At 37.1% G+C, this 57671-nt stretch carries 48 protein-coding genes and 31 pseudogenes (1 of these 79 cut by a window edge); 43 read left to right on the forward strand and 36 right to left on the reverse strand.

Annotated elements, in window-relative coordinates:
• Positions 1-1085, forward strand: a pseudogene (locus AYJ55_RS17800) (IS256 family transposase) (it extends 79 nt beyond the left edge of the window).
• 228 nt (positions 1086-1313) lie between these two features.
• Here the strand turns inward: AYJ55_RS17800 and AYJ55_RS31030 are convergent.
• The 3 genes and pseudogenes from AYJ55_RS31030 to AYJ55_RS17810 all read right to left on the reverse strand — a co-directional run.
• Positions 1314-1469 carry a hypothetical protein gene (locus AYJ55_RS31030; RefSeq protein WP_187153310.1) on the reverse strand — a complete coding sequence of 52 codons (156 nt, stop codon included), beginning with the start codon at positions 1467-1469 and terminating at the stop codon, positions 1314-1316.
• Positions 1470-1938: 469 nt separating this feature from the next.
• Entirely contained in the window at positions 1939-2391 is a 453-nt protein-coding gene (gene ivy / locus AYJ55_RS17805; RefSeq protein ID WP_063657482.1) for an Ivy family C-type lysozyme inhibitor, read from the reverse strand.
• Positions 2392-2546: 155 nt separating this feature from the next.
• Positions 2547-3465 (reverse strand): annotated as a pseudogene (locus AYJ55_RS17810) (IS481 family transposase); the annotation flags it as partial.
• Positions 3466-3539: 74 nt separating this feature from the next.
• Between AYJ55_RS17810 and AYJ55_RS33585 the strand changes: the two are divergent.
• Positions 3540-4225, forward strand: a pseudogene (locus AYJ55_RS33585) (transposase); the annotation flags it as partial.
• Positions 4226-4300: 75 nt separating this feature from the next.
• Here the strand turns inward: AYJ55_RS33585 and AYJ55_RS17825 are convergent.
• Both AYJ55_RS17825 and AYJ55_RS26820 read right to left on the reverse strand, forming a co-directional pair.
• Positions 4301-4666, reverse strand: a complete 366-nt coding sequence (locus AYJ55_RS17825) for an IS630 transposase-related protein (RefSeq protein WP_063653415.1) — start codon at positions 4664-4666, stop codon at positions 4301-4303.
• A gap of 252 nt (positions 4667-4918) precedes the next feature.
• Positions 4919-5191: pseudogene (locus AYJ55_RS26820) on the reverse strand (integrase core domain-containing protein); the annotation flags it as partial.
• 42 nt (positions 5192-5233) lie between these two features.
• Between AYJ55_RS26820 and AYJ55_RS17835 the strand changes: the two are divergent.
• From AYJ55_RS17835 to AYJ55_RS34775, 3 genes are read left to right on the forward strand one after another with little or no spacing between them, the layout of a single operon-like run.
• A complete protein-coding gene (locus AYJ55_RS17835; RefSeq protein WP_063653415.1) occupies positions 5234-5599 on the forward strand; it encodes an IS630 transposase-related protein in 366 nt (121 codons plus the stop codon).
• Positions 5600-5624: 25 nt separating this feature from the next.
• Positions 5625-5849: a transposase gene (locus tag AYJ55_RS36260; RefSeq protein ID WP_245677332.1), complete on the forward strand. Its 225-nt coding sequence runs from the start codon at positions 5625-5627 to the stop codon at positions 5847-5849.
• On the forward strand, positions 5800-6057 hold the full coding sequence (locus AYJ55_RS34775) for a transposase (RefSeq protein ID WP_245677331.1): 258 nt from the start codon (positions 5800-5802) through the stop codon (positions 6055-6057). Before AYJ55_RS36260 ends, AYJ55_RS34775 begins: the two co-directional genes overlap by 50 nt.
• Here the strand turns inward: AYJ55_RS34775 and AYJ55_RS36265 are convergent.
• Both AYJ55_RS36265 and AYJ55_RS17845 read right to left on the reverse strand, forming a co-directional pair.
• Positions 5988-6293: a transposase gene (locus tag AYJ55_RS36265; RefSeq protein ID WP_425393794.1), complete on the reverse strand. Its 306-nt coding sequence runs from the start codon at positions 6291-6293 to the stop codon at positions 5988-5990. The genes AYJ55_RS34775 and AYJ55_RS36265 overlap by 70 nt on opposite strands.
• Positions 6217-6582: an IS630 transposase-related protein gene (locus AYJ55_RS17845; RefSeq protein ID WP_063653415.1), complete on the reverse strand. Its 366-nt coding sequence runs from the start codon at positions 6580-6582 to the stop codon at positions 6217-6219. Before AYJ55_RS17845 ends, AYJ55_RS36265 begins: the two co-directional genes overlap by 77 nt.
• Before the next feature lie 35 nt (positions 6583-6617).
• On the opposite strand from AYJ55_RS17845, the gene AYJ55_RS17850 reads away from it, so the two are divergent.
• Positions 6618-6899, forward strand: coding sequence for a transposase (locus AYJ55_RS17850; protein WP_162505688.1), 282 nt, complete (start codon positions 6618-6620; stop codon positions 6897-6899).
• A gap of 261 nt (positions 6900-7160) precedes the next feature.
• Entirely contained in the window at positions 7161-7346 is a 186-nt protein-coding gene (locus tag AYJ55_RS17855) for a GPO family capsid scaffolding protein (RefSeq protein ID WP_162505689.1), read from the forward strand.
• A 48-nt stretch (positions 7347-7394) separates the two neighbouring features.
• Here AYJ55_RS17855 and recD2 read toward each other — a convergent pair whose 3' ends face one another.
• Positions 7395-9587 carry an SF1B family DNA helicase RecD2 gene (gene recD2 / locus AYJ55_RS17860; protein WP_063657487.1) on the reverse strand — a complete coding sequence of 731 codons (2193 nt, stop codon included), beginning with the start codon at positions 9585-9587 and terminating at the stop codon, positions 7395-7397.
• 413 nt (positions 9588-10000) lie between these two features.
• On the opposite strand from recD2, the pseudogene AYJ55_RS17865 reads away from it, so the two are divergent.
• The 3 genes and pseudogenes from AYJ55_RS17865 to AYJ55_RS33595 form a co-directional block, all read left to right on the forward strand.
• A pseudogene (locus AYJ55_RS17865) lies at positions 10001-10375 on the forward strand (transposase); the annotation flags it as partial.
• Positions 10376-10493: 118 nt separating this feature from the next.
• A complete protein-coding gene (locus AYJ55_RS17870; RefSeq protein WP_063653415.1) occupies positions 10494-10859 on the forward strand; it encodes an IS630 transposase-related protein in 366 nt (121 codons plus the stop codon).
• 25 nt (positions 10860-10884) lie between these two features.
• Positions 10885-10947, forward strand: a pseudogene (locus AYJ55_RS33595) (hypothetical protein); the annotation flags it as partial.
• Positions 10948-11165: 218 nt separating this feature from the next.
• On the opposite strand, the pseudogene AYJ55_RS17875 reads toward AYJ55_RS33595, so the two are convergent.
• Both AYJ55_RS17875 and AYJ55_RS17880 read right to left on the reverse strand, forming a co-directional pair.
• A pseudogene (locus AYJ55_RS17875) lies at positions 11166-11585 on the reverse strand (transposase); the annotation flags it as partial.
• Complete coding sequence (locus AYJ55_RS17880; protein WP_063653415.1) at positions 11509-11874, reverse strand: IS630 transposase-related protein; 366 nt, start codon at positions 11872-11874, stop codon at positions 11509-11511. The gene AYJ55_RS17880 and the pseudogene AYJ55_RS17875, both read right to left, overlap by 77 nt.
• Before the next feature lie 37 nt (positions 11875-11911).
• On the opposite strand from AYJ55_RS17880, the gene AYJ55_RS17885 reads away from it, so the two are divergent.
• Together AYJ55_RS17885 and AYJ55_RS17890 are read left to right on the forward strand one after the other, a co-directional pair.
• Positions 11912-12199 (forward strand): transposase, encoded by a 288-nt coding sequence (locus AYJ55_RS17885; protein WP_281181182.1) that lies wholly within the window; start codon positions 11912-11914, stop codon positions 12197-12199.
• A gap of 40 nt (positions 12200-12239) precedes the next feature.
• Positions 12240-13258, forward strand: a pseudogene (locus tag AYJ55_RS17890) (IS481 family transposase).
• A 155-nt stretch (positions 13259-13413) separates the two neighbouring features.
• Here the strand turns inward: AYJ55_RS17890 and AYJ55_RS17895 are convergent.
• The 4 genes from AYJ55_RS17895 to AYJ55_RS31035 all read right to left on the reverse strand — a co-directional run bounded on the left by AYJ55_RS17895 (position 13414) and on the right by AYJ55_RS31035 (position 16301).
• Positions 13414-14463, reverse strand: coding sequence for a hypothetical protein (locus AYJ55_RS17895; protein WP_063657489.1), 1050 nt, complete (start codon positions 14461-14463; stop codon positions 13414-13416).
• Positions 14464-14624: 161 nt separating this feature from the next.
• Entirely contained in the window at positions 14625-15095 is a 471-nt protein-coding gene (locus tag AYJ55_RS17900; protein ID WP_063657490.1) for a hypothetical protein, read from the reverse strand.
• A gap of 97 nt (positions 15096-15192) precedes the next feature.
• Positions 15193-16092: a transposase family protein gene (locus AYJ55_RS17905; protein ID WP_063653812.1), complete on the reverse strand. Its 900-nt coding sequence runs from the start codon at positions 16090-16092 to the stop codon at positions 15193-15195.
• 71 nt (positions 16093-16163) lie between these two features.
• On the reverse strand, positions 16164-16301 hold the full coding sequence (locus AYJ55_RS31035) for a hypothetical protein (RefSeq protein ID WP_187153311.1): 138 nt from the start codon (positions 16299-16301) through the stop codon (positions 16164-16166).
• Between the two features lie 37 nt (positions 16302-16338).
• Here AYJ55_RS31035 and AYJ55_RS17910 point away from each other — a divergent pair, with 37 nt between their 5' ends.
• Genes AYJ55_RS17910 through AYJ55_RS34780 form a run of 3 tightly spaced genes read left to right on the forward strand, consistent with a single transcriptional unit; the run spans position 16339 to position 17162 of the window.
• Entirely contained in the window at positions 16339-16704 is a 366-nt protein-coding gene (locus tag AYJ55_RS17910) for an IS630 transposase-related protein (RefSeq protein ID WP_063653415.1), read from the forward strand.
• Positions 16705-16729: 25 nt separating this feature from the next.
• Positions 16730-16954, forward strand: a complete 225-nt coding sequence (locus AYJ55_RS36270) for a transposase (protein ID WP_245677332.1) — start codon at positions 16730-16732, stop codon at positions 16952-16954.
• Positions 16905-17162 (forward strand): transposase, encoded by a 258-nt coding sequence (locus AYJ55_RS34780; protein ID WP_245677331.1) that lies wholly within the window; start codon positions 16905-16907, stop codon positions 17160-17162. The genes AYJ55_RS36270 and AYJ55_RS34780 overlap by 50 nt, the downstream gene beginning before the upstream one ends.
• Here the strand turns inward: AYJ55_RS34780 and AYJ55_RS36275 are convergent.
• Positions 17093-17398, reverse strand: coding sequence for a transposase (locus AYJ55_RS36275; protein ID WP_425393794.1), 306 nt, complete (start codon positions 17396-17398; stop codon positions 17093-17095). The genes AYJ55_RS34780 and AYJ55_RS36275 overlap by 70 nt on opposite strands.
• Positions 17322-17687: an IS630 transposase-related protein gene (locus tag AYJ55_RS17920; RefSeq protein ID WP_063653415.1), complete on the reverse strand. Its 366-nt coding sequence runs from the start codon at positions 17685-17687 to the stop codon at positions 17322-17324. Before AYJ55_RS17920 ends, AYJ55_RS36275 begins: the two co-directional genes overlap by 77 nt.
• A 355-nt stretch (positions 17688-18042) precedes the next feature.
• Between AYJ55_RS17920 and AYJ55_RS29625 the strand changes: the two genes are divergently transcribed.
• The 3 genes and pseudogenes from AYJ55_RS29625 to AYJ55_RS35185 all read left to right on the forward strand — a co-directional run.
• Positions 18043-18330, forward strand: coding sequence for a type-F conjugative transfer system protein TraW (locus tag AYJ55_RS29625; RefSeq protein ID WP_162505691.1), 288 nt, complete (start codon positions 18043-18045; stop codon positions 18328-18330).
• A 37-nt stretch (positions 18331-18367) separates the two neighbouring features.
• Complete coding sequence (locus AYJ55_RS17930; RefSeq protein WP_063657491.1) at positions 18368-19015, forward strand: thioredoxin domain-containing protein; 648 nt, start codon at positions 18368-18370, stop codon at positions 19013-19015.
• Positions 19015-19164 (forward strand): annotated as a pseudogene (locus tag AYJ55_RS35185) (conjugal transfer pilus assembly protein TraU); the annotation flags it as partial. The gene AYJ55_RS17930 and the pseudogene AYJ55_RS35185, both read left to right, overlap by 1 nt.
• Before the next feature lie 55 nt (positions 19165-19219).
• On the opposite strand, the pseudogene AYJ55_RS17935 reads toward AYJ55_RS35185, so the two are convergent.
• From AYJ55_RS17935 to AYJ55_RS29635, 5 genes and pseudogenes are all read right to left on the reverse strand, one after another.
• A pseudogene (locus tag AYJ55_RS17935) lies at positions 19220-19998 on the reverse strand (integrase core domain-containing protein); the annotation flags it as partial.
• 132 nt (positions 19999-20130) lie between these two features.
• Positions 20131-20664, reverse strand: coding sequence for an IS630 family transposase (locus tag AYJ55_RS17940; RefSeq protein WP_162505291.1), 534 nt, complete (start codon positions 20662-20664; stop codon positions 20131-20133).
• A complete protein-coding gene (locus AYJ55_RS17945; RefSeq protein ID WP_063653415.1) occupies positions 20588-20953 on the reverse strand; it encodes an IS630 transposase-related protein in 366 nt (121 codons plus the stop codon). The genes AYJ55_RS17940 and AYJ55_RS17945 overlap by 77 nt, the downstream gene beginning before the upstream one ends.
• Before the next feature lie 32 nt (positions 20954-20985).
• Positions 20986-22055, reverse strand: a pseudogene (locus AYJ55_RS33600) (IS3 family transposase); the annotation flags it as partial.
• Positions 22056-22128: 73 nt separating this feature from the next.
• Positions 22129-22321 (reverse strand): annotated as a pseudogene (locus tag AYJ55_RS29635) (IS982 family transposase); the annotation flags it as partial.
• 450 nt (positions 22322-22771) lie between these two features.
• On the opposite strand from AYJ55_RS29635, the pseudogene AYJ55_RS26840 reads away from it, so the two are divergent.
• A pseudogene (locus AYJ55_RS26840) lies at positions 22772-23862 on the forward strand (IS91 family transposase).
• Positions 23863-24104: 242 nt separating this feature from the next.
• On the opposite strand, the pseudogene AYJ55_RS36280 reads toward AYJ55_RS26840, so the two are convergent.
• A pseudogene (locus AYJ55_RS36280) lies at positions 24105-24626 on the reverse strand (IS91 family transposase); the annotation flags it as partial.
• Between the two features lie 764 nt (positions 24627-25390).
• Between AYJ55_RS36280 and AYJ55_RS17980 the strand changes: the two are divergent.
• On the forward strand, positions 25391-26923 hold the full coding sequence (locus AYJ55_RS17980) for an NEL-type E3 ubiquitin ligase domain-containing protein (RefSeq protein ID WP_063657496.1): 1533 nt from the start codon (positions 25391-25393) through the stop codon (positions 26921-26923).
• Here the strand turns inward: AYJ55_RS17980 and AYJ55_RS17985 are convergent.
• Positions 26920-28056, reverse strand: coding sequence for an anthrax toxin-like adenylyl cyclase domain-containing protein (locus AYJ55_RS17985; RefSeq protein WP_187153312.1), 1137 nt, complete (start codon positions 28054-28056; stop codon positions 26920-26922). The two genes, AYJ55_RS17980 and AYJ55_RS17985, sit on opposite strands and share 4 nt — an antisense overlap.
• A gap of 437 nt (positions 28057-28493) precedes the next feature.
• Between AYJ55_RS17985 and AYJ55_RS17990 the strand changes: the two genes are divergently transcribed.
• The 5 genes and pseudogenes from AYJ55_RS17990 to AYJ55_RS18010 all read left to right on the forward strand — a co-directional run.
• Positions 28494-28859 (forward strand): IS630 transposase-related protein, encoded by a 366-nt coding sequence (locus AYJ55_RS17990; protein ID WP_063653415.1) that lies wholly within the window; start codon positions 28494-28496, stop codon positions 28857-28859.
• A complete protein-coding gene (locus tag AYJ55_RS17995) occupies positions 28828-29316 on the forward strand; it encodes an IS630 family transposase (protein ID WP_063653499.1) in 489 nt (162 codons plus the stop codon). The genes AYJ55_RS17990 and AYJ55_RS17995 overlap by 32 nt, the downstream gene beginning before the upstream one ends.
• A gap of 291 nt (positions 29317-29607) precedes the next feature.
• A pseudogene (locus AYJ55_RS18000) lies at positions 29608-29910 on the forward strand (transposase); the annotation flags it as partial.
• Positions 29911-30013: 103 nt separating this feature from the next.
• Positions 30014-30913: a transposase family protein gene (locus tag AYJ55_RS18005; protein WP_063653812.1), complete on the forward strand. Its 900-nt coding sequence runs from the start codon at positions 30014-30016 to the stop codon at positions 30911-30913.
• A 39-nt stretch (positions 30914-30952) separates the two neighbouring features.
• Positions 30953-31531, forward strand: a pseudogene (locus AYJ55_RS18010) (IS3 family transposase); the annotation flags it as partial.
• Positions 31532-31542: 11 nt separating this feature from the next.
• Here the strand turns inward: AYJ55_RS18010 and AYJ55_RS26850 are convergent.
• Both AYJ55_RS26850 and AYJ55_RS18015 read right to left on the reverse strand, forming a co-directional pair.
• Positions 31543-32076 carry an IS630 family transposase gene (locus tag AYJ55_RS26850; protein ID WP_342668169.1) on the reverse strand — a complete coding sequence of 178 codons (534 nt, stop codon included), beginning with the start codon at positions 32074-32076 and terminating at the stop codon, positions 31543-31545.
• The gene (locus AYJ55_RS18015) at positions 32000-32365 is read right to left on the reverse strand and encodes an IS630 transposase-related protein (protein ID WP_063653415.1); all 366 of its coding nucleotides are present in this window, start codon (positions 32363-32365) and stop codon (positions 32000-32002) included. Before AYJ55_RS18015 ends, AYJ55_RS26850 begins: the two co-directional genes overlap by 77 nt.
• Before the next feature lie 34 nt (positions 32366-32399).
• Between AYJ55_RS18015 and AYJ55_RS26855 the strand changes: the two are divergent.
• The 3 genes and pseudogenes from AYJ55_RS26855 to AYJ55_RS18025 form a co-directional block, all read left to right on the forward strand.
• Positions 32400-32552: pseudogene (locus AYJ55_RS26855) on the forward strand (IS3 family transposase); the annotation flags it as partial.
• Between the two features lie 37 nt (positions 32553-32589).
• Positions 32590-32955 carry an IS630 transposase-related protein gene (locus tag AYJ55_RS18020; RefSeq protein WP_063653415.1) on the forward strand — a complete coding sequence of 122 codons (366 nt, stop codon included), beginning with the start codon at positions 32590-32592 and terminating at the stop codon, positions 32953-32955.
• Positions 32924-33412, forward strand: a complete 489-nt coding sequence (locus tag AYJ55_RS18025) for an IS630 family transposase (protein WP_063653499.1) — start codon at positions 32924-32926, stop codon at positions 33410-33412. Before AYJ55_RS18020 ends, AYJ55_RS18025 begins: the two co-directional genes overlap by 32 nt.
• 98 nt (positions 33413-33510) lie before the next feature.
• Here AYJ55_RS18025 and AYJ55_RS26860 read toward each other — a convergent pair whose 3' ends face one another.
• A complete protein-coding gene (locus AYJ55_RS26860) occupies positions 33511-33630 on the reverse strand; it encodes an Rpn family recombination-promoting nuclease/putative transposase (protein ID WP_162505712.1) in 120 nt (39 codons plus the stop codon).
• 93 nt (positions 33631-33723) lie between these two features.
• On the opposite strand from AYJ55_RS26860, the pseudogene AYJ55_RS18030 reads away from it, so the two are divergent.
• Together AYJ55_RS18030 and AYJ55_RS18035 are read left to right on the forward strand one after the other, a co-directional pair.
• Positions 33724-33924: pseudogene (locus AYJ55_RS18030) on the forward strand (helix-turn-helix domain-containing protein); the annotation flags it as partial.
• Positions 33925-34075: 151 nt separating this feature from the next.
• Entirely contained in the window at positions 34076-35116 is a 1041-nt protein-coding gene (locus AYJ55_RS18035) for an IS481 family transposase (protein WP_063656735.1), read from the forward strand.
• 59 nt (positions 35117-35175) lie between these two features.
• Here the strand turns inward: AYJ55_RS18035 and AYJ55_RS18040 are convergent.
• A pseudogene (locus AYJ55_RS18040) lies at positions 35176-35628 on the reverse strand (transposase family protein); the annotation flags it as partial.
• Here AYJ55_RS18040 and AYJ55_RS26865 point away from each other — a divergent pair.
• A pseudogene (locus AYJ55_RS26865) lies at positions 35624-35971 on the forward strand (integrase core domain-containing protein); the annotation flags it as partial. The pseudogenes AYJ55_RS18040 and AYJ55_RS26865 sit on opposite strands and share 5 nt — an antisense overlap.
• A gap of 151 nt (positions 35972-36122) precedes the next feature.
• Here the strand turns inward: AYJ55_RS26865 and AYJ55_RS18050 are convergent.
• Together AYJ55_RS18050 and AYJ55_RS18055 are read right to left on the reverse strand one after the other, a co-directional pair.
• Positions 36123-37244, reverse strand: coding sequence for a hypothetical protein (locus AYJ55_RS18050; protein WP_063657499.1), 1122 nt, complete (start codon positions 37242-37244; stop codon positions 36123-36125).
• Positions 37245-37357: 113 nt separating this feature from the next.
• Positions 37358-37684, reverse strand: coding sequence for a hypothetical protein (locus AYJ55_RS18055; protein ID WP_187153314.1), 327 nt, complete (start codon positions 37682-37684; stop codon positions 37358-37360).
• Positions 37685-37731: 47 nt separating this feature from the next.
• Between AYJ55_RS18055 and AYJ55_RS33620 the strand changes: the two are divergent.
• Positions 37732-38489, forward strand: a pseudogene (locus AYJ55_RS33620) (IS3 family transposase); the annotation flags it as partial.
• Positions 38490-38677: 188 nt separating this feature from the next.
• Here AYJ55_RS33620 and AYJ55_RS36285 read toward each other — a convergent pair.
• Positions 38678-38797, reverse strand: a pseudogene (locus AYJ55_RS36285) (transposase zinc-binding domain-containing protein); the annotation flags it as partial.
• Positions 38798-39088: 291 nt separating this feature from the next.
• Between AYJ55_RS36285 and AYJ55_RS26875 the strand changes: the two are divergent.
• Positions 39089-39534 (forward strand): annotated as a pseudogene (locus AYJ55_RS26875) (transposase); the annotation flags it as partial.
• 224 nt (positions 39535-39758) lie between these two features.
• Here the strand turns inward: AYJ55_RS26875 and AYJ55_RS18080 are convergent.
• On the reverse strand, positions 39759-43085 hold the full coding sequence (locus AYJ55_RS18080; protein WP_063657504.1) for an inverse autotransporter beta domain-containing protein: 3327 nt from the start codon (positions 43083-43085) through the stop codon (positions 39759-39761).
• A 470-nt stretch (positions 43086-43555) separates the two neighbouring features.
• Between AYJ55_RS18080 and AYJ55_RS18085 the strand changes: the two are divergent.
• The 3 pseudogenes from AYJ55_RS18085 to AYJ55_RS36295 form a co-directional block, all read left to right on the forward strand.
• A pseudogene (locus AYJ55_RS18085) lies at positions 43556-44032 on the forward strand (recombinase family protein).
• Positions 44033-44107: 75 nt separating this feature from the next.
• Positions 44108-44406 (forward strand): annotated as a pseudogene (locus AYJ55_RS36290) (IS701 family transposase); the annotation flags it as partial.
• 218 nt (positions 44407-44624) lie between these two features.
• Positions 44625-44759, forward strand: a pseudogene (locus AYJ55_RS36295) (IS982 family transposase); the annotation flags it as partial.
• A 31-nt stretch (positions 44760-44790) separates the two neighbouring features.
• On the opposite strand, the pseudogene AYJ55_RS18090 reads toward AYJ55_RS36295, so the two are convergent.
• A pseudogene (locus AYJ55_RS18090) lies at positions 44791-45306 on the reverse strand (recombinase family protein).
• 224 nt (positions 45307-45530) lie between these two features.
• Here AYJ55_RS18090 and AYJ55_RS18095 point away from each other — a divergent pair.
• Entirely contained in the window at positions 45531-49490 is a 3960-nt protein-coding gene (locus tag AYJ55_RS18095) for an inverse autotransporter beta domain-containing protein (protein WP_063657505.1), read from the forward strand.
• A 101-nt stretch (positions 49491-49591) separates the two neighbouring features.
• Here the strand turns inward: AYJ55_RS18095 and AYJ55_RS18100 are convergent, their stop codons facing one another.
• The 3 genes and pseudogenes from AYJ55_RS18100 to AYJ55_RS26880 all read right to left on the reverse strand — a co-directional run bounded on the left by AYJ55_RS18100 (position 49592) and on the right by AYJ55_RS26880 (position 52042).
• Complete coding sequence (locus AYJ55_RS18100; protein ID WP_063657506.1) at positions 49592-50401, reverse strand: hypothetical protein; 810 nt, start codon at positions 50399-50401, stop codon at positions 49592-49594.
• 187 nt (positions 50402-50588) lie between these two features.
• A complete protein-coding gene (locus tag AYJ55_RS18105; protein WP_063657507.1) occupies positions 50589-50846 on the reverse strand; it encodes a hypothetical protein in 258 nt (85 codons plus the stop codon).
• 211 nt (positions 50847-51057) lie between these two features.
• Positions 51058-52042 (reverse strand): annotated as a pseudogene (locus AYJ55_RS26880) (IS91 family transposase).
• A 350-nt stretch (positions 52043-52392) separates the two neighbouring features.
• Between AYJ55_RS26880 and sseD the strand changes: the two are divergent.
• From sseD to AYJ55_RS26900, 5 genes and pseudogenes are all read left to right on the forward strand, one after another.
• Positions 52393-52929, forward strand: coding sequence for a type III secretion system translocon protein SseD (sseD, locus tag AYJ55_RS18120; protein ID WP_162505697.1), 537 nt, complete (start codon positions 52393-52395; stop codon positions 52927-52929).
• A gap of 50 nt (positions 52930-52979) precedes the next feature.
• On the forward strand, positions 52980-53885 hold the full coding sequence (locus AYJ55_RS29650; protein WP_187153315.1) for a secretion protein EspA: 906 nt from the start codon (positions 52980-52982) through the stop codon (positions 53883-53885).
• A 279-nt stretch (positions 53886-54164) separates the two neighbouring features.
• Positions 54165-54362: pseudogene (locus tag AYJ55_RS18130) on the forward strand (IS256 family transposase); the annotation flags it as partial.
• 46 nt (positions 54363-54408) lie between these two features.
• Positions 54409-54678 (forward strand): annotated as a pseudogene (locus AYJ55_RS33625) (IS630 transposase-related protein); the annotation flags it as partial.
• A 65-nt stretch (positions 54679-54743) separates the two neighbouring features.
• Positions 54744-55232 (forward strand): IS630 family transposase, encoded by a 489-nt coding sequence (locus tag AYJ55_RS26900; protein ID WP_063653499.1) that lies wholly within the window; start codon positions 54744-54746, stop codon positions 55230-55232.
• A 300-nt stretch (positions 55233-55532) separates the two neighbouring features.
• Here the strand turns inward: AYJ55_RS26900 and AYJ55_RS18140 are convergent.
• Positions 55533-56551: pseudogene (locus AYJ55_RS18140) on the reverse strand (IS3 family transposase); the annotation flags it as partial.
• 768 nt (positions 56552-57319) lie between these two features.
• On the opposite strand from AYJ55_RS18140, the gene AYJ55_RS18150 reads away from it, so the two are divergent.
• Positions 57320-57619, forward strand: coding sequence for a hypothetical protein (locus tag AYJ55_RS18150; RefSeq protein WP_063657513.1), 300 nt, complete (start codon positions 57320-57322; stop codon positions 57617-57619).
• The last annotated feature ends 52 nt before the right edge of the window (positions 57620-57671 follow it).

The following is a 57671-nucleotide window of genomic DNA, read 5'->3' on the forward strand; positions in this document are numbered from 1 at the left end:
TACTCACACCACTCATAAAACAGCTGACCGAAGCTACCCTGCAGGCAGAAATAGAACACTACCTATCGACAACGTCAATCGATACGCGTAAAAATGGCTATACTCGAAAAACGGTTAAATCGACATCAGGTCAATTTGAACTGAAAACGCCCAGAGACAGGTCAGGTGCTTTTGAGCCTCAGCTCATTAAGAAAAATCAGACAAAATTATCAGAGGATGTTGATAACAAAATCCTATCGTTATTTGCATTAGGCATGAGTTATCGTGATATTCAAAAACATGTTGCAGAATTATATGGACTGGAAATATCAGATGGAGCTATTACGCATATTACTGACAAATTACTCCCTGAATTAAAAGCCTGGCAACAACGCCCTCTGGAGGCGCTCTATCCTTTTGTCTGGCTCGATGCCATTCATTACAAGTAAAACATGATGGTCACTATATCAATAAGGCAATCTACACAGTACTTGGACTAACCACCGATGGGCATAAGGAATTGTTAGGACTCTATATGTCTGAAACAGAAGGAGCACATCATTGGCTGAGCGTTCTGACTGACTTACATAACCGTGGTATACAAGATATTTTAATCGCTTGTATTGACGGATTAAAAGGGTTTCCAGAAGCGATAGCCAGTATTTTCCCGCAGACAAAAGTTCAGCTATGCGTAGTTCATCAAATTCGCAATAGCTTACGTTATATTGCCAGTAAAGACCAAAAAGCCTTTATGGCTGATTTTAAGCCGGTTTATCGTGCAGATACTAAAGCGGCTGCTGAGCTTGCCCTTGATGAACTGGAAACGAAATGGGGTGAAAAATACCCGATAGTGCTAGAATCCTGGCGAAGTAAATAGGAGTTGCTCAGTGCTTATTTTCGATACCCTAAAGCCATTAGAAAACTCATTTATACGACCAATGCAGTAGAGGCGGTTCATCGGCAGTTTAGGACATTAACTAAAACCAAAGGGGCTTTTCCTAATGAAAACAGCTTATTAAAATTACTTTATATTGGCATCAATCAGGTGGACTATGCCGATTAGTAACTGGGCGTTAACCATTGCTCAATTTTCCATCTATTTTTAAGGGCGCCTAGATGGTATAATCAAAATATAAAATCCCCTGACACAGAATTATGAACACCCTCCATTCATACTTACCAGGATACAGCAAGACGGTAAACAGCAGCTATTACGCAAACCACTGTCCCCATTGTCACAGACTACAAGGCGACTTCATGATTTACAATCAACCAGGAGGCGCATTTTTTCCAGTACTAACCAAAATTAATTATTTTTTCCGGCAAAAATAAAATTATCTCCACTCATAGTAGTAGTGAAGAAGATTATTAGGGGAATATGTCATTTCTCCTTTCAAAAAAATAGGGTGTTTTACTGGGTAAATTTTTATTTTATTTGCCTCGGATGTTAGTACTGGAAAAAATGCGCCTCCTGGTTGATTGTAAATCATGAAGTCGCCTTGTAGTCTGTGACAATGGGGACAGTGGTTTGCGTAATAGCTGCTGTTTACCGTCTTGCTGTATCCTGGTAAGTATGAATGGGTAAATTCATGCATTTTTTTACTGCCTGAGGTGATATTTTTACTGTATATGAAACTGGAGATAAACAGGAGTTAATTGACCAAAGCCAAATCGATGTTGTTATGTTGTCGTACATCTCTATTCCCTCTTCAGTTTCATACCAAACATTTGGTACACGATCTTCACAATCATCTTCGACAGAAAATACATCAAGATATTTGTAGCTGCTCGCGTTTATCGGCTTTTTTTGCTCACATTAACTGCCACTGTGCTCGCATTTATCTTTTCATGCTCGTAATCACCATCACCCTGCTCACAATAACTGCAAATCAAATTTCACCTTACTGTGGGACTGTTGGGCTAAAATATGGTGAGGAAACATCCCCATCAAGCCACCATCTATTTAAAATTGAAACTATCAGGGTGATTATCAAGACTACCTGTCAGTGCTGCGAGCAGGACTGTCTTCCCATCAATCGACAAATCATCAGGTATATTTAACCACTGTAGTTTTTCATTACCTGTTTTCTCATCTAGCGAGGAGAAAACACCCGCTATTTTTTTCGTTGCCGTGGCGTAAAGCACAGCGATTCGTTGTGAACCACAATCATGCGGTTTGCATGAAGTCAGCACCAGATACTGTTTGCCTGCGATGTTGACTTTTTGGCCCTGAGAGTCGATTCCCCACTGGGTTACCCATTTGGGTAAATGCTGGTTAGCCGCCATTTTCTGAAAATCCGCCTTTGTATCCTGATCCACAGCCAGTTTACTGATGGTTAGTTCATCTTGCGCATACGCGGATGTGGCTAAGCCTGAGAATGAGAAGAATAGTGCAATGAGTGTTTTTTTCATAAAAATATCCTTTGTTTATCAATAGATTGTAAAACACACTTACCCTTTCTATCCTTTACAGGAAAGAGATAGAAATACCTGATAAATAGATGGTTATTTGTAGTAGCTCATACTTAATCTGACAGTTATCGGTTATTTATACAGTATCTGTCAGGTTAAATTTGATTTAAATCTTTCTCTCTCCAAAGTTGTTTTCCATCGTGTAAAGTTGCCATAGGAGTTCGACCGCAACACATTTTTCCTTGATGAGTGCGTTGGTTATTATATTCCGCTAACCATTTATCTAAATCAGATTGTAATTCATTTAAAGCCCTATAGATTTTCTTACGAAAAGCCACCTGATAGAACTCTTGTAATACAGTTTTATGAAAGCGTTCACAAATCCCATTAGTTTGGGGTGAACGAGCTTTAGTTTTTGTATGATCAATATCATTGATAGCGAAATAAAGTTGATAATCGTGATGTTTAACTTTACCACAATACTCACTGCCTCTGTCCGTCAGTATACGTAACACCGGTAACTCATGCTGGGAATAAAAAGGGAGAACCTTGTCATTTAATAAATCTGCCGCCGTTATCGCGCTTTTTGTTGTGTAAAGCTTACAATGAACGATTTTACTGTAAGTATCAATGTAAGTTTGTTGATAAACACGACCAACGCCTTTTAAATGACAGACATAGAAAGTATCTTGTGAACCCAGATAACCTGGATGCGCTGTTTCAATCTCACCACAGGCTTCATCATCTTGCGCTTTCTTTTCTAGAGCACTGATTTGTGATTCTGACAGGATAATTCCTTCTGTTGCGATTTTATCTTCAAGCGTTTTTAGGCGTTTTGTAAAATTTTCGAGATTATGGCGCAGCCAAATAGAGCGAACGCCACTCCCCGAAACAAAAATGCCTTTTTTTCTTAGTTCATTACTACTGCGGTGTTGACCGTGTGCAAGGTATTCAATCGCATACTCAACTACAGCGCTTTCAATCTGTTCATCTACTCTATTTTTTTACGTTAGGCACCCGTCGATTTTGATTAATTAAAGCGTCTATCCCACCATCGTTAACAAGTTCCTGGTAGTGTAGTGGCATACTAAATTTGGCCACCTAAGTTGAGGTGATATGCTTACCTCATAATTTTTATAGGTGCAGAAATGAGTAAAATAATTACTGCTGAATTTAAATGTGAAACCGCCAAATTAGTCCTTGACCAAAATTACACCTACCAGGAAGCCGCGAAAGGCATGAACGTCAGTCTTTCAGTGATTAGCCGGTGGGTAAGAGCCCTTCGTTTAGAACGTCAAGGGAAAACATCGCCTGGTCTGCCATTAACACCTGAACAAATTGAGTTCAGAGAAATGAAGAAAAAAATCCACCGGCTGGAAATGGAGAATGACATCTTAAAAAAGGCTACTGCGCTCTTAATGTCCGACTCACTGAAAAATTTTCGGTAGTTGAAAAGCTAAGAGTGCTTTATCCGGTGAAAACTTTGTGTCGTATTTTTAATCTTCACCGAAGCAGTTATCGCTATTGGTGTCGGCCTAAGGAGCCAGATATTGAGCGGACGATAAAACGTAGCCTAGTCAGCGAAGCGTGGAACGTTAGTGGCGGCTATGCTGGCGCAAGGACTATCGCCACGATGGTTACCAATACACACAACGTGAAACTTGGGCGGTGGTTAGCGGGTAAGTTGATGAAAGAATTAATCATCGTCAGTTGCCAAGAGCGAAAACATAAATACAACCGCGGTGGAAATGAACGTATTGATATTCCAAATCTGCTCAATAGGCAGTTCGCTGTTACAAAGCCTGACCAGGTTTGGTGCGGCGATGTAACCTATAATAGCCGTGAGTTCGTGGAGTGTCATGTGAAAAACCACTTTCATCAATAAAAACAACAGATTTATCTTTTTTTTTCATACTGTTGTCTTTTTTGCTGATGTGCCAGCCTGTCGCTTTCGTTGGTTTTTGGATGGAATAGAGTTTTTTTTATAGGTTAATCCCAGCTTTTTAAGGGATTGCCAAATAGTCTTTTTACAAACACCGAATCGCTCTGCCCGTTCCTTTTGGTAAGCATCTGGATACTGTTCCACATCTTTTGCTAAAGCATTTTTATCGAGCTTCCTCTTACGTGGCGTTGAATTTTTTGGCTCTGGTCGTTTAAGCCAACGTACTAAAGACGCTTTTCCAATACGGAATTGTTTCGCAGTTTCTCGAATTGTTAAACCTTCGGCTTTCCTTACAGATATTACTTTACGTCGAAAATCAATTGTATAACTCATAACACACCTTGTAATCAAAATTAAGTCGCCTAGTTCTCTCTTACATATGATTGGGTCTGGAATATCAACCGCTGCTGGCTTTTCTGGTATTGCATTTAGCCTATATCAGGCTCATAAACAATATAAAATAAATTCTCACAGGGATAAATGGAATGAATTCGATACTATACTTTCTAAAGCCTATACTCATTTAAATGTAGTAGCTCAGACTTGACCTGACAGTTATCGGTTATTTATACAGTACCTGTCAGGTTAAATTTGATTTAAATCTTTCTCTCTCCAAAGTTGTTTTCCATCGTGTAAAGTTGCCATAGGAGCTCGACCGCAACACATTTTTCCTTGATGAGTGCGTTGGTTATTATATTCCGCTAACCATTTATCTAAATCAGCTTGTAATTCATCTAAAGCCCTATAGATTTTCTTACGAAAAGCCACCTGATAGAACTCTTGTAATACAGTTTTATGAAAGCGTTCACAAATCCCATTAGTTTGAGGTGAACGAGCTTTAGTTTTTGTATGATCAATTTGATATAGCTAGGCGACTTAATTTTGATTACAAGGTGTGTTATGAGTTATACAATTGATTTTCGACGTAAAGTAATATCTGTAAGGAAAGCCGAAGGTTTAACAATTCGAGAAACTGCGAAACAATTCCGTATTGGAAAAGCGTCTTTAGTACGTTGGCTTAAACGACCAGAGCCAAAAAATTCAACGCCACGTAAGAGGAAGCTCGATAAAAATGCTTTAGCAAAAGATGTGGAACAGTATCCAGATGCTTACCAAAAGGAACGGGCAGAGCGATTCGGTGTTTGTAAAAAGACTATTTGGCAATCCCTTAAAAAGCTGGGATTAACCTATAAAAAAAACTCTATTCCATCCAAAAACCAACGAAAGCGACAGGCTGGCACATCAGCAAAAAAGACAACAGTATGAAAAAAAAGATAAATCTGTTGTTTTTATTGATGAAAGTGGTTTTTCACATGACACTCCACGAACTCACGGCTATTCCCCAAAAGGTCACCGTTGTTTTGGCCTGAAAAACTGGGGTGCTAAGGGAAGAACAAATGTTATTGGCGCTTTATTGGGAACAACCCTTTTTGCTATCGGATTATTTGATTGCAATATTAACCGTGATGTTTTTTTATGTTTGGATCACAAAAATATTGCTCCCAGAACTTCCTGAAAATTCTGTTATTTTTATGGACAACGCTAGCTTTCACAAAGGTAAGAATATTGAACAGGCAATTATAAACGCAGGACACCAGATAGAATATTTGCCTGTGTATTCACCAGATTTAAATCCTATAGAACATAAATGGTCTCAAGCTAAACGTAAAAAGATGGAAACAGGATGCACTATCGATGACCTGTTTTTAATACATATGCTGTAATCAAAATTAAGTCGCCTAGCTATAACATTTGTTCTTCCCTTAGCACCCCAGTTTTTCAGGCCAAAACAACGGTGACCTTTTGGGGAATAGCCGTGAGTTCGTGGAGTGTCATGTGAAAAACCACTTTCATCAATAAAAACAACAGATTTATCTTTTTTTTCATACTGTTGTCTTTTTTGCTGATGTGCCAGCCTGTCGCTTTCGTTGGTTTTTGGATGGAATAGAGTTTTTTTTATAGGTTAATCCCAGCTTTTTAAGGGATTGCCAAATAGTCTTTTTACAAACACCGAATCGCTCTGCCCGTTCCTTTTGGTAAGCATCTGGATACTGTTCCACATCTTTTGCTAAAGCATTTTTATCGAGCTTCCTCTTACGTGGCGTTGAATTTTTTGGCTCTGGTCGTTTAAGCCAACGTACTAAAGACGCTTTTCCAATACGGAATTGTTTCGCAGTTTCTCGAATTGTTAAACCTTCGGCTTTCCTTACAGATATTACTTTACGTCGAAAATCAATTGTATAACTCATAACACACCTTGTAATCAAAATTAAGTCGCCTAGCTATATTTGATTGCAATATTAATCGTGATGTTTTTTATGTTTGGATCACAAAAATATTGCTCCCAGAACTTCCTGAAAATTCTGTTATTTTTATGGACAACGCTAGCTTTCACAAAGGTAAGAATATTGAACAGGCAATTATAAACGCAGGACACCAGATAGAATATTTGCCTGTGTATTCACCAGATTTAAATCCTATAGAACATAAATGGTCTCAAGCTAAACGTAAAAAGATGGAAACAGGATGCACTATCGATGACCTGTTTTTAATACATATGCTGTAATCAAAATTAAGTCGCCTAGCTATAGGATTATTTGTTTGATACATAGAATTACCTTTTATTTAATTATCTAATGATGTTAATTAAAACCGGTAACGCTCTTTTTTAAATCAGAATTGTCAGATTAAGTTAAGACTAATTCAATTAAATGAATTAAGGAACCACAAAATGTTAAAATCAGTTTATGACCTGGGATTAAATCAATCACAGGGATTTCAAAAAGTTAATGAACAAAGTAGTTCAATAGAAAAACAGAACGCTGAAATGAAAACCGAGATTAGCGCATTGAAAGAGGATGTTAATACCTTAACAACTGATCTGACCGAGTTGAAAGAAAAAATGGACACGTTAATTAATCAGTTTAATAAATCAGCGACATTTTCAAATGAACAACAAAATGACTCAAATGTAGTAAAAGCATTTCCCCTATATCGGCGGCATTCTTTCTAAATGCGGGTAAAATACGATTTAGCTAAAGAATCATAGTTAAAAAGAGCTCTAGGATGCATCGAACGCGATTTTTAATCGTGCTAATAACCATGTTTTTCGTTTAATCGAGTTCTGTTTTTTGATAGCGAGACTAAGCGCTTTCTTTTGTCCAATGATAACCACCATTTTTTTACCTCTAGTGACCCCTGTATAAATCAAATTTCGTTCAAGCATAAGATAATTCTGCATGGCTATCGGGATCACAACACAAGGATATTCAGAACCCTGGCTCTTATGAATGGTTGTTGCATAAGCTAAGGATATCTCATCAAGCTCATTAAAATCATACCGGATTGTTCTGCCATCAAAATCGATGATCACTTCAGATTCAACCGTATCAATTAAAGTAATAATTCCTATATCACCATTAAAAACATCTTTATCATAATTATTCACTAATTGAATGACTTTATCACCCAAAGAAAGCGTCCGGCCATAACGTGTTACTTTCGAGTAAGTGTCATGATTATTAAGCTTAGATTGTAACATGTCATTAATACTATGCGCGCCAATTCCACCCCTATTCATTGCAGTTAACACTTGGATATCTCTGACAGGATCAAATCCAAACCGCATCGGTAATCGATGTAAGATAATATTTAGAAGTTTATTTTTGATATCTTCAATATCTTCCGAATGAATAAAGAAAAAATCACTTTCCTCGCCTTTTTTTACAATTTCAGGAAATCGTCCCATATTAATAGCATGAGCACTGGTGATAATTTTAGAACAAGCCGCTTGCCGGAATACTTCGGTTAATCGACTAACAGGGATTTGTTGACTGTGTATAATATCAGATAAGACATTCCCTGGTCCTACCGATGGTAGCTGATCGATATCCCCTACCAACAGCAACGCTGAATGGTCAGGTAATGCGCGTAACAATTTATTCATCAATACAATGTCAATCATTGAGGATTCGTCAACAACCAGTAATTCGGTATCAATAGGGTTATTAGCATTGTGTTTAAAATCAAATTGTGAGGGATCAAAATCCATAAGACGATGAACCGTAGTGGCATTTTCTCTGGTTGATTCACTCAATCGTTTAGCAGCCCGTCCAGTTGGCGCACAAAGCGTCGGTTTTATTCCTTTAGTTTTTATAATATGTAGGATACTGTTAATCACCGTAGTCTTACCAACGCCAGGCCCGCCTGTTATGACACTCACCTTGCTGTTTAAGGTTTTTTCGATAGCGGTCTTTTGCGAATCGGATAACGTTATCTTATTTTGTTTCTCAACCCAGGGAGTGGCTTTTTCCAGTGCGATATTCTCCCAGGGAAGTTTTCCAGAAATCAAACGCTTTAAATGACCCGCAACGCCTTGTTCAGCAAAAGCCAATGACGACAGAAATACCCAGATTTCATTTTCAACCGATTGTAAAACCAGCCGGCGTTCTGTTAATTCAATCTCAATGGCCTGGCGTATAATGTCTTCATGAATATTCAGTAGTCGATGGGTTTTATTAATTAATGCTTTTTGTTCTTCTGCACAATGTCCCTGATTAGACAATTCCTGTAAAACATGACGGATACCGGCTTGAGCACGAATCAGAGATTGTGTATCGACGCCTAGGTTTTGTGCGATTTGATCAGCTGTTTTAAACCCAATACCATAGATATCAATAGAGAGTTGATAAGGATTCTCGCGTACTTTAGAAATTGCCGATTCACCGTAGGTTTTATATATACGAACAGCTCTTGAAGTTCCGACCCCATGAGATTGTAAGAAAACCATGATTTCCCTGACCATTTTTTGTTCTGCCCAGGCAGCACGAATCTTTTGCTGGCGTTTTTTTCCAATGCCTTCAACTTCAAGTAATTTATAAGGGTGGTGTTCAATAATATCAAAAACATTGGCACCAAAGGACTTGATAAGTTGTTTGGCAAAAACGGGACCTATCCCTTTTACCATGCCTGAACCTAAATATTTTTCCATGCCTTCCAGAGTGGTAGGAACAATGGTTTTTATATGATGGGTTTTAAATTGTAGGCCATAATTAACGTCGTTAAGCCAGATACCCATACACTCAATATATTCCCCTGCAGTAATAGAAGCAGTATTACCCGTTACAGTAATTAAATCTTTATGTCCGGAAACCTTAGCTCTAATGACAAAAAAACCAGAAGCTTCACTATGAAAAGTAACACGTTCAACAACTCCTTCAAGGGATAGCGGTGATTGAGATTGACTATTTTGCATGAACTATCTCAAGCGGAATGTAATTAAAAATTAGCTTTTAGAATTTTTACTCATTCTATCAATATAAGCCATACCAAATGCAGAGACAACAAAAGCTAAAGGAATAATAACACACTACATTATTTTACACGAGTTTCGCAATCTCCAAAAAAGAAGTATAAATTTATGTATAAGAAATTAATACCCGAAATGGTTACTCATTAACCTGCGCCATGATGAAAGTATTACGGTTGAACACGCCATCGCGGGTATCAAGCGCCTCGGTTGTATGACCCAAATTTTACGGAATCGTAGACCCTTTATTGATGATACCTTTTTACTCCTTAGTGCCGGTCTTTGGAATTTCCATCTCAGAACAGCCTAAAATTTACTTCAATCACCGAAATACCCTTATTTCACTATTAAGCAACACGCTTACTAAAGCGGCTGCTGAGCTTGCCCTTGATGAACTGGAAACGAAATGGGATGAAAAATACCCGATAGTGCTAGAATCCTGGCGAAGTAAATGGGAGTTGCTCAGTGCTTATTTTCGATACCCTAAAGCCATTAGAAAACCCATTTATACGACCAATGCAGTAGAGGCGGTTCATCGGCAGTTTAGGAAATTAACTAAAACCAAAGGGGCTTTTCCTAATGAAAACAGCTTATTAAAATTACTCTATATTGGCATCAATCAGGTATCCAATAAATGGACTATGCCGATTAGTAACTGGGCGTTAACCATTGCTCAATTGTCCATCTATTTTAAAGGGCGCCTAGATGGTATATCTGTATTAGTCTTAACTTAATCCGACAATTCTGATTTAAAAAAGAGCGTTACCGGTTTTAATTAACATCATTAGATAATTAAATAAAAGGTAATTCTATGTATAGCTAGGCGACTTAATTTTGATTACAAGGTGTGTTATGAGTTATACAATTGATTTTCGACGTAAAGTAATATCTGTAAGGAAAGCCGAAGGTTTAACAATTCGAGAAACTGCGAAACAATTCCGTATTGGAAAAGCGTCTTTAGTACGTTGGCTTAAACGACCAGAGCCAAAAAATTCAACGCCACGTAAGAGGAAGCTCGATAAAAATGCTTTAGCAAAAGATGTGGAACAGTATCCAGATGCTTACCAAAAGGAACGGGCAGAGCGATTCGGTGTTTGTAAAAAGACTATTTGGCAATCCCTTAAAAAGCTGGGATTAACCTATAAAAAAAACTCTATTCCATCCAAAAACCAACGAAAGCGACAGGCTGGCACATCAGCAAAAAAGACAACAGTATGAAAAAAAAGATAAATCTGTTGTTTTTATTGATGAAAGTGGTTTTTCACATGACACTCCACGAACTCACGGCTATTCCCCAAAAGGTCACCGTTGTTTTGGCCTGAAAAACTGGGGTGCTAAGGGAAGAACAAATGTTATTGGCGCTTTATTGGGAACAACCCTTTTTGCTATAGCTAGGCGACTTAATTTTGATTACAGCATATGTATTAAAAACAGGTCATCGATAGTGCATCCTGTTTCCATCTTTTTACGTTTAGCTTGAGACCATTTATGTTCTATAGGATTTAAATCTGGTGAATACACAGGCAAATATTCTATCTGGTGTCCTGCGTTTATAATTGCCTGTTCAATATTCTTACCTTTGTGAAAGCTAGCGTTGTCCATAAAAATAACAGAATTTTCAGGAAGTTCTGGGAGCAATATTTTTGTGATCCAAACATAAAAAACATCACGATTAATATTGCAATCAAATAATCCGATAGCAAAAAGGGTTGTTCCCAATAAAGCGCCAATAACATTTGTTCTTCCCTTAGCACCCCAGTTTTTCAGGCCAAAACAACGGTGACCTTTTGGGGAATAGCCGTGAGTTCGTGGAGTGTCATGTGAAAAACCACTTTCATCAATAAAAACAACAGATTTATCTTTTTTTTCATACTGTTGTCTTTTTTGCTGATGTGCCAGCCTGTCGCTTTCGTTGGTTTTTGGATGGAATAGAGTTTTTTTTATAGGTTAATCCCAGTTTTTTAAGGGATTGCCAAATAGTCTTTTTACAAACACCGAATCGCTCTGCCCGTTCCTTTTGGTAAGCATCTGGATACTGTTCCACATCTTTTGCTAAAGCATTTTTATCGAGCTTCCTCTTACGTGGCGTTGAATTTTTTGGCTCTGGTCGTTTAAGCCAACGTACTAAAGACGCTTTTCCAATACGGAATTGTTTCGCAGTTTCTCGAATTGTTAAACCTTCGGCTTTCCTTACAGATATTACTTTACGTCGAAAATCAATTGTATAACTCATAACACACCTTGTAATCAAAATTAAGTCGCCTAGCTATATCGGATTATTTGATTGCAATATTAATCGTGATGTTTTTTATGTTTGGATCACAAAAATATTGCTCCCAGAACTTCCTGAAAATTCTGTTATTTTTATGGACAACGCTAGCTTTCACAAAGGTAAGAATATTGAACAGGCAATTATAAACGCAGGACACCAGATAGAATATTTGCCTGTGTATTCACCAGATTTAAATCCTATAGAACATAAATGGTCTCAAGCTAAACGTAAAAAGATGGAAACAGGATGCACTATCGATGACCTGTTTTTAATACATATGCTGTAATCAAAATTAAGTCGCCTAGCTATATCAAACAAATAATCCTATCATCAAACATAAAGTCGGGTTACTTAACCTCGCTGAAGAGCTTAATAACGTCTCAAAAGCCTGTAAGATTATGGGGGTATCCCGAGATACGTTTTATCGCTACCAGGAACTTGTTAACGATGGTGGGATAGACGCTTTAATTAATCAAAATCGACGGGTGCCTAACGTAAAAAATAGAGTAGATGAACAGATTGAAAGCGCTGTAGTCGAGTATGCGATTGAATACCCTGCACACGGTCAACACCGCAGTAGTAATGAACTAAGAAAAAAGGCATTTTTGTTTCGGGGAGTGGCGTTCGCTCTATTTGGCTGCGCCATAATCTCGAAAATTTTACAAAACGCCTAAAAGCGCTTGAAGATAAAATCGCAACAGAAGGAATTATCCTGTCAGAATCACAAATCAGTGCTCTAGAAAAGAAAGCGCAAGATGATGAAGCCTGTGGTGAGATTGAAACAGCGCATCCAGGTTATCTGGGTTCACAAGATACTTTTTATGTCGGTCATTTAAAAGGCGTTGGTCGTGTTTATCAACAAACTTACATTGATACTTACAGTAAAGTCGTTCATTGTAAGCTTTACACAACAAAAAGCGCGATAACGGCGGCAGATTTATTAAATGACAAGGTTCTCCCTTTTTATTCCCAGCATGGGTTACCGGTGTTACGTATACTGACGGACAGAGGCAGTGAGTATTGTGGTAAAGTTGAACATCACGATTATCAACTTTATCTCGCTATCAATGATATTGATCATACAAAAACTAAAGCTCGTTCACCTCAAACTAATGGGATTTGTGAACGCTTTCATAAAACTGTATTACAAGAGTTCTATCAGGTGGCTTTTCGTAAGAAAATCTATAGGGCTTTAAATGAATTACAAGCTGATTTAGATAAATGGTTAGCGGAATATAATAACCAACGCACTCATCAAGGAAAAATGTGTTGCGGTCGAACTCCTATGGCAACTTTACACGATGGAAAACAACTTTGGAGAGAGAAAGATTTAAATCAAATTTAACCTGACAGGTACTGTATAAATAACCGGTAACTGTCAGATTAAGTCTGAGCTACTACATATAATCAAAATATAAAATCCCCTGACACAGAATTATGAACACCCTCGGTAGTGTTTTTTTTAACTATGATTCTTTAGGTAAATCGTATTACCCATATTTAGAAAGAATGCCGCCGATATAGGGGGAATGCTTTTACTGAATTTGAGTCATTCTGTTGTTCATCCAAAGATGTCGCTGATTTATTAAACTGATTAATTAACGTGTCCATTTTTTCTTTCAACTCGGTCAGATCAGTTGTTAAGGTATTAACATCCTCTTTCAATGTACTAATCTCGGTTTTCATTTCAGCGTTCTGTTTTTCTATTGAACTATTTTGTTCATTAACTTTTTGAAATCCCTGTGATTGCTTTAATCCAAGATCATAAACCGATTTTAACATTTTCTGGCTCCTTAATTCATTTAAATGAGTATACGTTTTAGAAAGTATAGTATCGAATTCATTCCATTTATCCCTGTGAGAATTTATTTTATATTGTTTATGTGCCTGATATAGGCTAAATGCAATACCAGAAAAGCCAGCAGCGGTTGATATTCCAGATCCAATCATATGTAAGAGAGAACCACTGATTAGACAAGGAGCAATAAAGGGTAATGCGAAAACCATTGCGCCTACTAACAAGCTTGCTAAGCTCAGTGAAATACCTATTAAGGCAAATTTAAGATATTTTTTTGTGGTTGATTCTGGCGCTGTTTTTTCTTTTAGTTGTTCTATGTCTTTCAGACAGTTATGTAAAATATCTAATGTTTCATCGATATTATTGAATTCTTTTCTAATCTGATTTTCGGTAGGGATTACTGTTTTATGCAAGACTCCAAAATGTCTAATAAACTTGTCTGTTACCCCGATAAGCAAGGATTTTGACAAGGGCGAGTCGATATCTTTAAGCCTATTTTGACAAGCTCTTAAGTCCTTATAAAGGTCAGGATATTCTTTTTCTGAAAAAAGGGAGAAATAAGTTCCTTCCATGATGTAATCTCGCATTTCTGTGAAATTATCCCATAAAAGTTCTTCTGGTTTTTGAGTAGATTCATTGATAATTTCCTTTTTAGATGTGTTGATTATTTCTGTTGAATTTGTTGATTCGTTAAATAAATTATTACCTGGTTCATATAATATCTGTGAAGATGAATTAGTAACTGAAAGCATCTTTTATGCCCCCTAATTGATGTTTATTTATTTTTTAATATATCCTATTTTTATTTTATCCTACTTTCATTAGTTAAAATATCAGCTCAAGACAGGAATAACAAACTTAGCGTCTATCTAAGGTATTTCTTATAATATTAATTTATAAGGCTATGGTTAGATTAGTCCCCATATTCTTTCTCTTTGATTTTTTGTTTTTCCTCATGATGTAAGATATTGACTTCATCGTTATCTAATCGTTTCGTTTCTTTATCAGAGTTTGCCTCGTCTATCGATAGATTGTCTTCGGTTGGCAAGGATAATTCTTCGGCATTCATCAATTTTTCGCCATCAGTATTCTCAGGGAGTTTGCCATCATCATCTTTTAGTATTGATTCATTGATGTCAAGGCTTAACGCTTTATCTATATCGATGGAAAGATTTGCTTCTATTGTGGTCGCTAATTCGTTGTGTTTTGCTGTTTCCTGCGTAATTTCTACTACGATGGTATTATCAGTTTCTATTTGTTGTATTGCGCTTGGTAACTGGTCAGTCTGATAGGTTTTGGGTTCGACACTTTCATCGCCTTTCTGGAGAATGATGTACTTACCCTCTTTAGCACCCTGATAATTTGCTCTTTCAGTTACCGTCAAGCACCTGCAAAAAATCGGCTTTATTTACACTGCCGGTTAAACCTAAAGCGTGTTGCTTAATAGTGAAATAAGGGTATTCGGTGATTGGAAGTAAATTTTAGGCTGTTCTGAGATGGAAATTCCAAAGACCGGCACTAAGGAGTAAAAAGGTATCATCAATAAAGGGTCTACGATTCCGTAAAATTTGGGTCATACAACCGAGGCGCTTGATACCCGCGATGGCGTGTTCAACCGTAATACGGATGCCCGAGATTATTTTATTTTCTTGTTTTTGTTCAGGCGATAAAGGTCTTTTTCGAGTTCCTTTTTTTGGGATTTGTGTATTAGGATGCTGTTTATCTATACCTTGAAAACCGGTATCGGCCCAGATGGTTACCTCAGGGGGAATATGGCGAATTATATCGACTTTATCGAGTAAGCGTTTATCGTGACGGCGCCCATTTTTGATCATGGGGATAAATCCAATTTTCCTCGTTTCGTCAGTCATAATAAGCCCTTTTCGAGTGGTCTGCCTTTTCTTTCCCGAATACATTTTTTTTCGCCGACGCAGATTCTTAGGTTTTTGGACAGGTCGCTCTGTCCCATCAATAAAGACGTCTTTAACTCCAGGAAAGGCGCGAAAAAATTCCTCAGCAGAGCGAATTTGACGAGCGGGCAAAACACATTCGCGCCCCAAGGTCATCTCTAAAACCGGCAATAATATTTTTACCCAGCGACATACCCGTGTTCTATCTAAACCAAAAAGAAGTCCTTGCAAATCATAGGTCGGATAACATTTTAAATACAATAAAATAAAAAGCAGTTTATCTAATGGGGTTGGGATAAATCCTTTCTGCCCTGCACCCATCTGCCGCTCGTGATCTTTTCGATTCTTTTTCCGATAAATCAAATAACAAGCTGAAAATTCAGCGGCTAAATTTTTCAATTCTTCGACTGATAATCCAATGATTGCTTTACATAAACGATTATCTCGTAACAACCGCTCTTTGTTGATCATTTCAAACCGTTATTTTCTAAGTTAAACCTCTTTTTATTGTCTATAGCGTGACAAAAAATGCAAGTCTCTATTCAGCAACTATTTTCTAATATTTTTGCCCCTTTGCCATACCACTGGGTGTTATCCGCACCGTTAAAATAGTAATTGTCCTTTTCTTCATAATAACTGGCCGCACCGGCAGAGCTGGTAATTTTATTAACGGTCAACATATAGCTAGGCGACTTAATTTTGATTACAAGGTGTGTTATGAGTTATACAATTGATTTTCGACGTAAAGTAATATCTGTAAGGAAAGCCGAAGGTTTAACAATTCGAGAAACTGCGAAACAATTCCGTATTGGAAAAGCGTCTTTAGTACGTTGGCTTAAACGACCAGAGCCAAAAAATTCAACGCCACGTAAGAGGAAGCTCGATAAAAATGCTTTAGCAAAAGATGTGGAACAGTATCCAGATGCTTACCAAAAGGAACGGGCAGAGCGATTCGGTGTTTGTAAAAAGACTATTTGGCAATCCCTTAAAAAGCTGGGATTAACCTATAAAAAAAACTCTATTCCATCCAAAAACCAACGAAAGCGACAGGCTGGCACATCAGCAAAAAAGACAACAGTATGAAAAAAAAGATAAATCTGTTGTTTTTATTGATGAAAGTGGTTTTTCACATGACACTCCACGAACTCACGGCTATTCCCCAAAAGGTCACCGTTGTTTTGGCCTGAAAAACTGGGGTGCTAAGGGAAGAACAAATGTTATTGGCGCTTTATTGGGAACAACCCTTTTTGCTATCGGATTATTTGATTGCAATATTAACCGTGATGTTTTTTTATGTTTGGATCACAAAAATATTGCTCCCAGAACTTCCTGAAAATTCTGTTATTTTTATGGACAACGCTAGCTTTCACAAAGGTAAGAATATTGAACAGGCAATTATAAACGCAGGACACCAGATAGAATATTTGCCTGTGTATTCACCAGATTTAAATCCTATAGAACATAAATGGTCTCAAGCTAAACGTAAAAAGATGGAAACAGGATGCACTATCGATGACCTGTTTTTAATACATATGCTGTAATCAAAATTAAGTCGCCTAGCTATAACATTTGTTCTTCCCTTAGCACCCCAGTTTTTCAGGCCAAAACAACGGTGACCTTTTGGGGAATAGCCGTGAGTTCGTGGAGTGTCATGTGAAAAACCACTTTCATCAATAAAAACAACAGATTTATCTTTTTTTTCATACTGTTGTCTTTTTTGCTGATGTGCCAGCCTGTCGCTTTCGTTGGTTTTTGGATGGAATAGAGTTTTTTTTATAGGTTAATCCCAGCTTTTTAAGGGATTGCCAAATAGTCTTTTTACAAACACCGAATCGCTCTGCCCGTTCCTTTTGGTAAGCATCTGGATACTGTTCCACATCTTTTGCTAAAGCATTTTTATCGAGCTTCCTCTTACGTGGCGTTGAATTTTTTGGCTCTGGTCGTTTAAGCCAACGTACTAAAGACGCTTTTCCAATACGGAATTGTTTCGCAGTTTCTCGAATTGTTAAACCTTCGGCTTTCCTTACAGATATTACTTTACGTCGAAAATCAATTGTATAACTCATAACACACCTTGTAATCAAAATTAAGTCGCCTAGCTATAAGCATATCACCTCAACTTAGGTGGCCAAATTTAGTATGCCACTACAAAGTCGGTACGTTTGGCGATGTGTGGGAGATAGCCGAACAAAACCTGCTGACTGTGATTGAAGGGCCGGTGGAAAGTGCCTTTTTAGGCAATGAGGAAAAATTCACAATGAATGGCGTGAACGGGTAACAAAAAATGCCGAGCGCCCCAAACCTGTACAGGGACTGACAAAAGCGTTAAAAAACACCACTCGGACGTTTGACCCCAGTTTCAGGGTCACTAAAGATATTCGTGACCACAACGGCACCGTTTTTGCGCGCAAAGGGCAGAAGGTGAGTCCCTTTGATATCACGCCGTTTAATGAAACGCTCTATTTCATCGATGGCGATGATGAAAAACAGCTTGCCTGGGTTGTCGCACAAAAACCGACGACCGCCACCAACAAAATTATTTTGGTGAACGGGAATATAAAAACCACGGCTGAAACCTTAAATCAGCGAATCTACTTTGACCAGGGTGGCGTTTTAGTTAACCGGTTTGGCATTGAGAAATTACCCAGCGTGGTCGATGAAATGCCGAATCAACCCTTACTACGGATAACTGAGGTGGCGGTACAATGAAACGCCAAAACACGCAAAAAATGGAGAAAAGGAAATCATGAAAAGATATCTCACTATCGGATTACTGTTGGGTTCAGCATTTTTACTGCCAATCATTTCACAGGCAGAGGAATTAACCGGGTTAGAAAACCTAAAAATGCTTGGGGAATATTACGACAGCGATAAAGGGGATATTACCCCTGTTGTTAATCCTGCTGGCAAAGTCAGGGTAATGGTTTTTTATCAGTACCAATGTGCCGACTGTGCAAAGATGGCACCGATGATTTTAAAACTGGCAAAAAGCCACCCTGATATTCGATTTGTTTTTAAAAATCTTCCGGATAATTCAAAACAATCCCTGTTGGCGGCGCAAGCAGAATTGATGATATGGCTAAATGGCGGTGAGGCGGCGTTTTTAGATTATTACGCGGATTTATTCAGCGGCATGAGTGTTGAAGAAAGCGTTAGAAAAAATGGATTTCCGTTGCTGGACAAAGAATCTGAACTTAGGGGTTTTCAAAATGCTAACGCAAAATTAGCAAAAACGACCGAGTTTTTTGCTGAGCAATTTAATATACAAACATTGCCCACGTTAATTATTGCCAGTGCCGAAAAACCCGTTGCACAGAATAACTCAATATTAACCGGCATGGTGGATGAAAAAACGTTATTGGCCGCTGTTGAAAAAGCGAAGCGAGGCGAATAATGAAACTGCGCCGCTTGCGCTTAATGTTCGCTTTTTTGCTACTGACTCCGATGCTATCGGCAAAAGCGTCATTGTGTGAGGGTCGCTGGGTCAATCCCATCACGGATATCTGCTGGAGCTGTCTGTTTCCGATAAGCCTCGGCAATATATAGTAGATCAGACTTGATCTGACAGTTACCGGTTATTTATACAGTACCTGTCAGGTTAAATTTGATTTAAATCTTTCTCTCTCCAAAGTTGTTTCCCATCGTGTAAAGTTGCCATAGGAGTTCGACCGCAACACATTTTTCCTTGGTGAGTGCGTTGGTTATTATATTCCGCTAACCATTTATCTAAATCAGCTTGTAATTCATCTAAAGCCCTATAGATTTTCTTACGAAAAGCCACCTGATAGAACTCTTGTAATACAGCTTTATGAAAGCGTTCACAAATCCCATTAGTTTGGGGTGAACGAGCTTTAGTTTTTGTATGATCAATATCATTGATAGCGAGATAAAGTTGATAATCGTGATGTTCAACTTTACCACAATACTCACTGCCTCTGTCCGTCAATATACGTAACACCGGTAACCCATGCTGGGAATAAAAAGGGAGAACCTTGTCATTTAATAAATCTGCCGCCGTTATCGCGCTTTTTGTTATGTAAAGCTTACAATGAACGACTTTACTGTAAGTATCAATGTAAGTTTGTTGATAAACACGACCAACGCCTTTTAAATGACCGACATAAAAAGTATCTTGTGAACCCAGATAACCTGGATGCGCTGTTTCAATCTCACCACAGGCTTCATCATCTTGCGCTTTCTTTTCTAGAGCACTGATTTGTGATTCTGACAGGATAATTCCTTCTGTTGCGATTTTATATCTTCAAGCGCTTTTAGGCGTTTTGTAAAATTTTCGAGATTATGGCGCAGCCAAATAGAGCGAACGCCACTCCCCGAAACAAAAATGCCTTTTTTTCTTAGTTCATTACTACTGCGGTGTGTAGTGGTCAACTAAAATTGGCCACCCTACCTGACTGTTCACGGAACAGTCGCTCTGATTCGTTTGGCGTTAATCCACCGTTATACCAGTGAGGTCTTATATCGCTATATAGCTAGGCGACTTAATTTTGATTACAGCATATGTATTAAAAACAGGTCATCGATAGTGCATCCTGTTTCCATCTTTTTACGTTTAGCTTGAGACCATTTATGTTCTATAGGATTTAAATCTGGTGAATACACAGGCAAATATTCTATCTGGTGTCCTGCGTTTATAATTGCCTGTTCAATATTCTTACCTTTGTGAAAGCTAGCGTTGTCCATAAAAATAACAGAATTTTCAGGAAGTTCTGGGAGCAATATTTTTGTGATCCAAACATAAAAAACATCACGATTAATATTGCAATCAAATAATCCGATAGCAAAAAGGGTTGTTCCCAATAAAGCGCCAATAACATTTGTTCTTCCCTTAGCACCCCAGTTTTTCAGGCCAAAACAACGGTGACCTTTTGGGGAATAGCCGTGAGTTCGTGGAGTGTCATGTGAAAAACCACTTTCATCAATAAAAACAACAGATTTATCTTTTTTTTCATACTGTTGTCTTTTTTGCTGATGTGCCAGCCTGTCGCTTTCGTTGGTTTTTGGATGGAATAGAGTTTTTTTTATAGGTTAATCCCAGCTTTTTAAGGGATTGCCAAATAGTCTTTTTACAAACACCGAATCGCTCTGCCCGTTCCTTTTGGTAAGCATCTGGATACTGTTCCACATCTTTTGCTAAAGCATTTTTATCGAGCTTCCTCTTACGTGGCGTTGAATTTTTTGGCTCTGGTCGTTTAAGCCAACGTACTAAAGACGCTTTTCCAATACGGAATTGTTTCGCAGTTTCTCGAATTGTTAAACCTTCGGCTTTCCTTACAGATATTACTTTACGTCGAAAATCAATTGTATAACTCATAACACACCTTGTAATCAAAATTAAGTCGCCTAGCTATAGTAGTGGGTTATGTAGCGAATAATGGCTGACTGAGCAGTACTAAAGCTTTGGTAGCCAGTCGTTGGCACCCATTCGGTCTTCAGACTACGGAAGAATCGTTCCATCGGACTATTATCCCAACAATTCCCTCTGCGACTGATACTTTGGGTCATCTGATAACGCCACAATGCCTGCCTATACTGACGACTGGTATAATGACTTCCCTGATCACTATGGAACATCACCTGTTTGGGATGCCCACGTAGTTCCCAAGCCATTTGTAGTGCTTTGGCGGTTAATTCTGAGTCTGGTGCAAATGACATTGCCCAGCCCACCGGTTTTCGGGCAAACAAATCCAATACCACAGCCAGATAGGCCCATCGTGAGCCTGTCCAAATGTAGGTTACATCGCCGCACCAAACCTGGTCAGGCTTTGTAACAGCGAACTGCCTATTGAGCAGATTTGGAATATCAATACGTTCATTTCCACCGCGGTTGTATTTATGTTTTCGCTCTTGGCAACTGACGATGATTAATTCTTTCATCAACTTACCCGCTAACCACCGCCCAAGTTTCACGTTGTGTGTATTGGTAACCATCGTGGCGATAGTCCTTGCGCCAGCAGAGCCGCCACTAACGTTCCACGCTTCGCTGACTAGGCTACGTTTTATCGTCCGCTCAATATCTGGCTCCTTAGGCCGACACCAATAGCGATAACTGCTTCGGTGAACATTAAAAATACGACACAAAGTTTTCACCGGATAAAGCACTCTTAGCTTTTCAACTACCGAAAATTTTTCAGTGAGTCGGACATTAAGAGCGCAGTAGCCTTTTTTAAGATGTCATTCTCCATTTCCAGCCGGTGGATTTTTTTCTTCATTTCTCTGAACTCAATTTGTTCAGGTGTTAATGGCAGACCAGGCGATGTTTTCCCTTGACGTTCTAAACGAAGGGCTCTTACCCACCTGCTAATCGCTGAAAGACTGACGTTCATGCCTTTCGCGGCTTCCTGGTAGGTGTAATTTTGGTCAAGGACTAATTTGGCGGTTTCACATTTAAATTCAGCAGTAATTATTTTACTCATTTCAGCACCTATAAAAATTATGAGGTAAGCATATCACCTCAACTTAGGTGGCCAAATTTAGTATGCCACTACAATAAAATACCTTGAATTGGCTGAATCGGAGTTGATGAAACAAAACAACCAGTGTCATCATTTCAGCCAATGAAAGCTGAGTAGACCGTCTACGATGCTTACTACCGTTATTCAGCAAAATTTCATGCATTTTTGGCTCGAAGTCTTTACAAAAATCATCCATCAGGCAATAAAAGTTCAGTAAGATTTTCCATCATTGTTTAACAATGCTCTACTCTTTTACCAAATTGTTGGAGTATTTTAACGAAATATGCACATTCAACTATTTGAATAGCAAGACTTTCACTTTATTTCTTATCCCGAACTCAGGTTATTTAACCTGAGTTCGGGATAAGCGATAGTTGCGAGAAAATAAAAATAGCCGATTTATTAAAAAATATTTTAAAATCAATAAGATAAAAAAGAAGGAAAATTCTTAGTGATAGATAGAAGGTTAAAAAAAGAAGCTATTTTTCTCTACTAAAATCATGAAAAAAAACAAAATTAATACTGTTTTATGTAATTATTTTAAATTAACTATTTGAATATGTGATAAAAAATTAGGATCCTTATCCCCAAGATGGTCGCCTATGGCGACGACTTGTCATTGCTTGTTAGTACTGGTATAACCCGATACCTATTGTCTCAATCTTTTGGTCCCTTTTATGTCACCGCGTTTTAGTCATGTTTTTCAATTTGGTCAACGCTGGCTCAATTGGCTTAATCGTCAACCCCCTGATTGTGTCCGCACTGTTGTGATGGAAACCATGGTAAAGATTATGGCTTGCGGCACTTCGCTTATGGGGGGGGTCAATTTGGCGCTGTCCTGACCCTCAATGTAATTCTGAGAAACGGGTTAAATTTACCTGCAAAAATCGAAGCTGCCCACATTGTGGCGTCAAAGCTTGCCTACAATGGATTAACTTCTCGGTGAAATGAATCGATTAGCCGCTGATGTGATATTAACCATCTGCCGTAACCTCAATATCACCCTGGGCGTTTTCACTGCCATCCATACCTGGGGACGAGACCAAAAATGGCATCCGCATATTCATTTTTCAACCACAGCCGGCGGGGTGACTAAAAATAATACCTGGCGGGATATCAGCTTTTATCGCGAAAACATTATGACAATGTGGCGATAACGGCATTATTGAGAAAACATTATTACACGCTCACCATTCCCGATGAGCTTAAAGCTGAAGGAAGAAGTAAAGCATCATGGAATCAATTACTTAACACTCACGACAAACGCGGGTGGAATATTAATCTTTCTGATATTCTTTCCAATATTACCCATGTCACCCTTTATCTCGGATTTTATCTAAAGAAACCCCCTGTCTCGATCAGTCGCTTAAAACATTATTCCGGCGAAGATAACATCACGTTACGCTATAAGAGCCACCGCACGAAAAAACAGGAAGACCTGGTCATGAAATCCGATGAATTTATTACACGGTTTGCGTCTCATGTGCCAGAAAAATGGTTTCACATGATCCGCTATTACGGCTTTTTAAGTCCATCAGCACGGATGCGAAAAATGTTAACGGAGGTTGTTTATCCTTTAGCCCAGCAAGATAAAAAACCCGCTAAAAAAGTCACCTGGCGAAACATGTATCAACACGTCTTTAAAGTCGATCCACTTGCTTGTCTCTTATGTGGGAAAAAATTACTTTTCGCAGGAATGAATTTTGGATTGAATCGTAAAGAACTTATGGCACGTCACCATGATCTGGCTTGTTTGCGGTGGCGATAAAAACTCACGATAGGGTAGATCTATCCTTTTGTTCAAAATTGATTAATAATTAATCGTTTTTTAACCATCTATTCCGTTCCTTATTCTCAACCTTCAACATAATTTTGGCAAAATTTAGAAGAAAATAAAAAGGATTTCATCATGGCGCAGGTTAATGAGTAACCATTTCGGGTATTAATTTCTTATACATGAACTCAGGTTATTTAGCTAAAAAGCGGATCAGTTTTCGGTGATCGTTGACAATGTTTACTATCCAAACCGCCCCGGGTGACGGAGACATGGATATGCGGATGTTGATTGAGTTGCCCTGCATAAGCGTGCAAGGCACAGAAGATACCGATTTTACTAGCCTGTTTGCGCGCCCATTGCAGTATAGCCCTGATGGCGGCGCGAAACAAGGCGTTAAGCAGCGGCCAGTTATTGTTGAAAAAAGGCCAAAGGAGATGGGGCATGGTGAAAGTAATATGTTGCCAGTCGCAGTCGGGTAAAATATGAACCTGCTGTGCTAATCACTGCTCTGTGGCTTTGAAGCAGCATGAGCTGCAGGATTTTGACTTACAGCTCTGGCAGAAAAAACGGCTGTGAGAACAATCAGGCGAAGCGCAAGAATAGCGTCGGACACCCATGGAACAAGTGCCGCAGGCAAGCATACGCTCGACAGATAGACGGGTCCACGAACTGACGCTGTCACCGTGTTTTTCGAGGAATTTATTCCAGCCGTTATCGATGGTGAAAAGCAGTTTGGCAGGACGCGGGATATACATCTGAGCACGAGTTTCGCACCAATAAAAAAACGCTCTATTTTTAAGTTTAATTCAGCATAATATATAAATAGACAAAATCTTATAAATTAAAAGCAACTTATTGTAATTTAAACAAATTTATACGTTTTAGTAACTTGCAAATTAACCATTGCTTTTAAGCCATTTCTGGAATTTTATATGCCTGTGCGAAACTCGTGAAAAGTACTCAGCTCATTAACATCCCCTAAGCAGCATAGCTGCGCCGCTCACGCGGAGCGTGCTACGTTCTTTAATCAGTACTTCTCTCTTACATATGATTGGGTCTGGAATATCAACCGTAGCGGGCTTTTCTGGTATTAAGCCTGTTGCTAAATAAAGGCATTAATTAGAATTTATCAAAAAATTAAAAGTTGACTATAAAATAATCACACTTAAAATTGAAAATAATCCATTTTAGATTAAAAAATAAACCACTCTCGTGTTTTTGAGGTGTATGTGAGTCGTTTTTGTTTAAAGCAGCGTGAGTTCACTATTTGGCAACAGGCTTATTGCATTTAGCCTATATCAGGCTCATAAACAATATAAAATAAATTCACACAGGGATAAATGGAATGAATTCGATACTATACTTTCTAAAATGTATACTTATTTAAAAATTAAGATGCAATCAGAATAGATTACAGCGTGTTTTATGGCTAGGTATCATCACACAGTGTTTCAGGTTATCGATTTGCAGCCGTAGGCTCATTCGTTCGATTCATTATAAGTAGAATAGGCGTTAGAGCATGGATAAAATAAATATAGATATTTACAGTGATAAAGTCATTCCTCAAACAATTATTTCAAGCAATGAAGATTCACTTATTTCTCAATGGGAGAGATGGAAGAACTCTATGGAGAGCGGAGGAGGAGAATACAGAGATGTTGCTTTTGAACGCATTAAGGAATGTATTAAAAATAGTAATTTTTTTCTTGATTTAGCAGGTTTAGAACTAACTGAATTACCTAATGCTTTTCCTCTTTTTTTAAAAGAAATTGATATAAGTTACAATAAGTTAAAATATTTACCTGATGTTTTACCTAATGATCTACAAGAACTCTATGTTATATGTAATTTATTAACATGTTTACCTAACAATCTTCCAGAAAAATTACAAAAGCTCTATGTAATGTGCAATAAATTAACACATTTACCAAACAATCTCCCTGCTAGCTTACAAGAACTTTATGTAAGCGATAACAAGTTAACTTACTTACCTGATATCCTTCCTGCTTCTTTAAAAGAACTTTATGTAAGCGATAACAAGTTAACGCATTTACCAAACAACCTTTCTGCTGGTTTAGAAGAACTTAATGTTAGTAATAACAAGTTAACTTACTTACCTGATATCCTTCCTGCTTCTTTAAAGAAATTGGATGCATCAAATAATCCAATTCTATCCATAGCTTTATGGGACAAAAATGCTAATATTAATACATGGAAAATTATTGCTGCTGAAGAGCATTTTCAAGTATTTACTCTGTTTTTAGAAAGGCTTCATCAAGGAAATAACGCAAAGAGTACAGAATTAAGAAAAGTAGTTGTTGATTGGCTCAACTTTCTAGCAAAAGAGGAGAATAGTGCAATTAGAAAACAAACTTTTCTAATTGCACAGGAAGTCACTGAAAATTGTGTAGACCGTGCTTCTTTTTACTTTAATGAAATGCACTCATTGATAATCGAAGATAAAATAATAAAAAATAATAATAAGATAGAGGATGCCATTGACGCAATAAGATGTATCTTTCGTAGGAAATTACTTGAAAAAATAGCTGCGGCACATTGTGAAAATAGACGTAATATTTCCCCTAGTTTTTCGGAAGATATAGAAATATATCTTGCTTATCAATATCGATTACGTGATGAATTGTCATTACCTGTTTATACACAATTAGAATTTGGATACATAGCGGAATTAACAGAAGAAGATTTACATAAAGCAAAATTAAACGTACTTGAAGAAGAAAAACAGCATTTTATTCGTTATCTTGTAACAGAATCAGCGTGCTGGAAGAAAATACTCAAAAATTGGAATGAAGTTGAATATGATAATATACAAAGCGAATTTCATAAAAGAATAGCTTCAGATGATTTCAATAATCAGATTGATGTTAAATTAAAATCAGAAAAATTTCCTATCGAAAATGATACTCGTATACAGTTAATTAAGAAAATAACTGACGATATGGTTTATAAAGATTTTTTGTATCTAACAAAGAAATTTTTGTTAGATACAAATTCCTTATATTTCTTAAATGAATTACATTCTAATTTTTAAAGATTTTTAGTGAATTTATTTATTATAAGTTCAAAGTTAGGTCTTTTAACCGAAGCAACTTCCTTTTCCCACCCAGGATTAGTTTGAACATAATAACCATATTCTTTAGCTTCTTTAATAAAAGAAGCTAAATCCTCAGAGTTTTTTATAATACATAACTCTGAGTAGTCTCCGATCTTTTTTGGTAATGCTAAGGTAATAGGATAATTATCTTCTACTTGAGTAAACGGGTTTGCAGAATCAGTGCTATGGTGTATCACTTTTTCTCCTTCACCAACTAATTTTTTATTAAATATTTCAATCATATTAGATATTCGCGCTGAGGCATTGCCTAAAGCTGGATTTTCTTTACTTAGAAAATACTCTTTATCATTTTTGAGTCTGTGTAATTCACTATTTTTTGCTGTTATTTTATATCGTTCAGTACGCTTTTTAAAAACTTCATGAGATATATCTTTATTAGGTAAGTTATCTAATGGCCCAAATTCTTCCATTGATGGACAAATCATAAATAAATCGTAATCGGCTGTTATTGGTTTATTTTTCCCTGGGTATGATAATACCTCTATATTATTACCATTATATAAAACGTTAAAATCTGCTTCAGAATCAAAACCATATGATTTTCTTTGTAATTCAAAAATATAAGTTTTTCCACTCGTTCCTTCTGCTTTTAGCTCACCACCGTTAAGAGGAAAATCTTTTATGGCACCTAATCTTACTAGAGTTTCTAGCCTCTGTTTTGATACAGATAAAGGGATTTTTATTGCATTATTTTTTTTAATAGATCTTTCTATTTCAATATTATATTTATCTATCACACTAGCATCTTTATGTTCTAATTTACTAAATTTTTGATCAGCACAAATTAGCCCAGCTTGAGGGCCCCAAGATGCACTTTTACCTTTAATATTAAAATTTTTGGTAGGATATCCATTTTCAATATATTCAGTTGCAAATTTATCAACTGGACGTATAGAGATTATACAGTTCATTTCTTTTGCTAATTCATGTAAAGGAATTAAATGTGAAGAACACACTCCTGTATCTTTTTTAACCATATCAACTAATTGTTGAATCTCATTTTCATTTTTTTTTATTTCATTTTCATGAATTGAAATATTTTTATACACAGATAAATTGCTATTGTTTACTTTGTACATTGTGTGTATTTCCCATGGTGTATCAAAATTGTTTTTTAAATTATTTTTAAGATTGCATAAGCAATTGAGTTATATCATTTCTGTTTGATACAGCATTTCAGTATTTTTACTTAATTTTTAATAAAATTTTAGTATTTTTAACTAAATTTTGTGTATAAAAAGTAACTCGCTGCGTAAGTCCTATTTAATTTGGAGTAGTTAGCAGAATTATGAAGCATTTAAACGGTATTAAATTTCGGTTTAACGTGCTTTGGCATCAGCTTAAAAAATCGGGTTAATACTGAATTTGCTGTATTCAAAATTCCTCCTGCGTGAGCGAATTAGAAAACCTCGCGTATTGCTCCATAAGCGCCGATAATTTTTTAACTGTATAGCTAGGCGACTTAATTTTGATTACAAGGTGTGTTATGAGTTATACAATTGATTTTCGACGTAAAGTAATATCTGTAAGGAAAGCCGAAGGTTTAACAATTCGAGAAACTGCGAAACAATTCCGTATTGGAAAAGCGTCTTTAGTACGTTGGCTTAAACGACCAGAGCCAAAAAATTCAACGCCACGTAAGAGGAAGCTCGATAAAAATGCTTTAGCAAAAGATGTGGAACAGTATCCAGATGCTTACCAAAAGGAACGGGCAGAGCGATTCGGTGTTTGTAAAAAGACTATTTGGCAATCCCTTAAAAAGCTGGGATTAACCTATAAAAAAAACTCTATTCCATCCAAAAACCAACGAAAGCGACAGGCTGGCACATCAGCAAAAAAGACAACAGTATGAAAAAAAAGATAAATCTGTTGTTTTTATTGATGAAAGTGGTTTTTCACATGACACTCCACGAACTCACGGCTATTCCCCAAAAGGTCACCGTTGTTTTGGCCTGAAAAACTGGGGTGCTAAGGGAAGAACAAATGTTATTGGCGCTTTATTGGGAACAACCCTTTTTGCTATCGGATTATTTGATTGCAATATTAACCGTGATGTTTTTTATGTTTGGATCACAAAAATATTGCTCCCAGAACTTCCTGAAAATTCTGTTATTTTTATGGACAACGCTAGCTTTCACAAAGGTAAGAATATTGAACAGGCAATTATAAACGCAGGACACCAGATAGAATATTTGCCTGTGTATTCACCAGATTTAAATCCTATAGAACATAAATGGTCTCAAGCTAAACGTAAAAAGATGGAAACAGGATGCACTATCGATGACCTGTTTTTAATACATATGCTGTAATCAAAATTAAGTCGCCTAGCTATAAACGACTTAGTTCTAGATATGATTAGACAAAATAAAAATAGTGAAATAGACAGAAAACAGTTATCTAAGGTAGTGTTCAAAAATCTGTGTCATATCTTAAACTCAAAAAAAAGAGGTATGACATATGAGAAATCAATCATTTAATTTTGATGAAGCGTTGAAGCAATTACAATCAGGTAAAAATTTACTCGGTATGTAGTGGCATACTAAATTTGGCCATCTAAGTTGAGGTGATATGCTTACCTCATAATTTTTATAGGTGCCGAAATGAGTAAAATAATTACTGCTGAATTTAAATGTGAAACCGCCAAATTAGTCCTTGACCAAAATTACACCTACCAGGAAGCCGCGAAAGGCATGAACGTCAGTCTTTCAGCGATTAGCCGGTGGGTAAGAGCCCTTCGTTTAGAACGTCAAGGGAAAACATCGCCTGGTCTGCCATTAACACCTGAACAAATTGAGTTCAGAGAAATGAAGAAAAAAAATCCACCGGCTGGAAATGGAGAATGACATCTTAAAAAAGGCTACTGCGCTCTTAATGTCCGACTCACTGAAAAATTTTCGGTAGTTGAAAGCTAAGAGTGCTTTAAAATAGTTGCTGAATAGAGACTTGCATTTTTTGTCACGCTATAGACAATAAAAAGAGGTTTAACTTAGAAAATAACGGTTTGAAATGATCAACAAAGAGCGGTTGTTACGAGATAATCGTTTATGTAAAGCAATCATTGGATTATCAGTCGAAGAATTGAAAAATTTAGCCGCTGAATTTTCAGCTTGTTATTTGATTTATCGGAAAAAGAATCGAAAAGATCACGAGCGGCAGATGGGTGCAGGGCAGAAAGGATTTATCCCAACCCCATTAGATAAACTGCTTTTTATTTTATTGTATTTAAAATGTTATCCGACCTATGATTTGCAAGGACTTCTTTTTGGTTTAGATAGAACACGGGTATGTCGCTGGGTAAAAATATTATTGCCGGTTTTAGAGATGACCTTGGGGCGAGAATGTGTTTTGCCCGCTCGTCAAATTCGCTCTGCTGAGGAATTTTTTCGCGCCTTTCCTGGAGTTAAAGACGTCTTTATTGATGGGACAGAGCGACCTGTCCAAAAGCCTAAGAATCTGCGTCGGCGAAAAAAAATGTATTCGGGAAAGAAAAGACAGACCACTCGAAAAGGGCTTATTATGACTGACGAAACGAGGAAAATTGGATTTATCCCCATGATCAAAAATGGGCGCCGTCACGATAAACGCTTACTCGATAAAGTCGATATAATTCGCCATATTCCCCCTGAGGTAACCATCTGGGCCGATACCGGTTTTCAAGGTATAGATAAACAGCATCCTAATACACAAATCCCAAAAAAAGGAACTCGAAAAAGACCTTTATCGCCTGAACAAAAACAAGAAAATAAAATAATCTCGGGCATCCGTATTACGGTTGAACACGCCATCGCGGGTATCAAGCGCCTCGGTTGTATGACCCAAATTTTACGGAATCGTAGACCCTTTATTGATGATACCTTTTTACTCCTTAGTGCCGGTCTTTGGAATTTCCATCTCAGAACAGCCTAAAATTTACTTCAATCACCGAAATACCCTTATTTCACTATTAAGCAACACGCTTTTTATCCGGTGAAAACTTTGTGTCGTATTTTTAATGTTCACCGAAGCAGTTATCGCTATTGGTGTCGGCCTAAGGAGCCAGATATTGAGCGGACGATAAAACGTAGCCTAGTCAGCGAAGCGTGGAACGTTAGTGGCGGCTCTGCTGGCGCAAGGACTATCGCCACGATGGTTACCAATACACACAACGTGAAACGTGGGCGGTGGTTAGCGGGTAAGTTGATGAAAGAATTAATCATCGTCAGTTGCCAAGAGCGAAAACATAAATACAACAGCGGTGGAAATGAACGTATTGATATTCCAAATCTGCTCAATAGGCAGTTCGCTGTTACAAAGCCTGACCAGGTTTGGTGCGGCGATGTAACCTATATTTGGACAGGCTCACGATGGGCCTATCTGGCTGTGGTATTGGATTTGTTTGCCCGAAAACCGGTGGGCTGGGCAATGTCATTTGCACCAGACTCAGAATTAACCGCCAAAGCACTACAAATGGCTTGGGAACTACGTGGGCATCCCAAACAGGTGATGTTCCATAGTGATCAGGGAAGTCATTATATAGCTAGGCGACTTAATTTTGATTACGGCATATGTATTAAAAACAGGTCATCGATAGTGCATCCTGTTTCCATCTTTTTACGTTTAGCTTGAGACCATTTATGTTCTATAGGATTTAAATCTGGTGAATACACAGGCAAATATTCTATCTGGTGTCCTGCGTTTATAATTGCCTGTTCAATATTCTTACCTTTGTGAAAGCTAGCGTTGTCCATAAAAATAACAGAATTTTCAGGAAGTTCTGGGAGCAATATTTTTGTGATCCAAACATAAAAAACATCACGATTAATATTGCAATCAAATAATCCGATAGCAAAAAGGGTTGTTCCCAATAAAGCGCCAATAACATTTGTTCTTCCCTTAGCACCCCAGTTTTTCAGGCCAAAACAACGGTGACCTTTTGGGGAATAGCCGTGAGTTCGTGGAGTGTCATGTGAAAAACCACTTTCATCAATAAAAACAACAGATTTATCTTTTTTTTCATACTGTTGTCTTTTTTGCTGATGTGCCAGCCTGTCGCTTTCGTTGGTTTTTGGATGGAATAGAGTTTTTTTTATAGGTTAATCCCAGCTTTTTAAGGGATTGCCAAATAGTCTTTTTACAAACACCGAATCGCTCTGCCCGTTCCTTTTGGTAAGCATCTGGATACTGTTCCACATCTTTTGCTAAAGCATTTTTATCGAGCTTCCTCTTACGTGGCGTTGAATTTTTTGGCTCTGGTCGTTTAAGCCAACGTACTAAAGACGCTTTTCCAATACGGAATTGTTTCGCAGTTTCTCGAATTGTTAAACCTTCGGCTTTCCTTACAGATATTACTTTACGTCGAAAATCAATTGTATAACTCATAACACACCTTGTGATCAAAATTAAGTCGCCTAGCTATACCAGTCGTCAGTATAGGCAGGCATTGTGGCGTTATCAGATGACCCAAAGTATCAGTCGCAGAGGGAATTGTTGGGATAATAGTCCGATGGAACGATTCTTCCGTAGTCTGAAGACCGAATGGGTGCCAACGACTGGCTACCAAAGCTTTATAGCTAGGCGACTTAATTTTGATCACAAGGTGTGTTATGAGTTATACAATTGATTTTCGACGTAAAGTAATATCTGTAAGGAAAGCCGAAGGTTTAACAATTCGAGAAACTGCGAAACAATTCCGTATTGGAAAAGCGTCTTTAGTACGTTGGCTTAAACGACCAGAGCCAAAAAATTCAACGCCACGTAAGAGGAAGCTCGATAAAAATGCTTTAGCAAAAGATGTGGAACAGTATCCAGATGCTTACCAAAAGGAACGGGCAGAGCGATTCGGTGTTTGTAAAAAGACTATTTGGCAATCCCTTAAAAAGCTGGGATTAACCTATAAAAAAAACTCTATTCCATCCAAAAACCAACGAAAGCGACAGGCTGGCACATCAGCAAAAAAGACAACAGTATGAAAAAAAAGATAAATCTGTTGTTTTTATTGATGAAAGTGGTTTTTCACATGACACTCCACGAACTCACGGCTATTCCCCAAAAGGTCACCGTTGTTTTGGCCTGAAAAACTGGGGTGCTAAGGGAAGAACAAATGTTATTGGCGCTTTATTGGGAACAACCCTTTTTGCTATCGGATTATTTGATTGCAATATTAATCGTGATGTTTTTTATGTTTGGATCACAAAAATATTGCTCCCAGAACTTCCTGAAAATTCTGTTATTTTTATGGACAACGCTAGCTTTCACAAAGGTAAGAATATTGAACAGGCAATTATAAACGCAGGACACCAGATAGAATATTTGCCTGTGTATTCACCAGATTTAAATCCTATAGAACATAAATGGTCTCAAGCTAAACGTAAAAAGATGGAAACAGGATGCACTATCGATGACCTGTTTTTAATACATATGCTGTAATCAAAATTAAGTCGCCTAGCTATAGTACTGCTCAGTCAGCCATTATTCGCTACATAACCCTAACGCCAAACGAATCAGAGCGACTGTTCCGTGAACAGTCAGGGTAGGGTGGCCAATTTTAGTTGACCACTACAAATTTCATCCGGCAGCCAAATCTCAAAGAAGTCTTTAGCCGTCTTTTTTTCACTCAGAAATTGGCGAAATACAGCATCATGTATATTAGTCTTAACTTAATCCGACAATTCTGATTTAAAAAAGAGCGTTACCGGTTTTAATTAACATCATTAGATAATTAAATAAAAGGTAATTCTATGTATCAAACAAATAATCCTATCATCAAACATAAAGTCGGGTTACTTAACCTCGCTGAAGAGCTTAATAACGTCTCAAAAGCCTGTAAGATTATGGGGGTATCCCGAGATACGTTTTATCGCTACCAGGAACTTGTTAACGATGGTGGGATAGACGCTTTAATTAATCAAAATCGACGGGTTCTGTCCGTCAGTATACGTAACACCGGTAACCCATGCTGGGAATAAAAAGGGAGAACCTTGTCATTTAATAAATTGTATTAGTCTTAACTTAATCCGACAATTCTGATTTAAAAAAGAGCGTTACCGGTTTTAATTAACATCATTAGATAATTAAATAAAAGGTAATTCTATGTATCAAACAAATAATCCTATCATCAAACATAAAGTCGGGTTACTTAACCTCGCTGAAGAGCTTAATAACGTCTCAAAAGCCTGTAAGATTATGGGGGTATCCCGAGATACGTTTTATCGCTACCAGGAACTTGTTAACGATGGTGGGATAGACGCTTTAATTAATCAAAATCGACGGGTGCCTAACGTAAAAAATAGAGTAGATGAACAGATTGAAAGCGCTGTAGTCGAGTATGCGATTGAATACCCTGCACACGGTCAACACCGCAGTAGTAATGAACTAAGAAAAAAAGGCATTTTTGTTTCGGGGAGTGGCGTTCGCTCTATTTGGCTGCGCCATAATCTCGAAAATTTTACAAAACGCCTAAAAGCGCTTGAAGATAAAATCGCAACAGAAGGAATTATCCTGTCAGAATCACAAATCAGTGCTCTAGAAAAGAAAGCGCAAGATGATGAAGCCTGTGGTGAGATTGAAACAGCGCATCCAGGTTATCTGGGTTCACAAGATACTTTTTATGTCGGTCATTTAAAAGGCGTTGGTCGTGTTTATCAACAAACTTACATTGATACTTACAGTAAAGTCGTTCATTGTAAGCTTTACACAACAAAAAGCGCGATAACGGCGGCAGATTTATTAAATGACAAGGTTCTCCCTTTTTATTCCCAGCATGGGTTACCGGTGTTACGTATACTGACGGACAGAGGCAGTGAGTATTGTGGTAAAGTTGAACATCACGATTATCAACTTTATCTCGCTATCAATGATATTGATCATACAAAAACTAAAGCTCGTTCACCTCAAACTAATGGGATTTGTGAACGCTTTCATAGAACTGTATTACAAGAGTTCTATCAGGTGGCTTTTCGTAAGAAAATCTATAGGGCTTTAAATGAATTACAAGCTGATTTAGATAAATGGTTAGCGGAATATAATAACCAACGCACTCATCAAGGAAAAATGTGTTGCGGTCGAACTCCTATGGCAACTTTACACGATGGAAAACAACTTTGGAGAGAGAAAGATTTAAATCAAATTTAACCTGACAGGTACTGTATAAATAACCGGCAACTGTCAGATTAAGTCTGAGCTACTACAAATAAATCTGCCGCCGTTATCGCGCTTTTTGTTGTGTAAAGCTTACAATGAACGACTTTACTGTAAGTATCAATGTAAGTTTGTTGATAAACACGACCAACGCCTTTTAAATGACCGACATAAAAAGTATCTTGTGAACCCAGATAACCTGGATGCGCTGTTTCAATCTCACCACAGGCTTCATCATCTTGCGCTTTCTTTTCTAGAGCACTGATTTGTGATTCTGACAGGATAATTCCTTCTGTTGCGATTTTATCTTCAAGCGCTTTTAGGCGTTTTGTAAAATTTTCGAGATTATGGCGCAGCCAAATAGAGCGAACGCCACTCCCCGAAACAAAAATGCCTTTTTTTCTTAGTTCATTACTACTGCGGTGTTGACCGTGTGCAGGGTATTCAATCGCATACTCGACTACAGCGCTTTCAATCTGTTCATCTACTCTATTTTTTACGTTAGGCACCAGAGGCAGTGAGTATTGTGGTAAAGTTGAATATCACGATTATCAACTTTATCTCGCTATCAATGATATTGATCATACAAAAACTAAAGCTCGTTCACCTCAAACTAATGGGATTTGTGAACGCTTTCATAAAACTGTATTACAAGAGTTCTATCAGGTGGCTTTTCGTAAGAAAATCTATAGAGCTTTAAATGAATTACAAGCTGATTTAGATAAATGGTTAGCGGAATATAATAACCAACGCACTCATCAAGGAAAAATGTGTTGCGGTCGAACTCCTATGGCAACTTTACACGATGGAAAACAACTTTGGAGAGAGAAAGATTTAAATCAAATTTAACCTGACAGGTACTGTATAAATAACCGGTAACTGTCAGATTAAGTCTGATCTACTACACATCATGGGGCGTTGGGGTGAATTTTTTAATCATTTAAGATTTAAGCGTACCTTCTAATATACTGACATGCTGATATGCTGATATGCTGATATGCTAATATGCTGATGGATAATTTTCCCTATTCTCTAAAATAAAATTATCTATTTCTTTGAGTAATTCTGGTTTATTAACATTTGTTTTATCTACTTTCGCATAAATATCACCATTTATTGGTCCTTTATAATATTTATTAGACGAAATTTGTGATGAATTAAATTGAATTTCCTCATAAATAGGTTCATTACTCTGGTTGTATGACTCTAAATGAATAGGTTGATTATGGAGTTCATAAGAACTATGAAATCTTTCTTTAAAAGGATTTTGATATAACCAAATAACTTGACTATTAAATTCCTCAGCTAAAAATTTTATTACCTCTTTTTTTGCTTTTTCCTCAATTTTATGTAAATTGGCATAGGCTTTATAAAGCCATTCTTTAGGTGTCCGTCGCGTGTCAAAAACTTCATTAACATCTATATATCTTTGTGCTGAGTTATTGTAATAATCGAAACATTTTATTTGTAACGAAATCCATTCTTGAATAATACGTGGCTCTTGTACCATTTTTTCTTTTGTAAAATCGTTTAATAAATTCAAATGAAAATTTCTTTTATTTAAAAAATAAATTTCTTTAGTTGGCGCTGAAATACCTTTTATTTCACCATTAGGCATATAAGATATTTTATCTAAAGCGTTAAAAACATTTTCACTCTTCTTAAGATTGTTGGTCTCTAAGAATCCACTTTTATTGGTTAATTCTGCTTCTTTGATAGCAGAAATATCTTTTTTTGTATTTTTTACTCCATACACGAATTGATGTTCATCAATTACTCCAGTTATAGAAAAGGTAAAAATACAGTTTTCTTTTTCTTGTTTTATAGACGCTTGGAATTTATCTTTATAAGAGGGATATACCATTTCACTGAGTTTATGAAAAGAAACTATTTTTTTAAATACTTCTTGATTGCTTAACCCATCATTATTGTGAGTTAACTCGTAAATGTGCTTCAATGCTTCACTTTTATTGGTTCCACAAAGCCAGTCTTTAATTTTTTCCCATACTCCAATATATGTAGCTTCTTCTTTTGAAGAACTATTAATAGCGTGCTGAACATCTTCATGGCTAAGGGTTCTATCGAATAGGAATAAAGAATTACCTTGAATAGGAAGTGACATAATAGCTCCTTTTTTACCTCAAATTTGTTTTTATTATTACAAATAAACAAGGTATAGTGAATACGCTATATATGTATACTTCATCACATAATCCAGCCATACAAAAACGCCCCCTATCTTCTCAGGGGCATTTTTGCTTTAATGACTCGGACTAAATCGGTATTTCTTCCGTTCTTCGAGCACTGCGCCCGTCTCTTTGGCGTTTTTGTCCGCCTCAAAAAATCCGTGGACGATTCACCGTCTGGAAATCGCCAAGCGTTACTGCCGTTTGCGAGCCTTGCCATCCACACTTCGCTATCTTTGTTGGGTGGAATTAACCGCTTTTTGCTCGCTTTCATTTTTTCACGGAGTTGAATTTTTTCGTCATCAGACAACTCGGCGGACAATACTGTACAATGCTCAACGATTTCAGCATGTAGTGGCATACTAAATTTGGCCACCTAAGTTGAGGTGATATGCTTACCTCATAATTTTTATAGGTGCCGAAATGAGTAAAATAATTACTGCTGAATTTAAATGTGAAACCGCCAAATTAGTCCTTGACCAAAATTACACCTACCAGGAAGCCGCGAAAGGCATGAACGTCAGTCTTTCAGCGATTAGCCGGTGGGTAAGAGCCCTTCGTTTAGAACGTCAAGGGAAAACATCGCCTGGTCTGCCATTAACACCTGAACAAATTGAGTTCAGAGAAATGAAGAAAAAAATCCACCGGCTGGAAATAGAGAATGACATCTTAAAAAAGGCTACTGCGCTCTTAATGTCCGACTCACTGAAAAATTTTCGGTAGTTGAAAAGCTAAGAGTGCTTTATCCGGTGAAAACTTTGTGTCGTATTTTTAATGTTCACCGAAGCAGTTATCGCTATTGGTGTCGGCCTAAGGAGCCAGATATTGAGCGGACGATAAAACGTAGCCTAGTCAGCGAAGCGTGGAACGTTAGTGGCGGCTATGCTGGCGCAAGGACTATCGCCACGATGGTTACCAATACACACAACGTGAAACGTGGGCGGTGGTTAGCGGGTAAGTTGATGAAAGAATTAATCATCGTCAGTTGCCAAGAGCGAAAACATAAATACAACCGCGGTGGAAATGAACGTATTGATATTCCAAATCTGCTCAATAGGCAGTTCGCTGTTACAAAGCCTGACCAGGTTTGGTGCGGCGATGTAACCTATATTTGGACAGGCTCACGATGGGCCTATCTGGCTGTGGTATTGGATTTGTTTGCCCGAAAACCAAAGCAATGGTTAATTTGCAAGTTACTAAAACGTATAAATTTGTTTAAATTACAATAAGTTGCTTTTTATTTATAAGATTTTGTCTATTTATATATTATGCTGAATTAAACTTAAAAATAGAGCGTTTTTTTATTGGTGCGAAACTCGTGTAATCGATTCATTTCACCGAGAAGCCAACGGTTGGCGTGAATAATAGGTCAATATTCACAAGGCATGGTAAAAGTGATATGCTGCCAAGGAACTTCGGGTAACCAAGCTAGTGTATTGTTAATCCATTGTAGGCAAGCTTTGACGCCACAATGTGGGCAGCTTCGACTTTTGCAGGTAAATTAATCCGTTTCTCAGAATTACATTGAGGGTCAGGACAGCGCCAAATTGACCACCCCATAAGCGAAGTTCCGCAAGCTATAATCTTTACCATGGTTTCCATCACAACAGTGCGGACACTATCAGGGGGTTGGCGATTAAGCCAATTGAGCCAGCGTTGACCAAATTGAAAAACATGACTAAAACGCGGTGACATAAAAGGGACCAAAAGATTGAGAAAATAGGTATCGGGTTATACCAGTACTAACAAGCAATGACAAGTCGTCGCCATAGGCGACCATCTTGATCAAATTCGCAATAGCTTACGTTATATGCCAGTAAAGACCAAAAAGCCTTTATGGCTGATTTAAAGCCGGTTTATCGTGCAGATACTAAGCGGCTGCTGAGCCTTGATGAACTGGAAACGAAATGGGGTGAAAAATACCCGATAGTGCTAGAATCCTGGCGAAGTAAATGGGAGTTGCTCAGTGCTTATTTTCGATACCCTAAAGCCATTAGAAAACCCATTTATACGACCAATGTAGTAGAGGCGGTTCATCGGTAGTTTAGGATATTAACTAAAACCAAAGGGGCTTTTCCTAATGAAAACAGCTTATTAAAATTACTCTATATTGGCATCAATCAGGTATCCAACAAATGGACTATGCCGATTAGTAACTGGGCGTTAACCATTGCTCAATTGTCCATCTATTTTAAAGGGCGCCTAGATGGTATAATCAAAATATAAAATCCCCTGACACATAATTATGAACACCCTCCGGTCTAACTCCTATGGCAACTTTATACGAGGGAAAACAACTTTGGCGAGAAAAAGATTTAAATCAAATTTAACCTGACAGATACTGTATAAATAACCGGTAACTATCAGATCAAGTATGAGCTACTACACATAAATCCCCGCCATTCACAACGGGTTTTTACGGCTATTTTTGATAATGTGGTTTATGAAGGTTATTCGTCACCTCTTTTCATATTTCTTGGATTATTTTGCATATCGCCAATAATATTATAGAAATAGGATTTTGTATCTGAATCAGCCCAGCCATTGATCTTGAAAGTCGCCCTCAAATCAGTACCTATGGTGGTAGCTTTATAACTTTTAGTATAGATACCACTATCTTTATCTTTTTCTGTCCAAGATTTATTTTCTGCTGTTGTATTTGGGAGGTTTACTACATAAATTTTATTGGAATCTAAATCTCCAGCTTTCCCAGTTATGCCTTTATCTTTCGCATCTTTTAAGGTTAGCGTAACCTTTATTTCTTCATCTTTATTATAGGTGACTTTATCTAGCTTAATCTTTGAATGTGTCGGCATAGGGTAATTAGAAGTAATTTTGTAGTCTGCTGATTCAATCTTCCAGTTTGAAAACTGTAAAGTTGCTTTTTGATTACCACTTTCAACATCAGCTATATAGATTTTAGTATAGATGCCATTATTGTTCTTATCTTTCCATGAATCATTTGTTGCTTTTGCATTTGGTACTTTTACATACGTGTTGGAAGCTAATTCCATAGCTTTACCTGTTATATTATTACCTTTAACATCTTTCAAGGTGACTGTAACTAGCATATCATCACCTTTGTTATAGATATTTTTGTCTAACGTAATTGTTGACTTCATATACGCAGGGTTACCGGTAGTAATTGCGTAATTAGCTGATTCAACTGCACTCTTCCAATATGGAAGCTTTACAGTTGCTTTCAGGTTTTCACCTACAGTCTCGGCCTTATAGATTGTAGTATAGGTCCCAGCTTCATTTTCTTTCCATTTTTCACCTATTTTCATTTTTGCATTCGGTACTGTTACTACCGCATCAGTTAATTCTGCAACTTTTCCAGTTACGCTATTACCATACAAATCTTTCAAGGTTACCGTAACCAGCATATCACTCCCTGATGGATATTTAGTGTCACCTAACGTAATTGTTGACTTCTCAGTCGCAGGATTACCGGCAGTAATAGCGTAACCACTTGAGCTAACTGAATCCTTCCAGTCTTTTAGTTTAAAAGTCGTTTTTAGTCCAACCCCTACATTTTCTGCCTTATATACTATAGTATAGATCCCCGCTTCCTTTTCTTCCCATGTGGCACCTTCTTTTACTTTAGAATTTGGTACGTCTATTTCTGTTATGGAGGTTAATTCTAAGGCCTTTCCGGTTATGCTATTACCTTCTCCATCTTTCAAAGTTACGGTAACCAGCATATCACTCCCTGCTGGATAGATTTTTTTATCTAATGTAATGGCTGAATTTTCATGCGCATTGTTACCAGCAGTAACAGCGTAGTCAGCTGATTTAAGCTTAGCATTCCAGTAGTTCATCTTAAAAGTTGCTTTTAGGCCAGCGCCTAGATCATGAGCTCTAAACTGTATAACATAGATACCATCTTCTTGTTCTTCCCATTTGGTGTTTTCTTTCGCCCTTGCATTTGGTACATCCAGTTCTGCAGTGTCGGTCAATTCTGAGGCTTTTCCGGTTACACTATTCCCATACAAATCTTTCAAGGTTACCGTAACATTTATGTCACTATTTGCGGGATAGCTTGTTTTATCTAACGTAATTGTTGACTTCATATACGCAGGGTTACCGGTAGTAATTGCGTAATTAGCTGATTCAGTTGTACCCTTCCAATCTGGAAGCTTTACAGTCGCTTTCAGGTTTTCACCTACAGTCTCGGCCTTATAAATTGTAGTATAGGTCCCAGCTTCATTTTCTTTCCATTTTTCACCTATTTTCATTTTTGCATTTGGTACATTTACTACATTAGTCGAAGTGAGTTCTGAGGCTTTTCCTGTTATGCTATTATATTTCCCATCTTTCAAGGTTACCGTAACCTTCATATCACTATTTGCGGGATAGATGTCTTTATCTAAAGTAATCGTTGAATTCTCATGCGCATTCTCTCTATCAGGTATGACTTTGATTAAAGTGATGGCTTTGTTTGATTCATTACCTTTATTATCTATTCCTACAGCAGTCAATTGATATTCTTGAGGAGGATTGTTGTTTGTTTTATTAATATACTGTGGAAGGGCAAGTTTTACTTGACTGCTTGACATCTTGCGATAACGTCCACCATCTGAGATAAAATTAGCGGAAGGTTCCCAACGAACATCTTTCAAACCATATTTTGCATTATTAACAGTCGCTGAAATAGTAATTATTTTTCCTGCTTTCTCTGTTATTGCATTTGGTGTGGAAATGCTAATTATATTTTGCTTACGATATTCCATAACAATATCATAATTCCGATCGACAAAATCATACTTATTGCCAACCAAACTATGCATCATACCAACTGAATCATGGTCTAACTGTTGTGACAATGGTACCCCAAAACGATAAGTAATATCTAAACCAAGCATTGTGTTATTAACATCACCGACCGAACGCTCGCCTTTCAGGGTGATTAAGGGGATTGGCGTGTAATTCACACCAAATGTGAATGAGTAAGGGTCTTTTTTTAACTCATTTGGATTAGCACCCGTAGCAAGGTGAACAGCTTTGCCAAAATATTGCTCATATTTGATGCTACCACCCAATTGAGGGTAAGCGGGTAAATACGCTTGAGCGTTAATATCAAAACCAGATGCTGGACGCTCAATATAATTATCCATTACGGATATCTTTGATTGGTGCCAGTTGGTCAAGCCAAAATAACTATTAGCCGCCAGTTTTAGATAATCTGTCCACGCTTCACCGCCAATGCCTAATCTGGAATTTCTACCAGTATAATCATAATCATAAAAGGTATTAATGCCACACATCCAATTTTTATAATATTGACGATAGCCAAATCCAAGGTTAGCTGTGTTTCTTTCTGTATTATTTCTGATTCCAAACTGGGTAAATAAAAGACTATTATGCCCATCAATAACAGGTAATAAAAAATCCCCAGAAATGTTTTTATCTGTATCTATAAAAAAGCGAGCAGTGCCGTATTGTCCAAGCCAATCGTTTACTTTTTTGTTAACCAGCTTTTCTCCAAGATTTTTAGTGTAATTAATCGCTGCATTCTTTGAATTATCGCTTGATAGAATATTACCCACTTGTGAAACAGATGAAGCTAATGTTTCTTCATAGTTTTCTTTTTCAGTATCATGGTAGTTCTTTCTGTCTTGTTCGATTACTGATTGTATCCCTGACGTTTTTTTAGGTATATCTGGGTCTGCAACCACTTTTGCTATAGAAAAGAATAGAACATAGAATAACTGAACAAATAATAAAAAACAGGCTGTTATTTTACTAAAATTACCTATTTTTTTAATTCTAAGCATAACATTCAACCCCTTCACACTCATACTTGATTACAATGAATGTATTTAATTAACAATATATTAAATATAAACTGATATTTAGGAATTTCAAAAAAATATAGAAGATTTTTAAATAAAAAGGTTATGTCGCATTAAAACTATCTGTCTGATTGTCAACGATCACCGAAAACTGATCTACTTTTTAGCTAAATACGATCAATCAAATATGAGCATAAGTTTGCATTGAATGTTAGATATATGTTAAAGGAGGATGTTATGGCTTATCGTTCTTTACTCTCTAACACGAGTTTCGCACCAATAAAAAAACGCTCTATTTTTAAGTTTAATTCAGCATAATATATAAATAGACAAAATCTTATAAATAAAAAGCAACTTATTGTAATTTAAACAAATTTATACGTTTTAGTAACTTGCAAATTAACCATTGCTTTTAAGCCATTTTTGGAATTTTATATGCCTGTGCGAAACTCGTGTCTAACTCCAGCACTCAGCAATCACTGCGTAAAGGTGACACGTTAGTTGTCTGGAAACTATCTCGATTGGCGCGATCTCTGACCCGTGTCATCAAAACTGTCACAGATATTGGCGAGCACTGAATTGCCTTAAAAGTTTTGACGAAAAATATCGATACAAGGACGCCAGAAGCAAGGTTATTTTTCCATATGACGGCTGCCATTGATGAATTCCAGCGGGAGCTTATCGTCGAAAATACCCGCGCAGGTCTGAAAGCTGCAGCCAAACGTGGAAGACGTGGTGGAAGAATAAAAGCAATGAATGAGCAAACCATCAAATATGCTAAGGCCATGCTTAAAGACACAGAAAACTCCCCCTTCATAGGTGATATCATCGATCAGCTTAAAATCGGTCGGACTGCCTTCTACCGATATTTTCCAACTGACCGTATAAAAGAACTCAGAAAAGAGCACTTTTACAGCACCAAACCCTAAGTTATACACGAGTTTCTCAAGCTCCGAAAAAGAAGTATAAAGTTCAAAACAAGAAAAAATTAGGATGTTTATATTTTGTCAGTTTATCCATGCATTAAATATATCTACAAAACATTCTTACAAGTAAGCAGTGTGAGATACTCTGGTTTGGCGTTATCAGAAGTAAGCCCATCACCTTGTCTCATGACACTATTAGTCGATGGTTAAAAAGCAGGTGTTTTCGACCTAAAGACCTGTGGAGATTAATTGAAACATCTATAGACAAAAAAAGCCCTTGTGTACTAATAGCTGACGATACGCTAATTGCCAAAACACGTAGTAAAAAAATAGAGATGGTTCATTATCAGTATTCAGGTAACGAACATGATGTTATTTTATTGCTGGCATAGGTTTAGTTAACACGAGTTTCGCACCAATAAAAAAACGCTCTATTTTTAAGTTTAATTCAGCATAATATATAAATAGACAAAATCTTATAAATAAAAAGCAACTTATTGTAATTTAAACAAATTTATACGTTTTAGTAACTTGCAAATTAACCATTGCTTTTAAGCCATTTCTGGAATTTTATATGCCTGTGCGAAACTCGTGTCTTTGTCAAATAGAGCATACGCGGCACCGCTCTCCTGCTAACTTTGTAGTGAATTTATTAGCCGGGCGGGTTGCATATTGTTTAATTCTATCTAAACCAAAGATACCTGTGGCAGGAACATCTCTTCAAGCATAATTGATAATGCTTATCCCGAACTCAGGTTAACTTAGGGTTTGGTGCTGTAAAAGTGCTCTTTTCTGAGTTCTTTTATACGGTCAGTTGGAAAATATCGGTAGAAGGCAGTCCGACCGATTTTAAGCTGATCGATGATATCACCTATGAAGGGGGAGTTTTCTGTGTCTTTAAGCATGGCCTTAGCATATTTGATGGTTTGCTCATTCATTGCTTTTATTCTTCCACCACGTCTTCCACGTTTGGCTGCAGCTTTCAGACCTGCGCGGGTATTTTCGACGATAAGCTCCCGCTGGAATTCATCAATGGCAGCCGTCATATGGAAAAATAACCTTGCTTCTGGCGTCCTTGTATCGATATTTTTCGTCAAAACTTTTAAGGCAATTCAGTGCTCGCCAATATCTGTGACAGTTTTGATGACACGGGTCAGAGATCGCGCCAATCGAGATAGTTTCCAGACAACTAACGTGTCACCTTTACGCAGTGATTGCTGAGTGCTGGAGTTAGAGAGAAAGAACGATAAGCCATAACATCCTCCTTTAACATATATCTAACATTCAATGCAAACTTATGCTCATATTTGATTGATCGTATTTAGCTAAAAAGTAGATCAGTTTTCGGTGATCGTTGACAATCAGACAGATAGTTTTAATGCGACATAACCTTTTTATTTAAAAATCTTCTATATTTTTTTGAAATTCCTAAATATCAGTTTATATTTAATATATTGTTAATTAAATACATTCATTGTAAATAAGTGTGAGTGTGAATAGTATGCTTAGAATTAAAAAAATAGGTAATTTTAGTAAAATAACAGCCTGTTTTTTATTATTTGTTCAGTTATTCTATGTTCTATTCTTTTCTATAGCAAAAGTGGTTGCAGACCCAGATATACCTAAAAAAACGTCAGGGATACAATCAGTAATCGAACAAGACAGAAAGAACTACCATGATACTGAAAAAGAAAACTATGAAGAAACATTAGCTTCATCTGTTTCACAAGTGGGTAATATTCTATCAAGCGATAATTCAAAGAATGCAGCGATTAATTACACTAAAAATCTTGGAGAAAAGCTGGTTAACAAAAAAGTAAACGATTGGCTTGGACAATACGGCACTGCTCGCTTTTTTATAGATACAGATAAAAACATTTCTGGGGATTTTTTATTACCTGTTATTGATGGGCATAATAGTCTTTTATTTACCCAGTTTGGAATCAGAAATAATACAGAAAGAAACACAGCTAACCTTGGATTTGGCTATCGTCAATATTATAAAAATTGGATGTGTGGCATTAATACCTTTTATGATTATGATTATACTGGTAGAAATTCCAGATTAGGCATTGGCGGTGAAGCGTGGACAGATTATCTAAAACTGGCGGCTAATAGTTATTTTGGCTTGACCAACTGGCACCAATCAAAGATATCCGTAATGGATAATTATATTGAGCGTCCAGCATCTGGTTTTGATATTAACGCTCAAGCGTATTTACCCGCTTACCCTCAATTGGGTGGTAGCATCAAATATGAGCAATATTTTGGCAAAGCTGTTCACCTTGCTACGGGTGCTAATCCAAATGAGTTAAAAAAAGACCCTTACTCATTCACATTTGGTGTGAATTACACGCCAATCCCCTTAATCACCCTGAAAGGCGAGCGTTCGGTCGGTGATGTTAATAACACAATGCTTGGTTTAGATATTACTTATCGTTTTGGGGTACCATTGTCACAACAGTTAGACCATGATTCAGTTGGTATGATGCATAGTTTGGTTGGCAATAAGTATGATTTTGTCGATCGGAATTATGATATTGTTATGGAATATCGTAAGCAAAATATAATTAGCATTTCCACACCAAATGCAATAACAGAGAAAGCAGGAAAAATAATTACTATTTCAGCGACTGTTAATAATGCAAAATATGGTTTGAAAGATGTTCGTTGGGAACCTTCCGCTAATTTTATCTCAGATGGTGGACGTTATCGCAAGATGTCAAGCAGTCAAGTAAAACTTGCCCTTCCACAGTATATTAATAAAACAAACAACAATCCTCCTCAAGAATATCAATTGACTGCTGTAGGAATAGATAATAAAGGTAATGAATCAAACAAAGCCATCACTTTAATCAAAGTCATACCTGATAGAGAGAATGCGCATGAGAATTCAACGATTACTTTAGATAAAGACATCTATCCCGCAAATAGTGATATGAAGGTTACGGTAACCTTGAAAGATGGGAAATATAATAGCATAACAGGAAAAACCTCAGAACTCACTTCGACTAATGTAGTAAATGTACCAAATGCAAAAATGAAAATAGGTGAAAAATGGAAAGAAAATGAAGCTGGGACCTATACTACAATTTATAAGGCCGAGACTGTAGGTGAAAACCTGAAAGCGACTGTAAAGCTTCCAGATTGGAAGGGTACAACTGAATCGGCTAATTACGCAATTACTACCGGTAACCCTGCGTATATGAAGTCAACGATTACGTTAGATAAAGACATCTATCCCGCAAATAGTGACATAAATGTTACGGTAACCTTGAAAGATTTGTATGGGAATAGCGTAACTGGAAAAGTTGCAGAATTAACTGATGCGGTAGTAACAGTACCAAATGCAAAAATGAAAATAGGTGAAAAATGGAAAGAAAATGAAGCTGGGACCTATACTACAATTTATAAGGCCGAGACTGTAGGTGAAAACCTGAAAGCGACTGTAAAGCTTCCAGGTTGGAAGGGTACAACTGAATCGGCTAATTACGCAATTACTACCGGTAACCCTGCGTATATGAAGTCAACGATTACGTTAGATAAAGACATCTATCCCGCAAATAGTGACATAAATGTTACGGTAACCTTGAAAGATTTGTATGGGAATAGCGTAACTGGAAAAGTTGCAGAATTAACTGATGCGGTAGTAACAGTACCAAATGCAAAAATGAAAATAGGTGAAAAATGGAAAGAAAATGAAGCTGGGACCTATACTACAATTTATAAGGCCGAGACTGTAGGTGAAAACCTGAAAGCGACTGTAAAGCTTCCAGATTGGAAGGGTACAACTGAATCGGCTAATTACGCAATTACTACCGGTAACCCTGCGTATATGAAGTCAACGATTACGTTAGATAAAGACATCTATCCCGCAAATAGTGACATAAATGTTACGGTAACCTTGAAAGATTTGTATGGGAATAGCGTAACTGGAAAAGTTGCAGAATTAACTGATGCGGTAGTAACAGTACCAAATGCAAAAATGAAAATAGGTGAAAAATGGAAAGAAAATGAAGCTGGGACCTATACTACAATTTATAAGGCCGAGACTGTAGGTGAAAACCTGAAAGCGACTGTAAAGCTTCCAGGTTGGAAGGGTACAACTGAATCGGCTAATTACGCAATTACTACCGGTAACCCTGCGTATATGAAGTCAACGATTACGTTAGATAAAGACATCTATCCCGCAAATAGTGACATAAATGTTACGGTAACCTTGAAAGATGGGAAATATAATAGCATAACAGGAAAAACCTCAGAACTCACTTCGACTAATGTAGTAAATGTACCAAATGCAAAAATGAAAATAGGTGAAAAATGGAAAGAAAATGAAGCTGGGACCTATACTACAATTTATAAGGCCGAGACTGTAGGTGAAAACCTGAAAGCGACTGTAAAGCTTCCAGGTTGGAAGGGTACAACTGAATCGGCTAATTACGCAATTACTACCGGTAACCCTGCGTATATGAAGTCAACGATTACGTTAGATAAAGACATCTATCCCGCAAATAGTGACATAAATGTTACGGTAACCTTGAAAGATTTGTATGGGAATAGCGTAACTGGAAAAGTTGCAGAATTAACTGATGCGGTAGTAACAGTACCAAATGCAAAAATGAAAATAGGTGAAAAATGGAAAGAAAATGAAGCTGGGACCTATACTACAATTTATAAGGCCGAGACTGTAGGTGAAAACCTGAAAGCGACTGTAAAGCTTCCAGATTGGAAGGGTACAACTGAATCAGCTAATTACGCAATTACTACCGGTAACCCTGCGTATATGAAGTCAACAATTACGTTAGATAAAGACATCTATCCCGCAAATAGTGACATAAATGTTACGGTAACCTTGAAAGATTTGTATGGGAATAGCGTAACTGGAAAAGTTGCAGAATTAACTGATGCGGTAGTAACAGTACCAAATGCAGTGGTGAAAAATGAAGAAAAATGGAAAGAAAATGAAGCTGGTGTTTATACTAGAACATATATGGCACAAAAGGCACAAGATGGCCTGAAAGCAACTTTAAAACTGTCTGCCTGGCATGAGACAGTTAAATCAACCGACTACGCCATTACTGTAGGTTACCCCGCATCTGAAAAGTCAACAATTCAGTTAGATAAAACAGGTTATTCAGTAAATAGTGATATGAAGGTTACGGTAATTTTAAAAGATAAGGATGGGAATAGCGTAACTGGAAAAGTTACAGAATTAACTGATGCGGTAGTAACAGTACCAAATGCAGTGGTGAAAAATGAAGAAAAATGGAAAGAAAATGAAGCTGGTGTTTATACTAGAACGTATCAGGCCAAAACGGCAGCATTAGAAGATGAAATGAAAGCTATTTTAAAGCTTCGTAATTGGAAAAATTCAATTGAATCAGAGTTATACTATATTGTTAATGATATAATAGAGCATGAACCTGCTGGGGGTAATTTATTTTTAGAGGATGATATTTGAAATTGTGTAGTAGCTCGGACTTGATCTGATAGATACTGTATAAATAACCGGCAAATGTCAGATTAAGTCTGAGCTACTACATATTATTAGCAATTTTCATTTTATAATCGTCTATAATCGTCTATAATTGTCTCTATATTTTTAATATGCGAAGACATATTATTGATAGCTGATTCACTTTCAGATAATAATAATCTAACCTTATGATCAAGTTCTTTAAGTTTGTCATTTCTACTGGATGTTACTTCTAGTAAATCTTCTTTAATACTTGCTCTGTTTATTGAATCAAATTTTTCTTTTGTTTTTGCTCTTATTTTATAAATTGATTGAGCAAAATTATAAATCCATTCATTTTCCGTCCCTTTTTGGTTGCAGACATCTAGTCCATCAATAGAATCTAGTAAAAAAAGTTGTTTGGTATAATAATCAGAACATTTAATCTGAAATAATAAAGATATCTCGATATCCTTATTCATAACAATATTATTTGTTAATTCCTTTTTTTCAACAGAATAAACATCTTTTTCAGTACTTCCATAAACCAATGCGCGTTCATCCATAACATCTTTAATAGAAAAAGAAAAAATATATGTATCATCTTCGTTTTGAGTAATAAACGCTTGAAATTTATCTTGATAAGCTGGAGATACCATTTCCTTAAGTTTATAAAATGCAATAACTTTATTCACAGCCGACTCAGTAGTAAACTCATTATCGTTATGAGTTAATTCATAAATATGTTCTAACGCTTCACTTGCGTTAGTTCCACAAAACCAATCTTTAATTTTTTCCCATATACCAATGTGTATGGCGTCTTCCTTTGAAGAACTATTAACAGCACGTTGAACATATTCATTACTAAGAGTTCTATTGAATGCAAATAAAGAATTACTTTGAATAGAAAATGACATAATACCGCTCCTTGATTTCTATTTTCATTATCTAATAATTTTTTTTGAACAAAATTATTAAAATCCAATAAAATATTTTCATTAAGACAATTCATAACGGCGTTGGATATTATGCGAACCTTATGGCATGATAATAAATAATGATTCCCATAATATAAAAACTAATAAATAAACAATACCTTATGTATTAGTTTGATTGTTCAATTCCTCGATAAGATACTTTTATTTCATGAATATAATAATTTCCTTTATTATCATCATTATGGATAATATCAAACAACGCTTTCTTGGCTTCTTCTTTTCGTGTTCCACAAAACCAATCTATAATTTTACCCCAAAGACTCTCTACGTCACTTCTGTTTGTAGCACTTTGAATTTTACTGATATCATAATCATTGATAACTCTATTAAATAGAGCTCCTTCAAGCCTTATTTCTGTAGCCATACAATTTCCTCCTATTCATTATTTATATAAGAAATTAATACCCGAAATGGTTACTCATTAACCTGCGCCATGATGAAATCCTTTTTATTTTCTTCTAAATTTTGCCAAAATTATGTTGAAGGTTGAGATAAGGAACGCAATAGATGGTTAAAAACCGATTAATTATTAATCAATTTTGAACAAAAGGATAGATCTACCCTGTCGTGAGTTTTTATCGCCACCGCAAACAAGCCAGATCATGGTGACGTGCCATAAGCTCTTTACGATTCAATCCAAAATTCATTCCTGCGAAAAGTAATTTTTTCCCACATAAGAGACAAGTAAGTGGATCGACTTTAAAGACGTGTTGATACATGTTTCGCCAGGTGACTTTTTTAGCGGGTTTTTTATCTTGCTGGGCTAAAGGATAAACAACCTCCGTTAACATTTTTCGCATCCGTGCTGATGGACTTAAAAAGCCGTAATAGTGGATCATGTGAAAGCATTTTTCTGGCACATGAGACGCAAACTGGGTAATAAATTCATCGGATGTCATGAAAGGGTGACATGGGTAATATTGGAAAGAATATCAGAAAGATTAATATTCCACCCGCGCTTGTAGTGAGTGTTAAGTAATTGATTCCATTATCGCCACATTGTCGTAATGTTTTCGCGATAAAAGCTGATATCCCGCCAGGTATTCTTTTTAGTCACCCCGCCGGCGGTGGTTGAAAAATGAATATGCGGATGCCATTTTTGGTCTCGTCCCCAGGTATGGATGGCAGTGAAAACGCCTGGGGTGATATTAAGGTCACGGCAGATGGTTAATATCACACAGCGGCTAATCGATTCATTTCACCGAGAAGCCAACGGTTGGCGCGAATAATAGGCCAATATTCACAAGGCATGGTAAAAGTGATGTGCTGCCAAGGAACTTCGGGTAACCAAGCTAGCGTATTGTTAATCCATTGTAGGCAAGCTTTGACGCCACAATGTGGGCAGCTTCGACTTTTGCAGGTAAATTTAATCCGTTTTTCAGAATTACATTGAGGGTCAGGACAGCGCCAAATTGACCACCCCATAAGCGAAGTGCCGCAAGCCATAATCTTTACCATGGTTTCCATCACAACAGTGCGGACACTATCAGGGGGTTGGCGATTAAGCCAATTGAGCCAGCGTTGACCAAATTGAAAAACATGACTAAAACGCGGTGACATAAAAGGGACCAAAAGATTGAGACAATAGGTATCGGGTTATCATTTTTGGAATTTTATATGCCTGTGCGAAACTCGTGCCTTAGCCGTTTCTTTTTCACTTAAAAACTTCCGAAATACGGCATCATGGGGCGTTGGAGTAAATTTTTTGCTCAGTCCAATTTTTTCACGGTTGTTAATATCAGATTGAATTATGGAAAACAAAAAGCTACATTAATATGCTATTTATTTTATTACATAATCCAGCGTTAGCAAGAATGCTCCAAGGAGAATAGGGGCATTTTTGCTTTAATGACTCGGACTAAATCGGTATTTTTTGCGTTCTTCCAGATTTATATGCCTGTGCGAAACTCGTGTATAATACATCATCACACAGTGAGGGTATGGAGAGCATTTCTCAAATCAACGAACTGATGATGCTAACTGAAATGCTAAAAAAACTTCGTAACACCTTGCAAGAATTTAACCAGAAACAACAAGAGCTAGGATGGAATATCCAAGTTGCCTCAATGGATAAAAAACGTGAAGGAATAGATAGCGCAAACGCTGCCGCAATCTGGTCAGCAGGAGGACAAATTGCTTCGGGAATAATTGGTCTGGCAGGAATCGGAGCCGGTAAATACTTGGGCTCAGGCCAAATAGGAGGACAGATTGGATCCGGTTTAGGTTATGGCGCACAAGATATTACACAAATACAATCTGCTAACGACACAAGATTAGCAGAATTAGATAAATTGACTGGGGAGCTTCAAACAACTAATGCCCCAAATTACGCAAAAAATATTAATGATTTAGCAGATAAAATGCGGCAAGTTTCTGAACAAATGAGAGCTTTTACAAAAGATTTAGTTGAGCTCCATGGTCGAATAAGTTCTTCCATTTGTCATTAAAATTAACAAAAATCATAAAATTAAGGATATAAATTATGATTACTTCACCCGTGGAATCATTCAGTAGTAATACTATTTCAGGATCATACAATGGTAAATATAATTATGAAAGAGATCTTATATTATCTCAAGGCATAGAAATCCTATATACCTTTATGAATTTACTCTCAGATTTAGCCAACACAAAATATCTTGAAATGAGAAAAAGAGCCGATTTCTCAAGAGATTCTCAAGAAATGGCTAATCAAGTTGAAGGAGTCATCGCTGATGTAGCTAAGGAAGACGACAAAGCAAAAAGAGCGATTCCTGATAATGTTGTGAAATATATGCGTGATAATCACATTACTGTTAATGATAAATCAATCGATGATTACCTGAAAAGTAAGCTTCCTACTACCATGACTGAAGATACTAAGTTACTAAATAAATTGCAGGAAAAAATTGCTCAGTCAGGTCCTGAAGGAATACCATTAAAAAGTGTGCAAGATATTGTTAATTATATGGATAAACATAATATTAAAGTTAATGAGAAAAGTTGTAGCAATTATATCGCGGAAGTGACAGACCTTAATAACCATTTGAAGAAAACTCTAAATATTGATGAGACGACAATGGGTAAAATTGCAAGTTTTACATTAGAAGCAAACTCAATGTTCAACCCATTAAAACAGTCAGCAGAGCTAATTCATTCTTTAGTCAAGAAGAAAATCAGCCATGAACATATACATAATATTGAAAATGCTTTATCAGCAAGAATGGGATTAAATAAGGGTCAATTAGAAGCTGTTAAAGCCGCTATCAAAACCGTATCAGACAGAGCATCTGATTTTGTTTCTCAATCGCAATTACAAATTCAAAAAGTCATGCAGACGTACAATATTACCGTTAATTTACTCAATAGTATGCAAACTATGCTAGGAGAAATGAACAAATCAATCGCGCAAAATATCCGCTAAAAATGAAAGCGATATCAAATACAAAAGGTAAATAACCGCAGGTTCGCACAATGGCGTTATGTGTAAATGGCCGCCGTCTGCGAGGAGATATTTTCGCAGACGGCTATTCAACATAACGGCGTTGGATATTATGCGAACCCTGATGGTATTTTACAGAAGTTCAATTTTACGTATTTATTGTGAAATTAAAAAACAAACAAAAGCAAAAAAATCAATCTGTCGCAGTAGTGTTCAAAAATCTGTGTCATATCTTAAACTCAAAAAAAAGAGGTATGACATATGAGAAATCAATCATTTAATTTTGATGAAGCGTTGAAGCAATTACAATCAGGTAAAAATTTACTCGGTACGGATGGAATACTCACACCACTCATAAAACAGCTGACCGAAGCTGCCCTGCAGGCAGAAATAGAACACTACCTATCGACAACGTCAATCGATACGCGTAAAAATGGCTATACTCGAAAAACGGTTAAATCGACATATATAGCTAGGCGACTTAATTTTGATTACAAGGTGTGTTATGAGTTATACAATTGATTTTCGACGTAAAGTAATATCTGTAAGGAAAGCCGAAGGTTTAACAATTCGAGAAACTGCGAAACAATTCCGTATTGGAAAAGCGTCTTTAGTACGTTGGCTTAAACGACCAGAGCCAAAAAATTCAACGCCACGTAAGAGGAAGCTCGATAAAAATGCTTTAGCAAAAGATGTGGAACAGTATCCAGATGCTTACCAAAAGGAACGGGCAGAGCGATTCGGTGTTTGTAAAAAGACTATTTGGCAATCCCTTAAAAAGCTGGGATTAACCTATAAAAAAAAACTCTATTCCATCCAAAAACCAACGAAAGCGACAGGCTGGCACATCAGCAAAAAAGACAACAGTATGAAAAAAAAGATAAATCTGTTGTTTTTATTGATGAAAGTGGTTTTTCACATGACACTCCACGAACTCACGGCTATTCCCCAAAAGGTCACCGTTGTTTTGGCCTGAAAAACTGGGGTGCTAAGGGAAGAACAAATGTTATTGGCGCTTTATTGGGAACAACCCTTTTTGCTATCGGATTATTTGATTGCAATATTAACCGTGATGTTTTTTATGTTTGGATCACAAAAATATTGCTCCCAGAACTTCCTGAAAATTCTGTTATTTTTATGGACAACGCTAGCTTTCACAAAGGTAAGAATATTGAACAGGCAATTATAAACGCAGGACACCAGATAGAATATTTGCCTGTGTATTCACCAGATTTAAATCCTATAGAACATAAATGGTCTCAAGCTAAACGTAAAAAGATGGAAACAGGATGCACTATCGATGACCTGTTTTTAATACATATGCTGTAATCAAAATTAAGTCGCCTAGCTATATAAATAGACAAAATCTTATAAATTAAAAGCAACTTATTGTAATTTAAACAAATTTATACGTTTTAGTAACTTGCAAATTAACCATTGCTTTTAAGCCATTTCTGGAATTTTATATGCCTGTGCGAAACTCGTGTCGTAAAGAACTTATGGCACGTCACCATGATCTGGCTTGTTTGCGGTGGTGATAAAAACTCACGACAGGGTAGATCTATCCTTTTGTTCAAAATTGATTAATAATTAATCGTTTTTTAACCATCTATTCCGTTCCTTATCTCAGCTTTGGTAGCCAGTCGTTGGCACCCATTCGGTCTTCAGACTACGGAAGAATCGTTCCATCGGACTATTATCCCAACAATTCCCTCTGCGACTGATACTTTGGGTCATCTGATAACGCCACAATGCCTGCCTATACTGACGACTGGTATAATGACTTCCCTGATCACTATGGAACATCACCTGTTTTGGATGCCCACGTAGTTCCCAAGCCATTTGTAGTGCTTTGGCTGTTAATTCTGAGTCTGGTGCAAATGACATTGCCCAGCCCACCGGTTTTCGGGCAAACAAATCCAATACCACAGCCAGATAGGCCCATCGTGAGCCTGTCCAAATATAGGTTACATCGCCGCACCAAACCTGGTCAGGCTTTGTAACAGCGAACTGCCTATTGAGCAGATTTGGAATATCAATACGTTCATTTCCACCGCGGTTGTATTTATGTTTTCGCTCTTGGCAACTGACGATGATTAATTCTTTCATCAACTTACCCGCTAACCACCGCCCAAGTTTCACGTTGTGTGTATTGGTAACCATCGTGGCGATAGTCCTTGCGCCAGCAGAGCCGCCACTAACGTTCCACGCTTCGCTGACTAGGCTACGTTTTATCGTCCGCTCAATATCTGGCTCCTTAGGCCGACACCAATAGCGATAACTGCTTCGGTGAACATTAAAAATACGACACAAAGTTTTCACCGGATAAAGCACTCTTAGCTTTTCAACTACCGAAAATTTTTTAGTGAGTCGGACATTAAGAGCGCAGTAGCCTTTTTTAAGATGTCATTCTCCATTTCCAGCCGGTGGATTTTTTTCTTCATTTCTCTGAACTCAATTTGTTCAGGTGTTAATGGCAGACCAGGCGATGTTTTCCCTTGACGTTCTAAACGAAGGGCTCTTACCCACCGGCTAATCGCTGAAAGACTGACGTTCATGCCTTTTGCGGCTTCCTGGTAGGTGTAATTTTGGTCAAGGACTAATTTGGCGGTTTCACATTTAAATTCAGCAGTAATTATTTTACTCATTTCGGCACCTATAAAAATTATGAGGTAAGCATATCACCTCAACTTAGGTGGCCAAATTTAGTATGCCACTACACTTTCTGTATTTTGATCATTACTACTGACCCAAATGTAGCCAACATTTTCTCCAGCCATATTTTTACCTTAACTTTCAATCTATGTCATATTGAAATCTAAAATTTAAATATGAATACGTCAATTAATTAACTTGAAAACTCTAATATGACATAAATAGCTGGTTACATAAATTTCATGTTAGGGTGTAGTCAAAACGTGAAAATATTCAAAAACGACATTAACTTTTTTTGAGCTTCATCAAAATCCAATAAGCCACTGCAGCCATCAGAATAGAATTCAAAGAAGGGATGCCCAAGTTGAAGAATACGCCGACAAGAGTGCCAAAAATCCAAGCAAAAATAGCAGACCAGCCAATTAATGGAGTCTCTAAGAGACACGAGTTTCGCACAGGCATATAAAATTCCAGAAATGGCTTAAAAGCAATGGTTAATTTGCAAGTTACTAAAACGTATAAATTTGTTTAAATTACAATAGGTTGATTTTAATTTATAAGATTTTGTCTATTTATATATTATGCTGAATTAAACTTAAAAATAGAGCGTTTTTTATTGGTGCGAAACTCGTGTCTGGGCTGGAAGTAAGCCAGTGATGGAGGTCGTAGTATGAGTACTTCGAAGTAAAGCAGATTGAAAAATATCGTGATTTAACCCCTCATCAGCGTGCTCGAATCCTCAATACAGTTGGGAGTGCAGCATGAAATCTAAAATGTATGAATTTTGCCGACGCACAACTGTCCCCTGTGGTTTTGCAGACAGCGAAGGGGAAATTAAGACCAATGCAGAAATGGCAGATTTGTTAGGTCTAAATATAGATACGCCTGAAATGGTGGCTTTATTAGAGAAAATCCATACTGAAAAATTGCCGTTTTCTTTGGTGTGCAATTTGCCGTTTGATTACAATAAATTGTCTAAAGTTTGGCAATTCCATTTTTTACCGCTTTTTGGTTGGGCAGGGGTATTAAACAATTTTAAGCAGAAACGTTTTTGTTCTTAGTTAGGAAATTGAATCGTTCTTGGTTTGTTTAAATGATTTGTTAGAGTTAAGC

Origin of the sequence: Candidatus Arsenophonus triatominarum (genome assembly GCF_001640365.1) — a bacterium.
GTDB classification, from domain to species: Bacteria; Pseudomonadota; Gammaproteobacteria; order Enterobacterales; family Enterobacteriaceae; genus Arsenophonus; species Arsenophonus triatominarum.

Bases quoted from the DNA above. Each gene is read 5' to 3' on its own strand.
- AYJ55_RS17930 (WP_063657491.1), top strand. From the start codon at position 18,368: ATGAAAAGATATCTCACTATCGGATTACTGTTGGGTTCAGCATTTTTA.
- AYJ55_RS17835 (WP_063653415.1), top strand. From the start codon at position 5,234: ATGAGTTATACAATTGATTTTCGACGTAAAGTAATATCTGTAAGGAAA.
- AYJ55_RS34775 (WP_245677331.1), top strand. From the start codon at position 5,800: ATGTTTTTTTATGTTTGGATCACAAAAATATTGCTCCCAGAACTTCCT.
- AYJ55_RS34780 (WP_245677331.1), top strand. From the start codon at position 16,905: ATGTTTTTTTATGTTTGGATCACAAAAATATTGCTCCCAGAACTTCCT.
- AYJ55_RS17825 (WP_063653415.1), bottom strand. From the start codon at position 4,666: ATGAGTTATACAATTGATTTTCGACGTAAAGTAATATCTGTAAGGAAA.
- AYJ55_RS31035 (WP_187153311.1), bottom strand. From the start codon at position 16,301: ATGTTGACCGTTAATAAAATTACCAGCTCTGCCGGTGCGGCCAGTTAT.
- AYJ55_RS18150 (WP_063657513.1), top strand. From the start codon at position 57,320: ATGAAATCTAAAATGTATGAATTTTGCCGACGCACAACTGTCCCCTGT.
- AYJ55_RS18015 (WP_063653415.1), bottom strand. From the start codon at position 32,365: ATGAGTTATACAATTGATTTTCGACGTAAAGTAATATCTGTAAGGAAA.
- AYJ55_RS31030 (WP_187153310.1), bottom strand. From the start codon at position 1,469: ATGATTTACAATCAACCAGGAGGCGCATTTTTTCCAGTACTAACATCC.
- AYJ55_RS17895 (WP_063657489.1), bottom strand. From the start codon at position 14,463: ATGCTTTCAGTTACTAATTCATCTTCACAGATATTATATGAACCAGGT.
- AYJ55_RS18005 (WP_063653812.1), top strand. From the start codon at position 30,014: ATGATCAACAAAGAGCGGTTGTTACGAGATAATCGTTTATGTAAAGCA.
- AYJ55_RS18080 (WP_063657504.1), bottom strand. From the start codon at position 43,085: ATGCTTAGAATTAAAAAAATAGGTAATTTTAGTAAAATAACAGCCTGT.
- AYJ55_RS18050 (WP_063657499.1), bottom strand. From the start codon at position 37,244: ATGTCACTTCCTATTCAAGGTAATTCTTTATTCCTATTCGATAGAACC.
- AYJ55_RS17905 (WP_063653812.1), bottom strand. From the start codon at position 16,092: ATGATCAACAAAGAGCGGTTGTTACGAGATAATCGTTTATGTAAAGCA.
- AYJ55_RS17920 (WP_063653415.1), bottom strand. From the start codon at position 17,687: ATGAGTTATACAATTGATTTTCGACGTAAAGTAATATCTGTAAGGAAA.
- AYJ55_RS18095 (WP_063657505.1), top strand. From the start codon at position 45,531: ATGCTTAGAATTAAAAAAATAGGTAATTTTAGTAAAATAACAGCCTGT.
- AYJ55_RS18020 (WP_063653415.1), top strand. From the start codon at position 32,590: ATGAGTTATACAATTGATTTTCGACGTAAAGTAATATCTGTAAGGAAA.
- recD2 (WP_063657487.1), bottom strand. From the start codon at position 9,587: ATGCAAAATAGTCAATCTCAATCACCGCTATCCCTTGAAGGAGTTGTT.
- ivy (WP_063657482.1), bottom strand. From the start codon at position 2,391: ATGAAAAAAACACTCATTGCACTATTCTTCTCATTCTCAGGCTTAGCC.
- AYJ55_RS17945 (WP_063653415.1), bottom strand. From the start codon at position 20,953: ATGAGTTATACAATTGATTTTCGACGTAAAGTAATATCTGTAAGGAAA.
- AYJ55_RS17910 (WP_063653415.1), top strand. From the start codon at position 16,339: ATGAGTTATACAATTGATTTTCGACGTAAAGTAATATCTGTAAGGAAA.
- AYJ55_RS17845 (WP_063653415.1), bottom strand. From the start codon at position 6,582: ATGAGTTATACAATTGATTTTCGACGTAAAGTAATATCTGTAAGGAAA.
- AYJ55_RS18035 (WP_063656735.1), top strand. From the start codon at position 34,076: ATGTATCAAACAAATAATCCTATCATCAAACATAAAGTCGGGTTACTT.
- AYJ55_RS17980 (WP_063657496.1), top strand. From the start codon at position 25,391: ATGGATAAAATAAATATAGATATTTACAGTGATAAAGTCATTCCTCAA.
- AYJ55_RS17990 (WP_063653415.1), top strand. From the start codon at position 28,494: ATGAGTTATACAATTGATTTTCGACGTAAAGTAATATCTGTAAGGAAA.
- AYJ55_RS17880 (WP_063653415.1), bottom strand. From the start codon at position 11,874: ATGAGTTATACAATTGATTTTCGACGTAAAGTAATATCTGTAAGGAAA.
- AYJ55_RS17855 (WP_162505689.1), top strand. From the start codon at position 7,161: ATGAAAACCGAGATTAGCGCATTGAAAGAGGATGTTAATACCTTAACA.
- AYJ55_RS18105 (WP_063657507.1), bottom strand. From the start codon at position 50,846: ATGGCTACAGAAATAAGGCTTGAAGGAGCTCTATTTAATAGAGTTATC.
- AYJ55_RS17870 (WP_063653415.1), top strand. From the start codon at position 10,494: ATGAGTTATACAATTGATTTTCGACGTAAAGTAATATCTGTAAGGAAA.
- AYJ55_RS18100 (WP_063657506.1), bottom strand. From the start codon at position 50,401: ATGTCATTTTCTATTCAAAGTAATTCTTTATTTGCATTCAATAGAACT.